The sequence below is a fragment of the Clostridioides sp. ZZV15-6388 genome, assembly GCF_020657755.1.
Classification (GTDB): domain Bacteria; phylum Bacillota; class Clostridia; order Peptostreptococcales; family Peptostreptococcaceae; genus Clostridioides.
The window spans coordinates 1-57,671 of sequence record NZ_JAGWCU010000009.1 but is presented as its reverse complement, the minus strand read 5'-3'; the positions used below and the strand labels follow the sequence as shown (position 1 = coordinate 57,671).

55 protein-coding genes and 1 riboswitch (1 of these 56 running past the window's edge) are annotated in these 57,671 nt (G+C 27.9%); of the genes, 6 read left to right on the top strand and 49 right to left on the bottom strand.

Annotation, left to right across the window (positions count from 1 at the left end; translation table 11 throughout):
• The 22 genes from cas2 to nrdE form a co-directional block, all read right to left on the bottom strand.
• On the bottom strand, window positions 1-145 hold the 5' portion of the coding sequence (gene cas2 / locus KGF48_RS08060) for a CRISPR-associated endonuclease Cas2 (protein ID WP_227867906.1). 122 nt of this gene lie to the left of the window's left edge; only the first 145 of its 267 coding nucleotides appear in the window; its start codon is at window positions 143-145; its stop codon lies off the left edge, out of view.
• Window positions 146-148: 3 nt separating this feature from the next.
• Window positions 149-1,129 (bottom strand): type I-B CRISPR-associated endonuclease Cas1b, encoded by a 981-nt coding sequence (gene cas1b, locus KGF48_RS08055; RefSeq protein ID WP_227841375.1) that lies wholly within the window; start codon window positions 1,127-1,129, stop codon window positions 149-151.
• 2 nt (window positions 1,130-1,131) lie between these two features.
• Complete coding sequence (cas4, locus tag KGF48_RS08050) at window positions 1,132-1,650, bottom strand: CRISPR-associated protein Cas4 (protein ID WP_413894790.1); 519 nt, start codon at window positions 1,648-1,650, stop codon at window positions 1,132-1,134.
• A gap of 47 nt (window positions 1,651-1,697) precedes the next feature.
• Window positions 1,698-4,019 carry a CRISPR-associated helicase Cas3' gene (cas3, locus tag KGF48_RS08045; RefSeq protein ID WP_227867905.1) on the bottom strand — a complete coding sequence of 774 codons (2,322 nt, stop codon included), beginning with the start codon at window positions 4,017-4,019 and terminating at the stop codon, window positions 1,698-1,700.
• Window positions 4,020-4,029: 10 nt separating this feature from the next.
• Window positions 4,030-4,731 (bottom strand): type I-B CRISPR-associated protein Cas5b, encoded by a 702-nt coding sequence (gene cas5b, locus KGF48_RS08040; protein ID WP_227840816.1) that lies wholly within the window; start codon window positions 4,729-4,731, stop codon window positions 4,030-4,032.
• A 1-nt stretch (window position 4,732) separates the two neighbouring features.
• Window positions 4,733-5,647, bottom strand: coding sequence for a type I-B CRISPR-associated protein Cas7/Cst2/DevR (gene cas7i / locus KGF48_RS08035; protein WP_227840815.1), 915 nt, complete (start codon window positions 5,645-5,647; stop codon window positions 4,733-4,735).
• 1 nt (window position 5,648) lies between these two features.
• A complete protein-coding gene (gene cas8a1, locus KGF48_RS08030; protein ID WP_227861156.1) occupies window positions 5,649-7,505 on the bottom strand; it encodes a type I-B CRISPR-associated protein Cas8b1/Cst1 in 1,857 nt (618 codons plus the stop codon).
• A 5-nt stretch (window positions 7,506-7,510) separates the two neighbouring features.
• Entirely contained in the window at window positions 7,511-8,248 is a 738-nt protein-coding gene (cas6, locus tag KGF48_RS08025; RefSeq protein ID WP_227856748.1) for a CRISPR-associated endoribonuclease Cas6, read from the bottom strand.
• A gap of 77 nt (window positions 8,249-8,325) precedes the next feature.
• Window positions 8,326-9,279, bottom strand: a complete 954-nt coding sequence (locus KGF48_RS08020) for a helix-turn-helix transcriptional regulator (RefSeq protein ID WP_227840812.1) — start codon at window positions 9,277-9,279, stop codon at window positions 8,326-8,328.
• 236 nt (window positions 9,280-9,515) lie between these two features.
• Window positions 9,516-11,432, bottom strand: a complete 1,917-nt coding sequence (locus KGF48_RS08015; protein ID WP_227867904.1) for an ABC transporter permease — start codon at window positions 11,430-11,432, stop codon at window positions 9,516-9,518.
• The gene (locus KGF48_RS08010; RefSeq protein WP_227829582.1) at window positions 11,432-12,178 is read right to left on the bottom strand and encodes an ABC transporter ATP-binding protein; all 747 of its coding nucleotides are present in this window, start codon (window positions 12,176-12,178) and stop codon (window positions 11,432-11,434) included. The genes KGF48_RS08015 and KGF48_RS08010 overlap by 1 nt, the downstream gene beginning before the upstream one ends.
• A 103-nt stretch (window positions 12,179-12,281) precedes the next feature.
• A complete protein-coding gene (locus tag KGF48_RS08005; RefSeq protein WP_227840810.1) occupies window positions 12,282-13,133 on the bottom strand; it encodes an undecaprenyl-diphosphate phosphatase in 852 nt (283 codons plus the stop codon).
• 266 nt (window positions 13,134-13,399) lie between these two features.
• Window positions 13,400-14,392 (bottom strand): sensor histidine kinase, encoded by a 993-nt coding sequence (locus KGF48_RS08000; protein ID WP_227840809.1) that lies wholly within the window; start codon window positions 14,390-14,392, stop codon window positions 13,400-13,402.
• A 9-nt stretch (window positions 14,393-14,401) separates the two neighbouring features.
• Window positions 14,402-15,094, bottom strand: a complete 693-nt coding sequence (locus KGF48_RS07995; RefSeq protein WP_227829585.1) for a response regulator transcription factor — start codon at window positions 15,092-15,094, stop codon at window positions 14,402-14,404.
• Window positions 15,095-15,254: 160 nt separating this feature from the next.
• Window positions 15,255-16,214: an NrtA/SsuA/CpmA family ABC transporter substrate-binding protein gene (locus KGF48_RS07990; RefSeq protein ID WP_227867903.1), complete on the bottom strand. Its 960-nt coding sequence runs from the start codon at window positions 16,212-16,214 to the stop codon at window positions 15,255-15,257.
• A 31-nt stretch (window positions 16,215-16,245) separates the two neighbouring features.
• Window positions 16,246-17,115, bottom strand: coding sequence for an ABC transporter ATP-binding protein (locus tag KGF48_RS07985; RefSeq protein ID WP_227867902.1), 870 nt, complete (start codon window positions 17,113-17,115; stop codon window positions 16,246-16,248).
• Entirely contained in the window at window positions 17,108-17,890 is a 783-nt protein-coding gene (locus KGF48_RS07980) for an ABC transporter permease (protein WP_227829588.1), read from the bottom strand. The genes KGF48_RS07985 and KGF48_RS07980 overlap by 8 nt, the downstream gene beginning before the upstream one ends.
• A complete protein-coding gene (locus KGF48_RS07975; RefSeq protein ID WP_227840806.1) occupies window positions 17,891-18,520 on the bottom strand; it encodes a hypothetical protein in 630 nt (209 codons plus the stop codon).
• 340 nt (window positions 18,521-18,860) lie between these two features.
• Window positions 18,861-19,760 (bottom strand): helix-turn-helix transcriptional regulator, encoded by a 900-nt coding sequence (locus KGF48_RS07970; RefSeq protein WP_227841415.1) that lies wholly within the window; start codon window positions 19,758-19,760, stop codon window positions 18,861-18,863.
• Window positions 19,761-19,811: 51 nt separating this feature from the next.
• Complete coding sequence (locus KGF48_RS07965; RefSeq protein WP_227841416.1) at window positions 19,812-20,441, bottom strand: GyrI-like domain-containing protein; 630 nt, start codon at window positions 20,439-20,441, stop codon at window positions 19,812-19,814.
• 84 nt (window positions 20,442-20,525) lie between these two features.
• Complete coding sequence (gene nrdF, locus KGF48_RS07960; protein WP_227829592.1) at window positions 20,526-21,497, bottom strand: class 1b ribonucleoside-diphosphate reductase subunit beta; 972 nt, start codon at window positions 21,495-21,497, stop codon at window positions 20,526-20,528.
• Window positions 21,498-21,509: 12 nt separating this feature from the next.
• Window positions 21,510-23,609 carry a class 1b ribonucleoside-diphosphate reductase subunit alpha gene (gene nrdE / locus KGF48_RS07955; RefSeq protein WP_227841417.1) on the bottom strand — a complete coding sequence of 700 codons (2,100 nt, stop codon included), beginning with the start codon at window positions 23,607-23,609 and terminating at the stop codon, window positions 21,510-21,512.
• Between the two features lie 473 nt (window positions 23,610-24,082).
• Here nrdE and KGF48_RS07950 point away from each other — a divergent pair, with 473 nt between their 5' ends.
• Window positions 24,083-24,808 carry a pentapeptide repeat-containing protein gene (locus tag KGF48_RS07950; RefSeq protein WP_227839834.1) on the top strand — a complete coding sequence of 242 codons (726 nt, stop codon included), beginning with the start codon at window positions 24,083-24,085 and terminating at the stop codon, window positions 24,806-24,808.
• Between the two features lie 174 nt (window positions 24,809-24,982).
• Here KGF48_RS07950 and KGF48_RS07945 read toward each other — a convergent pair whose 3' ends face one another.
• The 8 genes from KGF48_RS07945 to KGF48_RS07910 all read right to left on the bottom strand — a co-directional run bounded on the left by KGF48_RS07945 (window position 24,983) and on the right by KGF48_RS07910 (window position 33,542).
• Window positions 24,983-26,179, bottom strand: coding sequence for an ABC transporter ATP-binding protein (locus tag KGF48_RS07945; RefSeq protein WP_227839833.1), 1,197 nt, complete (start codon window positions 26,177-26,179; stop codon window positions 24,983-24,985).
• A gap of 2 nt (window positions 26,180-26,181) precedes the next feature.
• Window positions 26,182-27,207, bottom strand: a complete 1,026-nt coding sequence (locus KGF48_RS07940) for an iron ABC transporter permease (protein ID WP_227839832.1) — start codon at window positions 27,205-27,207, stop codon at window positions 26,182-26,184.
• Between the two features lie 73 nt (window positions 27,208-27,280).
• Window positions 27,281-28,411 (bottom strand): ABC transporter substrate-binding protein, encoded by a 1,131-nt coding sequence (locus KGF48_RS07935; protein WP_227867901.1) that lies wholly within the window; start codon window positions 28,409-28,411, stop codon window positions 27,281-27,283.
• 202 nt (window positions 28,412-28,613) lie between these two features.
• A riboswitch (cobalamin riboswitch) is annotated at window positions 28,614-28,794 on the bottom strand.
• A 122-nt stretch (window positions 28,795-28,916) separates the two neighbouring features.
• On the bottom strand, window positions 28,917-29,810 hold the full coding sequence (locus KGF48_RS07930) for a dihydrodipicolinate synthase family protein (RefSeq protein ID WP_227867900.1): 894 nt from the start codon (window positions 29,808-29,810) through the stop codon (window positions 28,917-28,919).
• A gap of 83 nt (window positions 29,811-29,893) precedes the next feature.
• Window positions 29,894-30,796, bottom strand: a complete 903-nt coding sequence (locus KGF48_RS07925; protein WP_227839829.1) for a fumarylacetoacetate hydrolase family protein — start codon at window positions 30,794-30,796, stop codon at window positions 29,894-29,896.
• Between the two features lie 52 nt (window positions 30,797-30,848).
• Window positions 30,849-32,009: a UxaA family hydrolase gene (locus KGF48_RS07920; protein ID WP_227829600.1), complete on the bottom strand. Its 1,161-nt coding sequence runs from the start codon at window positions 32,007-32,009 to the stop codon at window positions 30,849-30,851.
• A gap of 175 nt (window positions 32,010-32,184) precedes the next feature.
• A complete protein-coding gene (locus tag KGF48_RS07915) occupies window positions 32,185-32,490 on the bottom strand; it encodes a UxaA family hydrolase (protein WP_227433922.1) in 306 nt (101 codons plus the stop codon).
• 77 nt (window positions 32,491-32,567) lie between these two features.
• On the bottom strand, window positions 32,568-33,542 hold the full coding sequence (locus KGF48_RS07910) for a 2-keto-3-deoxygluconate permease (protein ID WP_227867899.1): 975 nt from the start codon (window positions 33,540-33,542) through the stop codon (window positions 32,568-32,570).
• 569 nt (window positions 33,543-34,111) lie between these two features.
• Here KGF48_RS07910 and KGF48_RS07905 point away from each other — a divergent pair.
• Complete coding sequence (locus KGF48_RS07905; protein WP_227829603.1) at window positions 34,112-34,888, top strand: IclR family transcriptional regulator; 777 nt, start codon at window positions 34,112-34,114, stop codon at window positions 34,886-34,888.
• 262 nt (window positions 34,889-35,150) lie between these two features.
• A complete protein-coding gene (locus tag KGF48_RS07900) occupies window positions 35,151-36,296 on the top strand; it encodes an iron-containing alcohol dehydrogenase (protein WP_227867898.1) in 1,146 nt (381 codons plus the stop codon).
• A gap of 143 nt (window positions 36,297-36,439) precedes the next feature.
• On the opposite strand, the gene KGF48_RS07895 is transcribed toward KGF48_RS07900, so the two are convergent.
• The 8 genes from KGF48_RS07895 to KGF48_RS07865 form a co-directional block, all read right to left on the bottom strand.
• A complete protein-coding gene (locus KGF48_RS07895) occupies window positions 36,440-37,309 on the bottom strand; it encodes a L,D-transpeptidase family protein (RefSeq protein WP_227867897.1) in 870 nt (289 codons plus the stop codon).
• A gap of 81 nt (window positions 37,310-37,390) precedes the next feature.
• The gene (locus KGF48_RS07890; protein WP_227839826.1) at window positions 37,391-38,104 is read right to left on the bottom strand and encodes a DUF434 domain-containing protein; all 714 of its coding nucleotides are present in this window, start codon (window positions 38,102-38,104) and stop codon (window positions 37,391-37,393) included.
• Between the two features lie 236 nt (window positions 38,105-38,340).
• On the bottom strand, window positions 38,341-39,723 hold the full coding sequence (locus KGF48_RS07885) for an FAD-dependent oxidoreductase (protein ID WP_227839825.1): 1,383 nt from the start codon (window positions 39,721-39,723) through the stop codon (window positions 38,341-38,343).
• Between the two features lie 92 nt (window positions 39,724-39,815).
• Window positions 39,816-41,114: a cytochrome c biogenesis protein/redoxin gene (locus tag KGF48_RS07880; RefSeq protein ID WP_227867896.1), complete on the bottom strand. Its 1,299-nt coding sequence runs from the start codon at window positions 41,112-41,114 to the stop codon at window positions 39,816-39,818.
• Window positions 41,115-41,239: 125 nt separating this feature from the next.
• Window positions 41,240-41,572 (bottom strand): winged helix-turn-helix transcriptional regulator, encoded by a 333-nt coding sequence (locus tag KGF48_RS07875; protein ID WP_227829609.1) that lies wholly within the window; start codon window positions 41,570-41,572, stop codon window positions 41,240-41,242.
• Window positions 41,573-41,941: 369 nt separating this feature from the next.
• Complete coding sequence (locus KGF48_RS20275) at window positions 41,942-42,076, bottom strand: hypothetical protein (RefSeq protein ID WP_255642495.1); 135 nt, start codon at window positions 42,074-42,076, stop codon at window positions 41,942-41,944.
• A gap of 30 nt (window positions 42,077-42,106) precedes the next feature.
• On the bottom strand, window positions 42,107-42,802 hold the full coding sequence (locus tag KGF48_RS07870) for a flavodoxin (protein ID WP_227867895.1): 696 nt from the start codon (window positions 42,800-42,802) through the stop codon (window positions 42,107-42,109).
• Window positions 42,803-42,824: 22 nt separating this feature from the next.
• The gene (locus KGF48_RS07865) at window positions 42,825-43,685 is read right to left on the bottom strand and encodes an aldo/keto reductase (protein WP_227839822.1); all 861 of its coding nucleotides are present in this window, start codon (window positions 43,683-43,685) and stop codon (window positions 42,825-42,827) included.
• Window positions 43,686-43,803: 118 nt separating this feature from the next.
• On the opposite strand from KGF48_RS07865, the gene KGF48_RS07860 reads away from it, so the two are divergent.
• Complete coding sequence (locus KGF48_RS07860) at window positions 43,804-44,199, top strand: MerR family transcriptional regulator (RefSeq protein WP_227839821.1); 396 nt, start codon at window positions 43,804-43,806, stop codon at window positions 44,197-44,199.
• 59 nt (window positions 44,200-44,258) lie between these two features.
• Here KGF48_RS07860 and KGF48_RS07855 read toward each other — a convergent pair whose 3' ends face one another.
• The 4 genes from KGF48_RS07855 to KGF48_RS07840 all read right to left on the bottom strand — a co-directional run bounded on the left by KGF48_RS07855 (window position 44,259) and on the right by KGF48_RS07840 (window position 48,223).
• Complete coding sequence (locus KGF48_RS07855) at window positions 44,259-45,197, bottom strand: TDT family transporter (protein WP_227867894.1); 939 nt, start codon at window positions 45,195-45,197, stop codon at window positions 44,259-44,261.
• 224 nt (window positions 45,198-45,421) lie between these two features.
• Window positions 45,422-46,372: a DUF1848 domain-containing protein gene (locus KGF48_RS07850; RefSeq protein WP_227839819.1), complete on the bottom strand. Its 951-nt coding sequence runs from the start codon at window positions 46,370-46,372 to the stop codon at window positions 45,422-45,424.
• A 122-nt stretch (window positions 46,373-46,494) separates the two neighbouring features.
• The gene (locus KGF48_RS07845; RefSeq protein WP_227839818.1) at window positions 46,495-48,069 is read right to left on the bottom strand and encodes a ClC family H(+)/Cl(-) exchange transporter; all 1,575 of its coding nucleotides are present in this window, start codon (window positions 48,067-48,069) and stop codon (window positions 46,495-46,497) included.
• Window positions 48,041-48,223 carry a transposase gene (locus KGF48_RS07840; RefSeq protein WP_227839817.1) on the bottom strand — a complete coding sequence of 61 codons (183 nt, stop codon included), beginning with the start codon at window positions 48,221-48,223 and terminating at the stop codon, window positions 48,041-48,043. The genes KGF48_RS07845 and KGF48_RS07840 overlap by 29 nt, the downstream gene beginning before the upstream one ends.
• 159 nt (window positions 48,224-48,382) lie before the next feature.
• On the opposite strand from KGF48_RS07840, the gene KGF48_RS07835 reads away from it, so the two are divergent.
• Both KGF48_RS07835 and KGF48_RS07830 read left to right on the top strand, forming a co-directional pair.
• On the top strand, window positions 48,383-48,829 hold the full coding sequence (locus KGF48_RS07835) for a MarR family winged helix-turn-helix transcriptional regulator (protein WP_227842837.1): 447 nt from the start codon (window positions 48,383-48,385) through the stop codon (window positions 48,827-48,829).
• Between the two features lie 2 nt (window positions 48,830-48,831).
• Entirely contained in the window at window positions 48,832-50,127 is a 1,296-nt protein-coding gene (locus KGF48_RS07830; protein ID WP_227839815.1) for an MATE family efflux transporter, read from the top strand.
• Between the two features lie 221 nt (window positions 50,128-50,348).
• Here KGF48_RS07830 and KGF48_RS07825 read toward each other — a convergent pair whose 3' ends face one another.
• The 7 genes from KGF48_RS07825 to KGF48_RS07795 all read right to left on the bottom strand — a co-directional run bounded on the left by KGF48_RS07825 (window position 50,349) and on the right by KGF48_RS07795 (window position 57,344).
• Window positions 50,349-51,026 (bottom strand): epoxyqueuosine reductase, encoded by a 678-nt coding sequence (locus KGF48_RS07825; protein WP_227839814.1) that lies wholly within the window; start codon window positions 51,024-51,026, stop codon window positions 50,349-50,351.
• Window positions 51,027-51,093: 67 nt separating this feature from the next.
• The gene (locus KGF48_RS07820) at window positions 51,094-51,840 is read right to left on the bottom strand and encodes a DUF2087 domain-containing protein (protein ID WP_227839813.1); all 747 of its coding nucleotides are present in this window, start codon (window positions 51,838-51,840) and stop codon (window positions 51,094-51,096) included.
• Between the two features lie 369 nt (window positions 51,841-52,209).
• On the bottom strand, window positions 52,210-52,680 hold the full coding sequence (locus KGF48_RS07815) for a PTS glucose transporter subunit IIA (protein ID WP_227867893.1): 471 nt from the start codon (window positions 52,678-52,680) through the stop codon (window positions 52,210-52,212).
• Window positions 52,681-52,703: 23 nt separating this feature from the next.
• Window positions 52,704-53,303, bottom strand: coding sequence for a KpsF/GutQ family sugar-phosphate isomerase (locus KGF48_RS07810; RefSeq protein ID WP_227829622.1), 600 nt, complete (start codon window positions 53,301-53,303; stop codon window positions 52,704-52,706).
• A gap of 19 nt (window positions 53,304-53,322) precedes the next feature.
• Window positions 53,323-54,504, bottom strand: a complete 1,182-nt coding sequence (locus KGF48_RS07805; protein ID WP_227867892.1) for a MalY/PatB family protein — start codon at window positions 54,502-54,504, stop codon at window positions 53,323-53,325.
• A complete protein-coding gene (locus KGF48_RS07800; protein ID WP_227839810.1) occupies window positions 54,497-56,074 on the bottom strand; it encodes a PTS transporter subunit EIIC in 1,578 nt (525 codons plus the stop codon). The genes KGF48_RS07805 and KGF48_RS07800 overlap by 8 nt, the downstream gene beginning before the upstream one ends.
• 433 nt (window positions 56,075-56,507) lie before the next feature.
• Window positions 56,508-57,344 (bottom strand): PRD domain-containing protein, encoded by an 837-nt coding sequence (locus tag KGF48_RS07795; protein WP_227839809.1) that lies wholly within the window; start codon window positions 57,342-57,344, stop codon window positions 56,508-56,510.
• Window positions 57,345-57,671 lie beyond the last annotated feature (327 nt).

The window sequence follows — 57,671 nt, the reverse complement described above, 5'->3', positions numbered from 1 at the left end:
CAGAAATACATTTATGTAACTTTCCATCGGTAATATCTCCTTCAAAAACAGAATTTTGCGTCCAAGTCAAATATTTTCTAAGTATCTTTCTAATTCTATTTAATGACCTTGCTTCAACAATATCATAAGTAACAATAACAAACATATTTTACCACCAAGCCTTTAAAACTCTATACGTTTCATCATTTATAAAATGTTTAATTAATTTGTAACACTCTAGCCTTATAAACATTCTATACGAAACTTTTCTATTTAGATTTCTATGTTTTATGGTTGTCTGCATCTTATTTTCAAATTCTTGTAAGAATTTCTTCTTTCCTTTTTCACTTAAATAACAAATTTTATCTTGATATGAAAAATCATTCTTATTGATTCTCTTATTATTAATTAAGCTAAAAATTATTGTATCAATAATAAGAGGTTTAAAAATTTCAGCAATATCTAAGCTTAAAGAAAATCTTTTTGTAGATGGTTCATGTAAAAAGCTTATAGTAGGGTCAAGTTGTGTCTTATATATCTCACTTAAAACATTCGTATACATTATGCTATTTCCAAATGACATAAGAGCATTTACTGGGTCTTTGGGAGGTCTTTTTTCTCTCTTATAAAACTCAAAATCATCTTTCAATATTTGATTAAATGATTTATAGTATGTTTTTCTTATTCTGCCTTCTTTACCCATAAGTTCTGATATTTCTTTGACATCATTCAAACTATTTAGTTCATCTTTTATAGTATCAATTAAACTTTCATCAACTTTGTAATATCTCATATTTCTTAAAATATGGTATGACGCACTTTCCACAAAGGATTTTGCTAAATATAGTCTTTCATTTTTATCTAAATAACAAGCTGATTGACATACTAAACTAAACCCTGATACACTTTTCTTTCTTGGATAATATGTACCTGAATAATACCCATAATAGTTATAGAAGTGAAGCATAACTCCATATTGGCTTATATAGTTTATAAGTTTTGTGTTTAAACCTACCTCTCCATATATATGAATATCATCAACTTGTTCTACTGGTAATATTTTTTTCTCACCTTCTAAATTATAATAATAAATTGTATTTTCTTTTCTTTTTATATTACCATTACTTATAATATAATAGTCTTTATACATTGTTACTCCTCCTTCACAAAACAAAATTCATAATAAGCACATTTTGTACAATAAGATTTTTTCTCAATTTTAGGAGGAGATAACTTCATATTTATTTCATTTATATTTATAAGTGTATTTTCAACAGCTCTTTCTTTTTCCTCTGTTAATATTAATTCTTCTTGTTTCTTTTCCTTGACATAATTTATAGTTCCTTTTTTATCTATACCCATACTCTTTTTTAAATAATATAAGTAATAGTATAGTTGCATTTCATCTGCTTCTTTCATCTTTGAACTTATTTTTACTTCCTTAACATACTCATCCTTTATTATATCTAATCTCAGGATATCATCAATTAATACCTCTTTATTTTTCATTCTTTTATAAGAATCTTCATGTACTATTTTTCCAGATAAAACCCTACTACTATTTTGTTCCATAGTTATTCCTTTAGAGAATAACCATAGTTTTCTTTTACATACATAATAATAATTTATCTTTACTCCTTGAACTTTCAATAATTCTAAATCTATTGGCACAAAATCACCTTCTCTAGTAAATTTTAGCCACATTGTTAATATAAAAATCAAATAAATTGGTCTATTTCCTTACCTATAAGCACACCTTTGCCAAATATCTGTTTTGTATGCTTATTTTCATGTATATCATATTTATATAAAAGTATTTTTAAATCTTCTAGACCCTTTATATTTATATCCACTATATTTTGTTTAGCTTTATATATTGGTATATTTACACTTTTTTTAATTATTTCTCTTCTAGCTTTTTTTCTCTTAAATTTTATTTCATTTATTAATTGTCTGTCTTCATTACTATATGCCTCTGTAAGTTCTTTCCCCAAAACTTTATAATTTTTTACCAAAGTTTCTTCAATTTTATTATATATATCCTCTGGTATTACTGTATATCCTTCAATATTTCTAAGTATATTTTGCGCATCTTTAGAGCCCAAACTATATGGTGTTATAGTATCTAAAATATTTAAAGCACTAGTAAATCTCTTTTTAAAAGCTGTACCTTCTAAGCTTTCTTTAGAGTATAGTACCTTAACCATTTCTACCTTATATTTTTCTTCCATCTTTACACATTCTTTGCCATTTATAAAAGCTTTCAATAACTCAAGTCCATTTTTTACAATTGTTTCATCATAGATACTGCCTATTCCTGTAGCTTTTTCTGTATATATAAATATATTTGGACTATTTTTTTTATACTCACGACCTCTATAACATCTTCCAAACCTTTGAAATAAACTGTCAAGTGTTGAATTTTCTGTATGAAGTTCATCAAAATCAATGTCAAGGGATGCTTCTACTAATTGTGTAGTAATCCAAATTCCATTTTTATCACTATCTGCAAATTCTTTTATATGTTTTTCTAGTTTTGCTCTATCTTCTTGTATATACATAGAATGTAAAAGATTTAAGTTAATATCTATTCCTTTTAGCTTAACTATCTCTTCTATTAACTCATATTTTTCTACAGCACTTTTGACTGTATTTACTATTACAAGAACTTTTTTATTCATTCCACTTTGTATTATTTTTTCTAAATTTTCATCTATTGAGTTTTCTACAATAGATACACAATGTCTTATTTTTTCTGTATTACATGTCAATTTAGCTAAGTTACTATCCAATACACCTCTTTTTTTTAGTTCGTCTATATATATAGTTGGCATAGTAGCTGTCATTATCATAAATCTGCCACCTATCTTATGTATCATTTCTATACCCTTTACCAATACAGCTGCTATTTCTGGTGAATATGCTTGTATCTCATCTATTACTACCTTTGAATATGCTAATGTTGAGTATACTTTTTCATATCCTCTATACAAAAAAGGAAATTTAAATATTTGGTCTATTGTGGAAAATGTCAACTTGCAAGATAATAACTTTGCTAAATCTACAATCTCATTTGAATTTTCTTGATTACTTTCTTCCAGATAATCTATTGCTGTTGAATGTAACAGACCTAAGAATGTATCATTTGATTCTCCCACTCCAACTATATTTTTTGCCCTATCAAATAACGCATTTATACTTACCCTTAATGGAAGTGTGAAAAAGGCCTTATCCTTATCTATCCAAATTAAAGCAGTTTCTGTTTTCCCCATACCTGTAGAGGCTATCAATATTATATTTTTATCTCTATTAGATTTAGCAAATGATTGAGCCTCTCTCAAACTACCAAATTCTTCCATTAAATAATTCTCTGTGTGTTCTCCTATATTCATGACACTATTGCATTCCACAACCTCATGAGCAGAAGCACTGTGATCTAATCTATGTAGTATACCTTTTAACATGATATATAAATTATAGTATTTGTGATTTTTATCTATTCTTTTTATTACACTTTGTATATACGCTTTACTTAATTTTTCGGTTCTTATTGGATATCTAACTTTAAATTCATATTGTAATTCATAAACTTTATTTATTAAATCTTCATCTAATATTTTTTGTATTAAATCTTTAAAATCTTTATCTATAAAGATATCTCTTTCATGATGATATACGATAACTTGAATTAATACTGCTCTCAGTTCTCTATCCTTTGCCCTGTCTACATAACTATAATCAATAAATGCAGGAGAAAGATAATTATGACCTATATTATTTTCTAGATGAGTTACTATTTTAGATTTATTTGTTTCAATATCCATCCTACTTCTTATTAGGTTTTGAAATGGAGAAAATGCTTTTCCAATATCATGAAATTCTATAACAAAATCAAGTAATTGCCAAAATTTCTCTTCCTCTAAAAAATTTAGCCTATTTATGTTTGTTCCATGGCATTCTCTTAACACATTCATTTGTTTTAAAAGCTCATCAGTATGTTCTCTCAATGTTTCCACTGGATTAGATTTAGCATATAACATACTCTTCCTCCTAATTTATATTATTAAAATATAATAAATCTCCTTCATTGTCTAATAATATATCTCCAACTGATATAGTATTTCCATCATCAACATAATAACTATCTACCTTATTCCAAACTCTTTTTTTATCTTTCAGAGCATTATTATCATAGTAATTATTGAGCCTGTAACTTATTCCCTCTATATATTCATCTTGTAAACTTGACTTTGGTATATATATAGGCATTCTTATATTATATTCTGATAGCCTAGAATTTTCGTAATCATCTAATTGCATATCAGAATCTACTTCAAATTTATTAATTTCTACAAATCTAATATCATTAATTCTCACTAAATCTTCTTTTCTACCTAATGATAAATGCTCACCACAATTTAATAAACTATCATATATTTCTTTCAATAATTCAAAATCCCCACCTATATGAATTATCAAATTTACATTTAATAACATATGACTGTTCATTGGCATAGATGTAATACTATCCTTTTTATAAAAATATGTTGTCTGATAATTATTAAATATACTTTCATATGTTCCCTGTACACTTATATTAAATGGTATATACTCTGTCGCATTTAATATTTTGTGAATTAATCCATTTACTGTAGAATATGGTGGTAGTGGATAAGTTTCTGTAATCTTCATAGCAAATGGCTTTTTATAGCATGCAGTTTCTTGAAATAAATCTAATTTCAAAACCTTCATATTAATTCACCCCATAATATTCCTTTACTTCTTTAACTAGTTGTCCAAAAAATTTATCTACACTTAAAAAATTATCTTCAAATAATCCCTCAAACTCTTCTTTATTTGTAAATGCTCCATCTACCATTCCCACATAGGTAAACTGCTTTAAACCCTTTCCTAAAAAAGTACCTTGAACTACTTCTTCTATTGCTGACTTATTTACTTTAAACCCATTTTTATCTCCTTTTAATTTAATTCTACCTAAGAAAAATGGATTTGCTATTTCATATACTCCTCCTACTACAAATAAAGGAGATAAGTTTTCTTGTCTACCTCTAATATTTCTATTCAATACTTTTATTATTTCTAAAAATTCTACTACTCTCTTACATTTCTCTTTATTATCAAGTTCTATATCTCCATCCTTACCTATTTTAGATAAGTCTATAGTCACTGTATATGTATAATAACTCAAATGTTGTTCTATATTAGCAAGATTAGGGTGTTCTCCTATTCTATCTGCCAATCCTTTATTATTTAAAAAGTCCATGTCACTTCTATATGGCTCAAGAGAAATTGCATTACTTAATCTTACAGTAGCTTCTCTAGTCAATGAACCTCCTTTTTTATCTTTCTCATCTTTTTTATTTGTTTTCATATATCCAAACAAGTCCATTTCTTCTGATTCTCTTATATTTATATTATCTTTAAACTGAACTGTACCTTTTTCTTTATCTACAACCTGCAAATTCCAATTAAATAACTCCGAAGCTAATCTTACTATGTCATATCTTAAACACTGGCGAGATGCAAATGTGTAGATATTTCCATCTCCTCTACTTAGTTTTTTTAATTCGGATATATTGGTTATTCCTTCACCATAGTTTAAACTTTGAGCTTGTGTTATTACTGTAAACGTTAATCCTCTTTTCATATTATTTTTCCTCCTTATTATCTACTTGTCTATTTTTTCTCTCACATTTTTCTGACATTAATCCCATTGTAAATGCGTATCCTATAGCTTCAAAATCTAACTCCTCTTCACTAAGCATCTGTAAAAATTCTTCTGGTGGAGTTTTTTCACTTGGTGAAAAAATTCTTAAAATTGTTTGAAAAAAATCATTCTTATTACCAACCTTAATCAAATTTAAAAGCTTATATGTTATTCCTTCTATTTTATTTTTAGCATTCTTATTAACATAATAATCATGTATTTCACAACCTGATTCATAAACTTTTCTTAACTTTTTATAATCCATTTTATACACTCCTCTCTTATAGTTATTTACTATTAATCTTAATTGAACCAGTCTAAAACAATCTGTTCCTGATATATTTGATTTATTTCTACCTTCCATGTCATTCTTAACTTTATTTCTTAAAGTATTATTAATTAAATGCTTCAAGTCTCTATTTTTCAAAAGTAAATCTAATACATTTGATTTAAGCTTATAATCATAGATACTTTGTATTTTTTTATTTACATCCTTGTTTGTAAAGATTTTTGCTAAATAAGTAGGAATATTAAAGTAATTTATTTTACATTTTTTAGAATCTATACTTGCTTTAAATTCTACAAAAATGATATTCCTAAGCTGCCATTCACTTTTTAATCTATTTTCTTCTACTATACTTTTTATAAGTTTATTAAAAGGAGTTTCTTCTTGGGAGCTTGAAGACTCACTTTTCTGTAATTTTAACTCATTATTTCTCTCAAAAAGTTCATTTATAGAAGTATCCATGTTAACAAATAAATAAAACTCATTTTCTTCATTAGTTAAATAATTTTTTCTTGTATAAGTAGCCCCTGCTGGAGTACAGAATAATATAAGCTTACAAATATCACATATTGATGATGTGTACTCCTGATTCCAAAACATATTTCTAGCATTATTGGTACTTACTCCAAGAGGAGCAAAATTACTTTCTGAATACTCATCTAATATACCTTTGTATGAACCACACATTTCACATACTTCTAAACTATCCATATACTCTTTTATATCTTTAATACTTTTATTTTTCTTTATAAAATTTTTATTTATTTCCTTCATAATTTTTTCTATAGTATTTATACTAGACTTACTAACTTTTTTTTCACTTACATCTTTAGCCATACTATTTAATCTATCATTCAAATAGTTTTTCAATTTATCATAATCATTCTCTTCTAGTAAATCCTCTAACTCCCCTAGATATATGATTTGTCTTAAATAGTCGTTAAACATTACCTGTTTTAATCCATCTAAATCTAACTTAGCCTTAGCAACATTAAAAAAACTAACTTGTCCAAAATAATTATCTTGAACTACATATTTATAAAGATTAGCTGTAAGTCTATCGTTTATTGATTTAATTTTAAATATATCTATAATCTCATCAATTAAAGTTTCTAATATGTCAAATTCATCATAACTTTTTATCTTAGATATACTATCTAACTTTTCTTTTATCAAGTTGAATTTTTCTTCATCAAATTTTTTAACCTTATCATTTTGTTGTTTTATACTATCTTTAATTTTTTTAATTCCATCTTTAATTTTATCAGGCTTAGATTTAATAAAATTTATACTGTAATCAATACTCTTCCTAATCCTTTTTGATACATCATATTCATCCATAAAGTAATTAAAATAATCCTCATGAAAGTTTTCAAGAAATGAACTATCAAATTCGATATAATCTTCCATAATAAATATTTCTGCTTTCTTATCTGCTTTCTTTATTATATTTAAAAATCCAACTATACCCATATTAAAGAACCAGTCTCCTCTATAAACCCTTAACTTCATTTAGCTCACTTCCATTCTAGAATATCTACATCTCCAAATCCCTGAGCACGCCTAAAACCTAGTCCTAGATTGTAGATAAGATTTAAATCATCAATATCACCTTTTAATATAAACTTACCTTTGTAACCATTAACATATTGATATTCTTTACCTGTTATTTTTTTAAATTCTCTTAAACTCTCTTTAACCACTACCTTTTTGAGACCTATATTTTCAAATTCTAGCTTTCTTTTTAATCCATTTCCCCTATAATTTTTGACAACTTCATTAGTTATATAGTTTAACTCTTCTATATATCTATCATCACTTATCTCTAAGAATTTCCCTTCTCTAGACTTTATGCAGATTGGAGATAATGCATTAAATAGTACCCTCTCTTCTGTTACCTTCTTTTCTCTTGATAAATCTATTCTAATCCTTGTAAGTTCATAGTCTTTATATAAACATTTTTTAGAAGTCATTAATCCATTATATATATGAAAACCTAATTCTAAATCTGGAGTACTTATATTTAATATTACTTTATCCTTGATAATAAAATTATCACCTTCAATACTATATTTTTTTATATAAACTGAAAATGTAAAATTTTTAGTTTTTTTATTGTGTTTTTCATTATAATAGTACATGTTTTTATAGTAATCTTCATTAGATTTTCTTATTGCTTCTTTTATAATACTCATAAAGAGTGAATTATAAGATATTGGTATACAACCTGTACTAAATTCAATTTTCATTTTCATAATATCACCTCTCTCAACTAATATATTAACACTAGACCGTGAAGTATATTGGTCCAAGTATAAATTATTTGAAAAAATTAGTAAATTTTTTTCATTTTTTCAATCTCTAACAATATATCATTTCTAAGTCTATCTGGTTCTACAACCTCAACATAGGCTCCCATACTTAAAATCCAACTTTTTATCTCCTCATAACCTCTCATTTTAGCTTTAAACATTATAGATTTATCATCATACTCTATAATTTGTTGATTATTAACCCAAACTTTCTCCTTTATAATTGTTGAAAATGGATGGCTAATTTTTATAACAACATTAATTTCTTCTCCCTTATAAATTCCTATACTATTTTTACTGTATTCACCCCAATTAAAACTTTTATCTACATTATACTTTTTTTCTAAAACCTTATAGTTTTTAATTCTACATAATTTAAAGTCTATAAACTTAAATCTTTTTTCACAAAAAGCTACCATATAAGTATCTGACTTATAATTAAACAAACCATATGGATGAACAATTCTTTCACTATTGCCTGAATTCAATGAATAATACTCTATCCAAAGTTTACGCTTTGTGGTATATGCTCTAGTTATTTCATTACACTTATTTTTTTCAAACTCATAATCACAATTACGTTGTGCTTGTACTGTGAAATAATCCATATATGTATCGCTTTTTTCTCCTGTATTTAATACTGCTTTTATTTTTTCTACAATACTATTAAATTCATTTTTGTAAATATCATTATTGTACTCTAGCTGTGAATTTACCATATCTAGAATTGAAACTTCATTATCTAATAATTTAATTGATGAGATACTATTACATTTATCGATTTCATAACCACCATAAATTCCAGGTGTTGAATTTATAAATATACCAGCTTGCTCCAAGCACATCTTATAACTTTTTATTTGCCTTTCACTTACTTCCAACTCTTCTGATAACTCTTTACATTTCATTTTACCTCTACTTTGAATTAATATCATCATTCTTAATGCATTAGCTAATTTACTAATGAATAACACCCCCTAATAACATTAATTAATATTTTTATATTATTTATTTCTACAGATATGTACATATAACCTCTTTATACTTTATATAAGTAGAATATTTTTATAATTTTGACATTTATTATGTCATATTTGTATAGAATCTTAATAATTAATACAATAAAAAATATTACTGAAAAAATAAACATTTATAATTCCAGTAATACCAATTAATTTTAAACCTTTTTGTTATTAGTTAATAATAGTCATTAAAAATTGACTAAATTTAATCTTATCTCTTTTAAATAATTATTTCTTATAAGTAAGAAATACACTATTTGAACTATAAACAAGCTTCCCATTACCAAAACCGCAGATGATGCAACCTCTATATCAAAAGAGTTCTTAAGTGCAGTAAGTGCAAATACCGAATGTACAACAGCTACTACATAAGGTAACAAAAACACAATTCCAATCTCAATGGTTGAAGCTCTTTTAATCTCCTTATATGTCATCCCCAATTTATTTAACTGTTCATACTTTTTCTTGTCAATTTGACAATCCATATAAAACTTATTATATAAGAAACTACTTGTAGTAACAAAGAAAATTAAACCTATAAATACTGCTAAAAACATAAATGTAGAATATGTTAGTTTACCAGTTTCTATCATTAATTCTTTAGAGAAAAACAAATATGGTTGCATTCTAGACTCATTATCAAATTTATCTTCAAATTGTCTACATATATCTATAGTTTTACTTGAATCTTCTACCTCAAATGTTGAAAATCTATCTATTATAAACTTTGATTTTATACTATCATAAAAATTATCTTTTACCACATACATATTTTTATAATACGCTGGCATAACACATTCTTCAACTTGTTTTGCCACCTTTAAACTTCTATTCCCTATAATGACATTTTCTTTGACTTTCTTATCTCCAGGTAAACTTGATGAAAACAATGATATAGATTCATTATCTTCAAAACTTATAGGCTTAACTCCTATAGTCTTTGTAATTTCTAGGTACTTTGATTCTTTCATTATTCTCACATTAAAATCACTTTTCTTAGGAAATACAGTTTTAAACTCACCATTAACTCTTGCATAATCTATACCTTCTTTTTTCAACTTATTTTCTATAAAACTCATTCTTTCCTTATCTTTCTCTTTACTGTCAGGTTTATTAGTGTCATTATGCAAAGTCATTGTTGAATAATATATTGTGCTAGGATATATTAAATTAATTTGACGTTTTACATCTTTCCAAAATGAGTAAACAGTACCTATAGCAGTGAATGCCACTGCAGAAGTTATAGTTATCAAAAAGAATATCCTAGCATTATCTTTTACCTTATAAATTAAGTTTGAAATCCAAAGCATATTTGTATTACTTCTATAAAAACTTTTCTTCATCTTCAATTTTTTTATAAAGTACACACTAAATTGAGAAAAGAATAAATAAGTTGCTACTATCGTCAGAGATGTAACTGGAACTAAGCGTAAATATGTTGTATATTGGTCAGTTGATGTAACAGCACTATAATACGCTATTATAAACAGGCAAATACTTAATATAGCAAGTATTAGTGATGTTTTAGGCTCTGGTTTTGGAGTTTTTGTACCTTTAAGTAACTTCAATACTTGATTTTCCTTAATTATAAAAGAAGTAAATATAGATGTTAATATAGCTAAAACCATAAAATAAATTAAAGTGGAAAACATTGCATTTAATGGTATATAAAATTCTAGTGGTGATAATTCTAAAAAAGTAGACATAGTTACTAAAAATATCTTTGAAAAAATTAAACCTACTATTATCCCAATTACAGAAGATACTATATTTATTACTATATTTTCTATAAGAACCAATTTCATTACTTGTCGTTTTGATATACCTGTAATATAGAGTATTCCAAACTCTTTATATCTACTCTTAAGAAAAACACTCACTGAATAAAACACAAAGAAGAATAAAAATAAATATGCAATTATTTTACTCATCTTAAGACCTTCTTTTAAATAGTCAGGAAATTGAGCTATATCTAAGCTTGGATGACTTGTAAACATAATAAAAGAAAAAAGTAGTGAAGAGGATATAACAATACTTGCTAAATATCCTAGATATGCTTTAATATTTCTTGAAATATTATTAATGGCAAATTGTTTTATGTTCATTAATTATCTCCTCCCAATAATGTAAGCACATCCATTATTTCTTGATAAAATTGCTCTCTACTATTTTCCTTATATATTTCATTGTATATAGCTCCATCCTTTATAAATAAAATACGATTACAATAGCTTGCTGCTAATGGGTCATGAGTTACCATCATAGTAGTAACTTTATTCTCTTTATTTATCTTTTGAAATAGCTCCATTACAGTCTTTGATGATTTTGAATCTAAATTACCTGTTGGCTCATCTGCTAAAAGTATTGATGGTTTATTGATTAATGCCCTAGCAATAGCAGTTCTCTGAGCTTGGCCACCAGACACTTCAAAAGTCCTTTTATTTAATAAATCTTCTATACCTAAAATTTTAGATACTTCATTTAGCTTTTCATCTTGTTCTTTTACACTTACCTTATCTAGTGTCAATGGCAATACTATATTTTCACCAATAGTTAAAGTATCCAATAAATTAAAATCTTGAAATACAAACCCCAACTCTCTTCTTCTAAATAAGGCAAGTTCTTCACCTTTTAATGATAATGGATTTTTACCTTTTAATTCTATTTTTCCTGTAGTTGCTTTATCAATAGTAGAAATCATATTTAAAAGAGTAGTCTTGCCACTTCCAGATGGTCCCATAATTCCTACAAATTCTCCGTCCTCTATACTAAAACTTATATTGTTTAATGCATTAAAAATCATTTTTTTACCATATACTTTGCTCAAATTACTCACAATTAAGGTTTTCATTATTTATAACTCCTTTCTAATTTATAAAATGACATGAAGTATATATTAAATACTACTCATATTAATTAAAGAAATTTTATATAAATACTGAATTTATTTTAGTTTATATACTAATTATATTGGTAAAAGCTAATATAGCAAGTACTATACCTGCCACTATTCTATATATAGCAAATACTCTCATTGGTTTTTTCTTTAGAAAATTTACGAACTTTTCCATCACTACTATAGACACAAGAAATGCTACTATAAATCCAACAATTAAAGCAATCCACAAAGTTGGTGTCATTATTGAATAATCAAATTCAAATAAATCTAGTCCTGAAGAAGCTACCATTGCTGGTATAGCTAAGAAAAATGAAAATTCTGCTGCTGTAGGAGAATTAAGCCCTGCTATCCATCCACCCATAATAGTAGATGCACTTCTTGACATTCCTGGCCACGCAGATAAAACTTGTAATACACCGATTTTTAAAGCTTGCACTGGAGTGACTTTATCTATATTATCTGTTGAGTGCTTCTTTTTTCTAAATAGAGTTTCTATTACTAATAATAAAATACCCCCAACTATGAACCCTATAATTACAGATTGTAAGTTAAACAATGCTTTTATGTTATCATAAAATATAACTCCCACAATCCCAAATGGTATACAACCTACAATAACATTTATTCCAAATTTAAATCCAGTTTTTCCTTCCTTACCTCCAGTAAATATGAATTTAAAAAACTCTATAACACTATCCTTTATTTTTTTCCAGTAAAGTACTACTACTGCTAGTATAGCTCCAAGTTGTATTACAACTTCAAACATCTCAGCAAATTGACCTTTAAAATCTATTAAGCTTCCCACCAAAATCATATGACCTGTAGATGACACTGGAATAAATTCTGTAAGTCCCTCTACTATAGCTATTATGATTGATTTTAATATAAAAATAATATCCAAACTCATTGATAAACACCCTTTCTTTACTATATAATCTTCTTAAAATTTCTTTTCTTATGTCATTTCTTATATTAATTTTAATTGACATTAGAAGATTTCACTATCTACAAACATTACACAAACATTACATCTATGTAATGTTTGCAAAAAATAAACTATCTTAAAATTAGATTGTATAATTATAAATCTTATTAAAATATATATACACATTAATTTTAACAAGACATTTAAATTATAAATACAATGTTAATCCCTCTTAAAATAGTCTCTTATTAGCTTATATTATCTTTACTAAATATTATTGAAACTTCGGTTCCTTTTCCTACTTCTGATTTTATACTGACCTTATGACCTAAGTTGTCACATACTTTTTTTACTAGATAGAGTCCCATACCTGTAGATTCTCCAAATTTACGTCCATTTTCTCCTGTAAAAAATGGGTCAAATACTCTTTTTATATCTTTAGATACAATTCCAACACCTTTGTCTATTATACTTAAAATTATAGACTTATTATTTTCTTCAGATTTTATAATCAAATCTTTACTATAATCTTTAGAATATTTAACTCCATTTGTAATTAACTGATTTATTATAAATTTCATCCATTTTATATCTGTATAAATATAAATAGATTTATCTATATCTATTTTAGGAATTATCCCATTCTTTATAAATAATCTCTTTTCATCATTTATAGTATCTACTATAATATCATTCAAATTAGCTTTTTCAACCACAAAATCTTTCTGAAATTCATCCACTCTTGCGAAATACATAGCCATGTTTAAGCCTTTATTAACTCTATCTATCTCCTTTTTTATATTTTCAGTAACTTCTTCACCTTCATATTCCTGAAGTTGAAGACTTATAACTGATATTGGAGTCTTCATTTGATGAATCCATTGGTTGATAAAAGTTAAATGTTCACTATGTATTTTTTTATGTTCCTGAATCATTGATTGATATAATCTATGTTGTTGTTTTAAAATAACTGATATGTTTTCTCCAAAAAAAGAGCTCCCTAAATATAAAAAGGATTCATCTAAAGAGTTTATACCTTTTTTAAAGAGATTATATACTTCTCTATTTTTATAATATTTATATATCAAAAAACACAATAAGATAAAAGTACTAAACAATAAGATATATAAAGCTTCTTCTACACTGATAAATTTCATAAGACTACAATAAATAATTGTCATAGATATTCCTAAATAATATATAAAAATATAGCCTTTACAATCTTTAAATAATAATTTCATATTCTCTCCTTACCAATTTTTATTTAACTTATATCCTACTCCTCGTACAGTTTGGACAGCATCATTTATACCTAACTCCTCAAATCTTTTTCTTATTCTACTAACATTTACATTTAGAGTATTTTCTTCTACAAACTCAATATCATCCCATATCTTTTCTAATAGATAATCTCTACTTACTACTTTAGGGTATTTTTTTATAAGACACTCAAGTAATATTCCTTCTTTTTTAGTGATAATCAAGGTCTTATCCTCTAACTCTAGCTCTAATCTTTCTGGATAAAACTTTAGTCCATCTAGTTCTAATATTCTCTCATCTATTTTAGGCGAATATTCACCATATACCCTTCTTATATGACTTTTTATCTTTGCCATTACTACATCATAATAAAAAGGCTTTGTTATATAGTCATCAGCTCCACTTTCTAAAGCTCTAATCTGGTCTAAATTACTATCTCTAGCTGATACAAAAATTATAGGAATATTTGATTGTTGTCTAATACATCTACACCAATAGAATCCATCAAATTTTGGTAAATTTACATCTAAAAGCACTAAGTCTGGCTTGAAATTTGCAAATGTAGTAATTATATTATCAAAGTTTTCTTCAACCATTACTTCAAATCCATATTTCTCTATATAATCTTTAAGTAATGTACTTATTGATATATCATCTTCTACAATATATATTTTATGACTCATATAATTCCTCCATATTTTAATTTTCTTATTTACCCTATGTTAATATTATATTCGTATATTGCTCCATATATAAACATATCATTAGCATATATTTTTATCAATAGAATAGAAAAAGTTACCTTAAATAAGGTAACTTAAACTTTTAACACTATTATCACTACTACTTAGCATTATATATTAATTCTTTTATGTCTACTTTTTTCTCTTGTAATCCATTTTTTATTAAGAAGTCTTGTGTCTCTTCAAGAGAAGATATATCTTTGTCTGTTATATCTAAACTAAAATCATACCAAGCATATAACTCTTTAGTTTCTTCAACACTTAAATCAACTTCTTTTGCTACCTTTTCCATAGCTTCATCAAAGTTATTGTCTACATATTCTAAAGTTTCTTTTTCAACTTTCATAAATCTTTCAACTACCTCTGGATGTTTTTCAGCAAAATCTGTACTAACAGCAGTTACTATTATACCATCTACTAAACCTTCACCATTTGCTACAAGTTTACTTCCAGATTTCATGGCTTTAAGAGCTGCTGGTCCAGCAATCAATGCAGCATCAACACTACCATCAGAAAGAGCTGCTGATGCTTCTGGAATACCCATATTAACAAACTCAACATCATCCATACTTAATCCTTCTTTATCAAGTGCTGCAATTAATACTTGATGTAATATAGTTCCTTTTGGTCCAGCAACCTTCTTACCAGCTAAATCTGCTGCTGATTTTATTGAATCATTATTTGTTAAAATCATAAATCCTTTTGGTGATCTACTATAAGTGTTTAATATTTTTAAATCTACACCATTAGATGCTGCTATTAAAGCTGATGTCCCCCCTAATGCATGTAAAAAATCTATCTCTCCAGCCGCTAAAGCCTGTGTTTGCTCCGGTCCTGTAGTTATTTCATGAAAATTAACTGCTATATTATCCTTTTTAAATTCTTTCCCAAATAAATCATCTTGTTTTTGAATTATAGAAGGCACATTTAGTGGTGATTTTACATAAGTTAAATTTATTTCTGAAAGATTTTCACCCTCATTCTTTTTTGCACATCCAGCTAAAGACGCTGTTGTAAGTGTTAATATTGTTATACATATCAATAGTTTTTTTAATTTCATATTTTTACTCCTTAAAATATTATTAATTTCTTTAAATGCTTTTATTTGATTTCATTGTCATTAAAATATCTTTTTTTAATTTAATATAGTAATTTGAAGTTAAATCTCTATTATAATCATCCTCTATATTAAATTCTTCTATTTTTCTTTCCTTTGTAAAAACAACTATTTTTTTGCCTATCTTTAATGCTTCATCAATATCATGAGTTACAAATATTACACCTTTATTGGTTGATTTATGTATTCTTATAACTTCATTTTGCATATCAATCCTTGTAAAATAATCTAGTGCTGAAAAAGGCTCGTCCATAAACAACATATCTGGATTAAAAGAAAGTGCTCTAGCTATACTTACTCTCTGTGCCATGCCTCCTGAAAGCTCATTTGGATAAGAATTTTTAAATTTCTGTAAGTTCATCATTTTAAGATATTTTTCTATATCAATACTATCTTGTTTGTTTGATTTACTTAAATCATCCTTGCCATTTAAATATATAAGATTATCATTTCTATCTTTATTAGTGGTACTTTTTGAGTGATTTAACTTATTGAGTATTTTATTTAAAAGAGTGTCTTTTCGTTGATTGTGAAAAGCTATGTTTTCGCTTACATTTAACCATGGCATCAACCTACTTTCTTGAAATACAAAGCTAACATTAGGTCTATACTCTTTATTATCTTTTACAAACCTAATTTCACCACTATTTACATCTTCAAGTGATGCAATTGCCCTAAGTAAAGTGGTTTTGCCACATCCACTTTCACCTAAAATTACAGTTATATGACTTTTATCTATACTTAAAGAAATATCACTAAGCACTACATGTTCTTCATTATCAACTTTATAACTTTTAGATAGATTTCTGATTATATACCCAGAATTACATACTAGACTACTCATATGCTTCCACCATCTTTCCTTTGCTTACCTTTTTTACAATAATTGAAAATATATAGTCTGTGATTATTCCTAGAAGTCCAATTACAATTATTCCTACAATAACAACATCTGTTCTAGACATTTCTTTTCCATCAGATATTAAATATCCAAGACCTGACGAAGCAGCTACAAGTTCAGCTCCTATAATTGCTCTAAAACTATATCCAAGTGCTAACTTTAGACCAACTGCAATATCAAGAATTGCATTAGGAATAATTATTCTAAATATTATCTGAAGCTTTGACAATTCAAATACTCTACCTACTTCAATTAACTTTGAATCACAATTTTTAATCCCCTTTAATGTACTTGTAAAGATTGGGAAAAAAGATGCCAAAATTATAATTATTATTTTTGATTCTTCACCTATACCAAACCATAATATAAGCATTGGTATTAGAGCAAGCGGTGGTGTATTTCTCAAAAAATTTATCAATGATTTAAAGTACTCATAAACTTTACCATAAATTCCAAAGAATATACCTAAAGGAACACCTATAATTGTACTTATTGCAAACCCTATCAAAACTCTTTTCATACTTGCATATACATTAATAAATATTGAACCATCATTTATCATATTTAAAAATGTACTATACACTTTTTCAGGTGGTGGTAGTATATATTCACTCCAAATACTAAGATAATTTGTAATTTTCCACAATACAAGAATTATAAAAAATATTAAAACACTTTTTATTAACCTCAAAAGTTTATCATTAATTTTATTGCCCATTTACAAACCATCTCCATTATTACATCCATCTTTACAATAAAACATTTCTACTATATCGTACTTATCCTCAGAGCCATTTTTAATTTCTTGTATTTTACTTAATATTTCATCTTCACTTGATACTTCAAGAACTTTTTCAAAAGAATCCTTAAAATATCCTAATGGAATTGGAGATTCATCTATTTTTCCAAGTGATTTTATACCTTCTCTTTCAGCAAATTCCTTCCATGTATAAAATACAGCATTATCTTTGTCTTTAAACTTTTCACTTGCAAAATCTCTTAATTGTGTACATGGACAGGTTACTATTAACATATCTTCTTCACTTTTAATATATTTTTCATATAAGACTCTACAAGTCCTTACTAATATTGGTTCTATCATAGGAACTTCAAAGCCACTTATCAAATTATTTCTTTTTAAAAGATTTATGCTTTCTGGACATCTACAATCTAACATTGTATTTTCAATTTTTTTTGCATATTCTTTGTACTGATTCTTTACATATTCTAATTGCGCCTCACATTCAACCATTATGTACCCTTTTTTTATCAAAGTTTCTTTGATAATATTAAACTTTTCCCCATACATTTTTTCTGCTACTGGATTTATTAGAAGATATTTATTCATAGCTCCTCCTATTATTTAATATTGAATATTATTCTCAACTATTAGTTTAAATGAGCACTTAGTTTTTGTCAATATATTAATTTTTTCTTAAAAAAGTAATGTTTATTTACAAATTATTACTATTTTACTTACAATATTAAAATGATATATTCAATTTGTTTTAACAATAACATATGTATATTACTATTAATCTACTTATAATGATATATACACAATTAGTATAGATAATTTGATGTTAATTCTATATATATAAAATAAAAATATGATAAAAAACTAAATTATACTTTGCTAATTTACTAAAAAAAGTGAAGTATAATTAATACTTCACTTTTTTTAGTAATCATAAATATTTTATTTTAATATTATCAATAATCTGTAAAATCTTATCTCTAACATCTATGGGTTCTAGTACCTCAATATTTTTTCCAAAAGAAAGTATATATCCATAAATCCAGTCGTTTTGTGGATATTGTACAGTCACTATAAAATTTCCATTGTTATCATCTGATATATTGTCAATATCAAATTCATCATATACTCTATATCCTATATCTTTAGAAATTTTCAATTTCAAATTGATATTTTTATACTCATTTTCTTTTATTTCTCCTACTTCTGTTGGCATACTCCTCACAAATGTCTGCTCACAGACGCAGATATTTCTCATCCTCATAATTTTAAAAATTCTATAATCATTTTTTTTACGACAATAAGCTTTAAGATACCATGATTTTTCTTTAAACCAAATCATAAGTGGCTCTACACAGCGTAAACTTATTTTTCCATAAGTGTCTATATATTCAAAGGTTATAATATTACAATCTAATATAGCAGATTTTATCTTTACAAATTTATCTTTTTCTCTATCATCACTACCCCAATGAGAAAAATCAACACTTATCCAGCTTGTATCTGATTTGCAGAATAAAGGTTTAAGTTTTGCCAATGTAGAATCAATATTTGGATACTTAAGTGCATTTAAGCTCTCCAGTGAAGCTAAAATTTCTTTCTGCTCTTGCTCAGATAAAATAGATTTATCAAAAGTGAAATTATCTAAAATACCTATACCACCATTTCTACCTTTGTCAGTATAAATTGGAATACCAGAAGATGACAATATTTCAATATCTCTACAAATAGTTCGTCTAGATACTTCAAAGTGTTCAGCTAACTCCGTTGCAGTTACTCTTTTCTTATCTAACAGGATATAAATAATTTCAAATAATCTATTACTTTTCATATAATCACCTCATTACTTTATTATAGTATAACAATAAAGCAATATATATACTTACATCTCTTTTTTTACTTCAAAGCGCAAAACAGTCTTCAACAAATCAGCATTTGATACTTTACTTTCATTAGTTATATATATTTCACGATGTATATCAGATTTTCTTATAAGTTTATTTTTCTTGCAAAATTCATTCATAATAATAAAACTCTCTGGTTCATTATCATATGAACCTCTATGAAGCATTTGAACACATAGTCCATCATTAATAATTCCAAATTCAACATTTTCAATCAAATTATGTTGCTTTTTCTTTTTTACTATCTCAATTGCTTTGCTTAATAAATCTTGTGTAACAAAGTCTGGTTGACGTATCATTATAGTATAAATCAATTCTTCCTTAATAAGTGTACTTGAACATTTACTATCTTCTGTTTTATCCCATATAGCTTCTAATGGAAAAACAGTATAATCAAAGTAACCTTCTGGCACAATACCCTTTTTAGGCATAGTTTTTATTGCATATGCTAAAGAATATAGAACTCCAATTGCCTCACTAAACTCTTTATCATTTGGATTTCCTTTTCCTTTTATCATAATAAATTTCTGTTCTGGTACATCAACTATTACAGGATTCTCATTAGGTAAATATAACTTTTTATCTTTCTTTCTCCATTCATATTTCATAAAAAATACCTCCGTATATTTATTTTATACATTGATATTATCATGATAAAAGTGACAACAGCGTGTCACAATTTATAAAATAAATTATATTATAAAATCTTCATCTTCTAACTCTTCATAGACCCCTTTTTGATATCCATTACCTTTAGTTGAAAAGAAATCATGTGTTTTAGTTTCAGTACTAAGTCCATTTAACACAATTGGATTGATAGCATTTACAGTATAAAGTCTTTCAAATCCTAAATTTTCTAAAGCTCTATTTGCATTGTATTTCAAAAAATCTACAACCTCTTCTTCAAGTCCACTATCTTTATATATTACATTTGTATACTCTATCTCATTTTCCATAAGAATATCAAGTATAGAATACATCTTATCTTCTAATTTTTTCTTATCAGCATTGTCAAATGAATTGTATATTTCTTGCGCAAGAAGTCCTATATATTTACCATGTAAAGACTCATCTCTAAGAATAAGTGATATTATTTCTCCACTAGCAACCATTTTTCCTTGACCAGACAGATACAATGGATAAAAGAATCCTGAATAAAACAAGAAACTCTCCAAAAACACACTTGTAACCATTGATAAATATAAATTCTTTTGGTTTGTAGTATTTTCATATTGAGCTAAAACTAAATCAGCCTTTCGTTGTAATGTTGGTTCTGTTTCTATCCATTCAAATAAATCATCTATCTCGGAGTTAGAAAGCAAAGTCATAAATATAGAAGAATAACTTTTTGCATGTATTTCTTCCATAGTACCCATAAAAGATAAAACTGCTTTTCTTTGAAGATTATCTGTTAAACTCATCATCGATGGAATCCCATTATTCCCTTGCTTTGTATCCAGTAATGTCAGTCCACCTAATACTTTTTTATATAAATCTTTTTCATTATCATCTAATTCATTCCATACCTTAATATCTTTAGAAACAGATATTTCTTCAGGAAGCCAAAATTGTTTTACATTTTGTTCCCAAAAAGCCTGTGTGAATCCATCTTCTTCTTTATTCCAATTAACTGCATCATGTGTTTTATGTAATTTAAATGTCATATATTTCTCTCCCTATACTGAACATACTAGACACTCATGAGTGTCTCTTGTCATCTTTGTTCTTGTGTAATATAAACTTTTCAGACCTTTTTTATATGCATATATGTAATGTCTAGCTATATCTCTAGTTGTCTTTTCATCTGTAACAAACAATGTTGTTGATATTCCCTGGTCAACATGTTGTTGAACTGTTGATACTAAATCTATAACTTTCCTCATATCCATTCTATATGCTGACTGATAATACAACATATTTTCATTAGTTAAAAATGGCATTGGATATATCGTAGTTGAATCTCCATATGTTCTTACTTCTACTGGCTCAGTAATTGGCATTATACTTGATGTTGCATTTTGAACATAACTAATACTTTGAGTTGGTGCTACTGCCATTAAATATGCATTATATATACCTTTTTCTTTGACCTCATCCAATAATTTTGTCCAGTCTTCTTTTGTTGGTATATAAATACCTTCAAATAATGCTTTTACCTTTTCTAACTTAGGTAGATAAGATTGTTCATAGTATTTTGATAATACCTTGCTTTTTCTTCCCTTAGCATACGCTGATTTTTCAAACCCTTCAAAAGTTTGATTTTTTTCTATAGCTATTTTCATAGATGCTTTAATTGAATAATATCTAATCATTGCAAAAAATACATTAGAAAATTCTACAGCATCCTCTGAAGTATATAAAATATTTTCTCTTACTAAGTATCCATGTAAATTCATAGCTCCCAATCCTATAGAATGAGATTTGCTATTGCTATTATTTACAGTCGGTACTGGCTTTATGTCTGTTTTATCTGCTACAAATGTCAATGCTCTTATCGATGTCTCAACTGTGCTTTCTATAGTTTTATTGTCCATAACATTTGCTATATTTAAAGAACCAAGATTACAACTTATATCTTGACCCCATTTATTTTCTCCACCATAGCCTTCTATTTCTGAAGATGTTTGGTATTGGAATATTTCACAACACAAGTTAGACATTTTTACCATACCAACCTCTTTCAATGTATGTTCCCTATTGGCTGTATCTATGTACACTACATATGGATATCCACTTTCTTGTTGCATTTGTGCTATTTTAGTCAACATTTGTCTAGGATTTATTTCTTTTTTTCTTATATCTTCATCATTAACTAACCTATCATACCACTCACTCATTTCTATCTCATCAAGGTAAACTCCATACTTTTTATACACAGTATGAGGATAGAATGCATAGGCTACTTCATTTTTTTCTGCTAACTCCATAAATTTATCAGGTATAATAGCTCCCAGCGATAATGTAGCAAGTCTTATTTTTTCATCAGCATTTATCTTTTTAGTATCCATCAATAATTCAAAATCAGGATGAAATACTGTGAGATAAACTGCACCAGAACCTTGCCTAGCTCCCATCTGATTAAAATAGCTGAATGATTGTTCCAACATTTTAGCTACTCCAACAACACCTCCAGCTGCACCTTCTATATCTTTAATAGATTCACCTGATGCTCTAAGCTTAGATAAGTTTAGTGCAACTCCTCCACCTATTTTTGATAAATGATTTGATGAAGATATAGCATATGAAATACCTTCTGTGCTATCTTCTACAGATAGTAAAAAACATGATACCATTTCTCCTGCTCTTTTTCTTCCAGCATTTAAAAATGTAGGTGTAGCTGGTTGAAATTCTTGTTTTACTATTTTGTCTGCCAAGTTTAAAGCTAGACTCTCATCACCATTTCCTAATGTTAAAGCTACAATTAATACTTTTTCATTATACGTTTCTAATATTTCTTTTCCATCATTACTTTTTAATGCATAATTTTGATAAAATTTATTTGCACTCATATATGACTGAAACTTAAATTTATGTTCCTCAATAAGTTTGTATATATTTTTGATAAAATCCATGCTGTATTTATGTATTACTTCTTCTAAATAATAACCTTCCTCAATTAAATACTTCAATCTTTCTTCTAGATTGTTAAATTTCTTTAACTTTGGATTTATAAATTCTTCTATGTAACTACTTAGGGCTTCCTTATCCTTTTCCAGTTGATATTTCCCTTGTTCATTTTTAATTATCACTTGATTGTTAAGCTCTATCCAATTCATTATTTACCGTCCTTTTAACATAATCTTGTGCTATAATTTCATTTAATTTACTTATTATTTCTTTTAATATTTATCAGTTCAAATTCCAAAAACAACCTCTAATTATAGGGCATAATAAGTATTTTCCAAAAACAAAAGCACTACATATAGTTAGTGCTTTATCTATTATATACTACATATAGTATATACACAAATTTTTTTATATCTAAACTTTTATTATTATATCATTGATATTATTTTTATTTAAAGAAGTTAAAATCATAGTTATTATCTTCCTTTCTTTACTTTATTCTCTAAATAAAACCATAAAAATATTTACTCAATGTTTATATGTTACTAGAAATAATAAATCTTCAATAATATATTTAATATTTTATATATTATTTAGAAGTTTTTTGCGCATTGTTATATAATTACATATATGACTATTTTTCTACTAAATATATAAAAATAAATTAGTGAAGGTGATTTTAATGAAAACTGTTTCTAAACAAGAATTAGAAAAAATACTTGATAAACATTATTTGTGGCTTAAAAATAATAATGATGGAGAAAAGGCAGATTTAAAAGAAGTAAGATTAGAAAATATGGATTTAAGAGGATATTGTTTAAGTAATATTGACTTTTCATGGTCTGACCTAATCAATTTAAATTTAGAAAAGGCAGATTTAGAAAACTCTAGCTTTAAGAATTCTTATTTTTCAGATTGTTCATTAAAAAATTCTATATTAAAAAATGCAGACCTAGGCGGTGCCAATTTTAGATTTTGTGATTTATCTAACTCAGATATTAGAGGAACTAATTTAGAAAATTCTAATTTGGAATATGCTACATTGGATGGAGTAGTATCAGATGAAAGTACTCGTTTTTTTAAATTGTACTGTCCTGAAACAGGTGCATTTGTAGCTTATAAAAAATGTTTTAATTTTAGAATGGTACAATTATTGATACCAAGTGATGCAAAAAGAGTATCTGCTACATCAAATGCTTGTAGATGTGACAAAGCAAAAGTACTGTCAATTACAAGCATCGATGGTAAAGAATCTTTTAAAAGTGCTCGTGCATATGCTGATGAAAATTTTATATATCGAGTAGGAGAAATGGTGGTAGCTGAAGATTTTCATGAAAATAGATGGAAAGAATCAACTACAGGAATTCACTTTTTTCTAACTAGAGATGAGGCTATTGGTTATCTATAAAGTATTATTTTTTTATTTAAGTGTGTAGTTGAAAATACATAGTAAAAAAATGTATCACTAAATAAACAATTTCTAAAAAAGAGTATCTAGAGATTTTAAAAATGCACTTTAAAAATCTACTTACGATACTCTTTTATATATTTTATCATTCCTAAATATGCCATAAATTATAATTTACAGTAAATTATTTTTATCAATACTATCCACTATTTTAGAAACTTTATCTACATATTCTATATTATCACTCAAATGCTTATAATACTTATTACTCTCACTTTTAGTTCTAAATGAATAAACTTTTTTGTCCAATTTTAAAGCCTCTTTTATAATGTCTATATTTCTTTTATTTGTTTCTCCTACGCTAAATCCTGTGTCTATTATAATCTTAGAATTATTTAAATTTCTAATGGCCAAATCGAAACTTTCATCACTTATTGACTCAAATGGCTTTTCTGTAAACAACTTTATGCCCATAGTCCTACCAATTTCATAATCAACATCATTTTCATGTATTATGCCAGAATATATACCTATACCTCTTTTAGTAAAAGCTCTGTAGATTGGTGTTGCTTTGCCACCTCCACCAATTATAAAAACTTCATTTTTTGATTTATTGCTAATTTCTACTGCACCTAACAAACTGTTAAAATTTTTATCCTCTAATTCATAAAGTGAATTTATCATATTTTCATCTACCATATCTTCTGGCTGACCATACGCTATAACCTTGTTGTTTTTCACAAGAACAACCTTATCACAACTTTTTAGCGCTATATCTATTTCATGTAATGAAAGTATTACTGATATTGATTTTTCCTTACTTAGTTTTTTTAGTATATTCATAAGTTCTAATCTATGCTTTATATCCAAATGAGTTGTAGGTTCATCTAATATTATTATTTCTGGCTCTTGAACTAATGCTCTTGCAACCAATACCTTTTGTTTTTCACCATCACTAAGTTCATCAAAATATCTTTTTTTTAAATGAAGTGCATTTACAGATTCTAATGAATCATCTACCATTATTAAATCTTTTTTAGATAGATTTCCAAAAAATCCTGTATAAGGGTATCTTCCCATATTAACTACATCTTGTACAGTCATTAAATCTCCTAATAATCTATTTGTAAGTACTAAAGCCATCTTTTTAGATAATGTCTTTCTGGAGATATGATTTATATCTGCATCATTTAAATATATTTCACCTCTTATTGGTGTTATGAGTTTAGATAGAGACCTTAATATAGTAGTTTTACCAGCACCATTACTTCCCAAAAGACATAATATTTCTCCATTTTTTACCTCTATGTTTATGTCACTTACAACTACTTTTTTATCATATCCAACACTTAAATTATTAGTTCTCAACATGTCTAAGCCCTATCCTTCCTTTTCATCAATAACATTATTACAATTGGAGCACCTAATAATGAAGTTATTGCACTTATTGGTAGTTCTATTGGCGACAAAATTACTCTGGATACTAAATCACAAAGAGCTGTAACTATACTTCCTAAAAGAATTACTACTGGTATCAATACTCTATTGTCTGATGTTCTAAATATCAATTTTGCTATTTGTGGTACTGCAAGACCAATAAATCCTATAGGACCTGCAAATGCTGATACTATTGCTGCTAGTATACTAGATATAAATACTACCAAAAATCTAAAAAATTTTATATTTACACCAATACTCTTTGCATACTCTTCCCCTAGTAAAAAAGCATTTAGAGGTTTTATTATGAATATAGTCATCAAAAGACCTAATATGCTGACTAACATAAGTATTTCTACTTTTTCCCATGTAAATCCTGAGAAACTTCCCATAGACCACATAGTAAATTCTTTTAATTTTTCATTATTTGCAAATGATTGTAATATATTTGTTATTCCACTACATACATATCCAGTCATAATTCCTATAACCAAAAGCGTTGTTATATTTTTTACTTTGCTGGCAAATAGAATAACTATAGACATTACAATTAAAGCTCCTACAAAGGCTGCTATAAATATACTCATTGAATTTATACTTTCAAACCCTAATGTATATCCGCCTAAAATCATCAGTGCTACTGATAAAGTGGCACCTGAAGACACACCTAAGATATATGGTTCAACTATTGGGTTTTTGAAAAATATCTGTAGTAAAATACCAGATACTGCTAAGCAAGCACCTCCTACCATAGTTGCAAGAACTCTAGGAATCCTTATATTATAGATTATTTTATAGTGTTCTGTACTATCTATTCCTCTTAATACAACATCTATTATTTCTTTAAATTCGATTTTTACAGAACCAAATGCTACACATATCAAAAAAGTAAGTATTATGCCTACAATTAAGGTTATAAATATAGTAGTATTTTTAATTCTGCTTTTATTGATAAAGTCCATCTATATACTCCTCTTATTAAAAACTACATTAACTCAAATTTATAAAGTTTACTTGTTAATTTAATCTTATCTATTACTTATCATAATTTACATAATGCTTAATTTTTTCACCAGTAGTACCTGGGTGAAACATTTCAACCAAATCTACTATTAATTCATCTGTCCTATCCACCGATTGATAATAATCTGGAGCAAACACCCATAAATTCCCTTTTTTCACAACATCTAAATCAGATAACACTGGTGCACTAGATTTTATAGACTCTAAATTTGGTGCATAATCTGAACTTGATGAGTACACAAATATATCTGCATCTTTTGCCACTTCGTGCAATTGCTCAATACTTACTCTCCCTTCATTTGAATCTATTGAGGCACAAGCATTTATTCCACCTGCCATGTTTATCATATTATCTACATATGAATTTTTAGGTGCTATATAAGCATTACCTTCATATACAGACGCCCATACAACTTTAGGTTTACTTTTATTTTTTATTTTTTTACTAATTTCTTCTATTTTTTGTACTGTTTTATCTAATTCACTAGTAGCTATATCCTCTTTATCATAAAATGCAGCTATTAAGCTTGTCCACTCCATTCTTCCAAATGGATTTTGTTCTTTATATTCATTATCTACAACATAGTTAAGTGCCAATTCTTCTAACTTATCTATAAATTTTGTATCTGCTTCTGATAAACCACTACTTACTATAGTCAAGTCAGGATTTAAGTCTACTATTTTTTCATAGTCTGGTGCTAAATTTGAACCAACATAATGTATCTTTCCATCTTTCATTAAATTTTTAATTTCTTTGATAGTCCAATATTGTTCTTCTGTTGTTACTGCTTTTATACTATCTAACTCACCTATCGTCCTTAAAGAGCAAGCTTGTGTTGTAGATGCTATCAATACATTATCCACAGGTGTTCTAACTATATTTGCATTCTTGTATTTTTCAGGTATTTTTATCTTTTTAGGAATCAAAATTAGTTCTCTATTATCTCCATCAACAACCTTTTTAATTCCATCTTCTAAATTCTCAACACTAAACCCACTTGCATATTTTAATTCTAGTTTTTCACCACTATTAACTTGTTCATTGTTGTTATCTTTTTTGCTACAACCTACAATACCTCCTACGAAAAAAACTACCATTACAATTAAGAAAAACTGCTTTAAAACATTTGATTTAAATTTCATTACTTTCACTCCATTATTTTATTTTTTATGAGTGGCTACATATACTTTAAAAAGACATTTTACTAAAATTAATTTTATAAATATAACTTTTTAGTAAAATAAAAAACTTCTCCTAAATTAGCAAGGAGAAGCTTCTATATCAATTTTATAAAAAATGAATTGATATCTCATTTTATTATAAACTACAATCTCCACCCTAAATTGTATTTATGTAATACTGGGCAGGTCTCCTGACTCACGGCTTTTCCTCCATCAACCTTCCCAAAATTACTATGAATCTCAGTGGATTTGATTTTGTATCCGTATACAGTAGCGGGGGCTGTAGTGAATTTACATCACTTTCCCTATTAAACTAAAATAGTACCCTAGTATTATTTATATTTAATTTTTCATTAAGATAATTGTAGTTTATTGTTAATTACTTTGCAAGGTTGATTTAATATATCCACTCAAAAAGAGGGCTTAAAATGACTATAAAAATCAATTTAAAACCCTCTTTATCTTCCTAGTTTATATTTAATTCATCCATCAAATCTTTAATTTTACATACTTGATTTTCATTTGGCTTTATAAATGGAGCAGTTACATAATCACTTATTTCTAATCCTCTAATATTCATAGCTTTCTTCATTGCTGGTATAAATGGATTTGTTATTGAATAAAAATCCATTGCTTTATTAATATATTTTTGAATTTCAATAACTTTGTCCATATCTTTATTATTATAAGCTTCAGCCCATTTAGAACATACTTCTGGAATTAGATTTGATAATCCTCCTATACATCCTGCTCCTCCAGACATTAAGTTGTGTATAAAATTTTCATCATATCCACTATATATCTTAAAATTTGGGAACTCTGTTTTCATAGTATTTATTAAATCTCTAGTATGTCCCATTAAAGTTACTGTATCTTTATATCCAACTATGTTTTTATGCTTTCTTGCAAGCTTTAATGTAAGTTCTGGACTTAAATCATAACCAGTTCTATCTGGATAATTATATAGGTATATTTCTGCATCTGTGTTTTCAGCTATCTTACTGTAAAAAAGTTCAATACTATTATCATCAAGTGAGAAATAATAAGGACTTATTATCATAACTCCATCTGCTCCACTATTATGTGCATAATTTGAAAGTTCTATAGACTCATCTGCACACATACGACTTGTACCTATAAACACTTTAACTCTCTTATCGACATGATTAACTACTAAATCTATAAGTTCTTTTTGCATATCCATAGACATATTGAAGAACTCTCCAGTACTTCCCATTATAACTAGACCATCTACTCCCCCATCTATAAGGTAATCATATACTTTTTTGTTTCCTTCTCTATCTAAATTTCCGTCTTCATCAAATATTGTAACAACTGGTGTCAAAAATTCTGCTTTCATAATTTAAACTCCTAAAATTTATTTTGATATGTTCATTTAATATGTTTATAGCCTATGTTTTAAAATTATATATAATAAAACATTTACTTAACATAATTTTTCAATATTCCAATACTTTCAATCTCACATTCAATTACATCTCCACTATTCATATATCGAGGAGGAGAAAAGCCCATCCCTACTCCAGAAGGTGTTCCAGTAGCTATAATATCTCCTGCCTCTAAAGTCATCCCTTTTGAAAGTTCTGAAATTATATCTGAGATATCTGATATGAATAGCTCTGTATTAGAATTTTGTCTTTCTTCATTATTTACTCTACTATATACATTAAGTTTTACTGGAAAAGAAATTGCACTTTTATGTAAGATACATGGCCCTAAAGATGTAAATGTATCTAATCCCTTTCCCCTAAACCATTGAACATGTTCTTTTTGCAACTTTCTAGCAGAAATATCATTTATCACAGTGTAACCAAAGATATAATCTTCTACATCTTCTTTTTCTATATTAACACCTGTTTTACCTATTACTACTCCAAGTTCAACCTCATAATCCAACTGATTATTTATATCAAAATGAGCATCTATCTCGTCTTCTGGACCTATTGCCTTTGTCACACGTTTTGTAAAATATACTGTTTTCTCAGGTTCTTCAAAGCTACTATCAAAATGAGTTTGAGTTTCCTCAAGATGTTTTTTATAGTTTACTCCTACACATAAAATGTCATGTATTGGCTTTTCTATAGGAACATGTATAGTACATTTTTCTCTTTTAAAAACATTATAGTCATTAAATGATTCTTCACTTATAATATTTTTTAACTTAATAATATCATCCTGAGATACGCTTTGAATTAAATCATTTACATCTATAAAAAATTTACTAAGACTTATGGAATTGACATCGATAATAAACAATTCATCCTTTGATAGAATTCCTACCTTTTTAGATGTATCTTCAATACTACTAAAACTAACAAACTTCATACTATCACCCTTTAGTAAAATTCTAAATTCATATCTTTTTAAGTCCTATATTTTATACATAATTACACACTCTAGCTATTGCCATTTCAGTATATCCCAGTGATTCTGCTTTTGATTGCTTACCATTTGCTACATCTACAACTAGATTTAATAAATCATCTGTCAATTCTTCCATTGTCTGTGGTCCATATATAACTGGACTAGCATCAAAATCCATATTATCTTCCATATTTGCAAAAGTTATTTTATTTCCAGTTATTTTTATTACTGGAGCTATTGGATTTCCTGATGGAGTCCCTCTCCCTGTACTAAATACTACGACTTGAGCTCCTCCGGCAACCATACCTGCAACAGATGAAGCATCATTTCCTGGTGTATCCATTATTACAAGACCCTTCTTATCAATTTGCTTTGCATAATCATATACTTCACTTATTACTCTGTGCCCACCTTTGTGTATACAGCCTAGTGATTTTTCTTCCAAGCTTGTAAGCCCACCAGCTATATTTCCAGGAGATGGATTTCCTTCTCTAACTTCTTCTCCAACTAATTTTAATGAATTTTCATATCTATGTACTATATGTAGTATTTTTTCTTTTACCTCTTCATTTACTGCTCTTCTAGCTAATATATGTTCTGCTCCTATAAATTCAGTAGTTTCACTTAAAATTGAAGTAGACCCTAAATCAACAAGTCTATCACTTAATTCTCCTATTAGCGGATTAGCAGCTAGCCCACTTGTTGGGTCAGACCCTCCACATTCAGTCCCTAATATAAGTTCAGATATTGGAAATTCTTCTTTTCTAAGTAAAGAAGCTTCTTGTGCCATTTCTCTAGCATAACGAACAGCTTTTTCTATAGTTTTCAAAGTTCCATGCTCTTCTTGTATTACAAGAGTCTTTATTGGTTTATTTGTTCTCTCTTTTATTGCATCAACTACCAAGTCATTTTGACAATTTTCACAACCTAAAGATACAACTATCACACCATATACATTAGGATTTGCTGCATATCCAGCCATAACATCCATAGTTAATTGTTGGTCTGAACTTACTTGAGAACATCCATTTTGATTATTAAAAGTAACAGCCCCTTGAACTTGTGAGGCTATAATTCTCGTTGTATCTGATGCACACACACTTGTAGGTAATATTAATATGTGATTTCTTATACCAACTCTTCCATCTGGTCTTTTATATCCATAAAATTTCATATTGATTTCCTCCTAAAATAGTCTCTTTATCATACTTTATGTGATTTTCTTGTACTATAAATTTTATTTTTATTGCTAATTAGCTAACTAAAATCCTTCTTATTCAATCATTCAACACAAAATACTTTAATCATTTAATACTAAATACTACTTTGCTTGAATTATAAATGTTACTTTATATGTTCGATACAATTTGTTTATCTAAATCTTCCCTAACACTTTTAACATTGTGAATATGTACATGTTGACCAATTTTTATTTCTTGATTAGCTTCTCCGATGTGTTCTCCATATTTAGTAACTTTATCTCCCTCAGCCATATCCTTTATAGCCAATTTATGATAAATAGTTATATCATCTAAAGCTGTTATTGTCTTTATTGTTTTATCTTTTAATTTAAAATTAATTTCACTATTCTTAGATATTGCCTCAATAGCTACTGCAACATTATCTTTTTCATCAATTATCACTGCATTTATCATTATCTTTGTTCTCCTTTATAAATAATATAATTTTATTAATATACAAAATCATCTTAGTAATTATATATCTGTATTCATCAGGCTACTATTGTCCCATCATCTTTTTGTTTTGGGAATTTAGGACATCCATGCTTCTTGGCCCACCAGCTAGTTATAAGAGGAACTAATATCGCAGTAACAACTACTGCAGCTGCTACTTGAGTTGTAGCTGTTGCAACATATGGCTGCCATGTTGGGTCAACTAATGCAACAGCAGCAGGAACAGCAATTGCATTCCCTGCAGTTGTGGCTACAGCCCATCCTGCATACCCTGGACGTTTCCCTATAAATCTATCACAGAATACTATAAATATACCTCCTACAAACACAGATATTAATCCAAGCAATACTCCAGATAGACCTCCTTTTAATATACTTGCAAGATTTATACTACTTCCAAGTGCAAATCCTACAAAAGGTACTAATAAATTACATCCTGGTTCTAAAAATTCTTTCATCTTTTTGTCAAAATTACCTATTATCATACCAATAAGTATTGGCACAATTGCAGCCAATAATGACATCAATGGAACATTTGCAAGTCCTGAAGTTTCAAGAGCTATCAATGTAAAAAATGGCCCATCGTTCAAAGTAAGTAAACTCATAGTTGCACAATCTGTTTCATCTCCATATGAAGTCATTAATGAGAGATATATACTACCATTACTATTTGTAACTGCACTTATAACTGCCAAAGTTGTAAGACCTAATACTCCATCCATTCCAAATAATTTTCCTATAAGGATACCTATTAAAGCACCTATAGCAAATTTAGAGCCAAGAAGTATGCCTCCTCTTTTTAATACTTTTGGCATTTCTTTAAATTGAAGCTGAGTTCCAAGACATACTAGTTGAACCCCTATTATCGTTGCAGAGCCAACACTTGAGAATACTGCTGTTGTAAATGAACCTATTTGTACAATATCTGGGCAAAATGTATTAATGAAAGCTGCTATAAACATTGGAACTATCATCATACCTGCAGGAATTTTTTTAATAAAATCCATTATCATAAAGTTACTCCTCCTAAAACATGATATTTAATTACTCTTATTAAATTTTTTAGCTTTAATTTTAACGGCCGTTTCGGTTCGTATTTAAGAACTAAGTTTTTATTTACGAATCTTTGAATTAATGATAGCATTTTCCTAATTATGAGTCAATAAAAAAAATAAATTTTTGTCAAAATTTTTTCAAATTATCTGATAATATATCAATAGTTATCAATTATCTTCATTATACGCAAAATATAAAAAGTAATTTTTCTCAATTCACATCTATATATCACAATTTATATAATTTAAATTCATAATATTTCGATACTTATATATAAAATACGGTTATTATTGTCTTATCTTAAATTATATAGCTAAATACAGTGCACTTTCTTCAGGTATATTTTGGAAATTATTTCAAGTTTTCAATATAAATTTTCATAAAAAAAATCATCCACAAATATTTACAATTAAAGCTTATTTGTATATACAGTCATATATTTTATTTCTACATTGTAAATTATCATACATTATGCTAAAATCAACATATTCTAACACTTTAAATTAACAAAGATAGGGGGAAATTTATGACTTCAGATAATCATCGCCCAACAGCTAGGATATTAGATATTTTAGAAGCATTAGCTGAATCTGAGAATGGATATACTCTTACAGAAATAGCAGATGCTATCAATGCTCCAAAAAGTAGCATCTTTCCTATAGTCCATACACTTAATGCTAGAAAATACATTACTATTGATAAAAATACGTCTAAATATTCCATAGGTATACGTTCTTACACATTAGGGTCTTCGTTTTTTGAAAAAAGAACTATTTTTAACTACATAATTGACGAAATGACTAATATAGTTAATTCTTGTTCTGAAACTTGTCAACTTGGTATACTTGACAATAACGAAGTTCTTTATATTGGAAAAGTTGACTCTCCAGAGCCAATTAGACTTATTTCTTATGTTGGTAAAAAGATACCTGCTAATTGTACAGGTCTTGGAAAAGCACTTTTATGTGATTTTGATAAGGAAAAACTAATAAGTTTATATCCAGATGGGTTAAAAGGATTTACAAAAAAATCAATTACTGACTTTGATATTTTATATGACCAGCTTCTTGAAGTTCGTGAAACTCAAATAGCTTCAGAATGTGAAGAATCAATGGAATATCTAAAATGCCTTGCTGTACCAATAAGAAAAAATGGATGTATAAGAGCCGCTGTTAGTGTAACACTTCCACTTTTTAGGTCTAGTGAAGAAAAAATAGAATTGATAAAAAAATTACTTTTAAATGCACAAAAAAATATTCAATCTATGATGGAAGAACGTAATGAAGATATTATAATAAATTAGATTGATAAAAACAAAGTTACTGACTTAATTACAGTAACTTTGTTTTTTTATGCTCTTTTTTATTTTTAATATTTTTATTGACATGATAAAAATACTATGTTAAATTCTAATCATAATCGTAATTACGAACTTAGTTCTTATATAAAAACTCACAATATATATTTTAACCTCAAAACCAATATATAATATGTGAATTAGTATAAGACTATTATAGGTATGTATATTTTACATAAAAATTAATTCAAAAAAGGAGATTTTAACTATGAGTATCTATTATGTACCACCAATAAACTTACTTGGAAAAGGGTGTCTTAGTGAAGCTAAAGATACAATTAAATCCTTAGGCACTAAAAAAGCATTTATCGTTAGCGATAAATTTCTAACTTCAAATGGTACTGTAAAAAAAGTAACAGATATGTTATCTCAAATAGGTGTAACCTTTGCTGTTTATGATGAAGTTAAACCAAATCCAACTGTAACTAATGTTAACAATGGTCTTAAAATACTAAAATCAGAAAATTGTGACTTTGTTATAACTATAGGAGGTGGTTCTCCACAAGATTGTGGCAAAGCTATTTCTATATTAGCTACCAATGGAGGAGACATTAGAGATTATGAAGGTGTAAATAAAACTTCAAAAAAATGTCTTCCTATAGTTGCAATAACTACTACTGCTGGTACATCAGCTGAAGTTACAATAAATTATGTTATAACAGATGAAGATAGACATGTAAAAATGATAATGGTTGATACAAATGCACTAGCTACAATGACAGTAAATGACCCAGAATTAATGATTAGTAAGCCAGCTAACTTAACAGCAGCCACTGGTATGGATGCACTTACTCATGCTATAGAAGCTGTGGTGGCTAATGGAGCTTATGATGTTACAGATTCAACTGCACTATATTCTATAAAACAGATATTTGAATATCTTCCTAGAGCTGTTAAAGATGGTAATGATATAGATGCTAGAGAACAAATGTGTTATGCTTGTTTTTTAAATGGAATTGCATTTAGTAATGCAGGTCTTGGAAATGTCCATGCCATGGCTCATCAATTAGGAGGTTTATATGATTTACCTCATGGAGTATGTAATGCTATGTTACTACCAATAGTTGAAGAAGAAAATGCTAAATCTGCACCTTCTAAATTCCGTCCAATAGCTGAAATTATTGGAATGAATATACATGACAAATCAGATAAAGAATGTGTTGATTTTGTAATAGATAAAATAAAGGCTCTTTCAGAAGAGGTAGGAATACCAAAATCTTTAAAAGATGTTGGTGTTGATAATCCTAATTTTGAATTGCTTGCTGAAAATTCTATGAAAGATGCTTGTGCTGGAGCCAATCCTGTTTTCTTTGATAAAGACAAAATTATAGAATTATTTAAGAAAATCTCTTAGTATAATAATACTTATAAATTAATTATGTATATTTATAAGGGAGTGTCTCAAAATATTTTTATTTAATTATTGACACTCTCTTATTATTTAAATTCTTATCTTTAATTTTATTTTAAACTCCTTAAAACTAATAAATAATATTTTTAATGAATTATAACTGTTGTCGTGTCAGGTATATTATCATATATCCATTTAGCATTTTCTGTACTTAGTCTTATACATCCATGACTAAGAGCTTCACCAAGTCTACCATCTATTATATAACTTCCAGTTGAATTATATAACACAGAATGATAATAATACCCTCCTTTAATACGAGTGGCATACTTAACTGAATACTCATCAGTCCCAAAAGAAGGTTTTCTACCACTTATATAAAAAATCCCTGTTATAGTTGGAGTTTCAGGTTTACCTATAGTACATTCCCATTTATATAATTGCCCCCAGCCACCATTATCTTTCTTAAAAATATAAGTGTATTTATTTTTAAGGTCTGTGGTAATTAGATAGTCACTAGTACTTTTAATATTATTTTCATTAACAAATTTAGTCATATCAGTATAAAAATACTTATAGTCTAATTCATTAGGTTTATTTCCATCATTTGACAAGAAATAATTAAAAACATATCCTGTTTTATCGTCATATACAACTTTACTCCAATCACCATCTACCTGTAGAACTTCGACTCTAGACTTTTCAGGAATTACTGTAATTATATTAGAAGTTGTAGACTTATCTTCTCTTAAATTTAAATTACTCCAAGCATATTCACTTACTGATATTAAATCCTTGTATACATACCCTTCTTGAAAATTATAAATTACTTTAATCCAATCGTCTTCTTCATCTAGAACCTCTAATTTAGAACCTTGAGGTATTACAGTTATAATACTTGAACTTGTAGATTTAGCAGACCTCAAATTTACATTTACTAAAGCATATTTATATATAGGTGCTCTGTACTTTTTAATGTTTATTTTAAATAGCTTCACACATACCCATCCTCTCATATGTCTTTTTACAATACTTTATGAAATTCGATATATATTCGTTCTTCTATTTTTAAACTTACTCTGTATAATTAAAGGTTATTATCCATTTAAATTTACAATATTACAGTCTTTAATATATTCTTCAATTATACTTCTAGCTACATTAAAATAGCTTATACATTTATCAACTATAACAGCATCACTACTAACTACTCTATCCAGTTTTTCTAATATAACATCTGCATTTTTTACTAGCTCTACTTCTGTTTCAATTTTCCATTCCTTGGCATGCTCTAATATCTTATACCTTAGATTTCCAGAATTAGAAACTGGTGCATCTAAGTAAAATTTAATTTTTGGAGCTTTATATTTATTAAGAAACTTTCCTATTAAATTTAAAGCTTCTTCTGTTTTATCTATAATTTTATATGTTCCTCTAAGACCTGCTAAATCTCTTATATTTCCATCTCTACCTATGACTAGAGTTCCTCCAGATAATGCTACTTCTAGAGCTATTATTAAATTAAAGCCATCTATGTATATAATTCCTTCATTTATTTTATCTAAGGAAAGTATCTTTGATTGTCTTATTCTATTTTTTTCATCAGTACATACTGCTCTTTTCAGTGCATCTCTTTGTCTTATTGAAAACTGATATCTATCTCCCACAAAAGTTACAACAGGGTCTATTTTATAATCTCTATTTATTAACCATTCTATTTCTTCTTGAGCTCTTACAAGTCTTATAAGTTCTTTCCTTGAAAACCAACGTTTGTCACTCTCATCAAATCCCCTTTTAGATATTTTATTCATAGAATATTTCACCACCTTGATATTAAGTTTGCTAATATTATCTTATCCATTTATATTACTCAATATTTAGATTATACCTTTTAATGCTCTCTTATAATACAAAATAATAACTTTCACACTATATTTATACTTTATAATGTAAAAAAAGAATACTATTAGTAAATTCTCATAGTATCCTTTCTTTAAAATTTATTTATAATGATAATTTTAGGCTTTATTTATATATTAGACTTATTCTATACTTCCTTTATCATATTAGGAGATAAAACATCATTAAGAGCCTCTGTCATAGTTGGATGTGCATAAACACGGTCTCTTAAATATGTGTATTCTACTTCTAAATCTACTGCTAACTGAATTAAATGTATAATCTCACTAGAATCTTCACATATCATGCTAGCACCAAGTATCTTATTGGAATTTTTATCTATTACGATTTTTATAAATCCATCTGTCTTTCCAATTTGTTTAGCTCTTGGAATTGCATCAACTGGCATCTTTGCTACTAATACATCATATCCTTTTTCCTTTGCTTGTTTAACATTAAGACCAACTCTTGAAAATGCTGGACTTATAAATATAGCATTTGGTATATTTTTTCTATTACTAGTTGTTCTAGTCTTATTTCCAAATAATTGATTGATTATTATACGATAGTCATCTAGTGATATATAAGTAAATTGAGGTCCTCCATTTATATCTCCTATAGCCCATATGTGTTCTTTATTAGTCTTAAGGGTATCTGATACTTTAATAAATCCTCTTTCATTTAATTCTATACCTGCATTTTCAAGTCCTAAACCTTCAGTATTTGCCTTTCTACCTGTAGCTACAAGTATTATATCACTTGTTATTTCCTTTAATTCACTATTTATCTCATATTCTACTGTAGCTAAATTAGAAACTTCCTTAATCTCTTTTACATTTGTATTATTTATAATTTTTACATTTCTCTTTTCAAGTAATTTTATTATTTCTTCTGAATCCTCAATATCTTCATTTGGTAAAATTCCATTATTTGAATTTAATATTGTGACTTCTGTTCCAAATGAACTATAGATACCTGCAAATTCTAAACCTATAAACCCAGCACCTATAATTGTCATTTTTTTAGGTAGAGTTCTCAAGTTCATAAGAGATTCACTATTATATACTATTTTATTATTTTCGATACCTTTAATATTAGGTATAAATGATTTTGAGCCAGTATTGATAAATATCTTATCTGATACTAATTCATAAACTTCATTTTCAGTTTTTACTTCTACTGTATTTTCATCAATAAAAGTACCCATTCCTGTAAATACAGTTACATTATCATTTGAATTTAACTTATTATAGTTAGCTTCTCTCAGCTTTGTAATTAAAATTTCTTTTTTATCTATAGCTTTTTCATATTCGATTTGTGCATCATTCCAAGAGTTTATATTTCTTATATTGTTTGCTGAATTTTCTAAGCTTTTAGTTGGAATACATGCTACATTTATACATGTTCCTCCATACATTTTATTTGATTTTTCTACTAAAGCTACTTTTAATCCTCTATTAGCCAAATCTCCTGCTAATGTTTTTCCGCCTTTTCCAAATCCTATTATTATTGCATCAAATGTTTTTTTCATATAATTTTCAACCCTTTCCTTCGTTATTTATACTCTTACTATAACAAGGTTTTCTAGGTGATACAATTAGGTACTTTTTTGTAACCTTATACTTAATATTTTTTATTTTTCTGATTTTCAATGAAAGACTTCATGGTCTCTTTATTCATTGCTCCTGGAATGTACTGAGTTACATATCCTTCTTTATCAATTATAAATGTAGTTGGAAAAGCATTAATTCCATATTGATATGCTAGTTCTCCATCTTCATCAAGTGCAACAGGAAAAGTATATCCTTCATCTTTTAAAAAGCTAATTACATGTTCTCTTGAACCTTCTCTTCCTAAATTTGGTGATGCTACCCCTAAAATTACTACATCTTCATTATTTTTCTTATACTCTTTATACAACTGCTCTATATGAGGCATTTCCTCTTTACATGGAGGGCACCATGTAGCCCAAAAATTTAAGAACACAACCTTACCTTCATAATCACTTAATTTGTGTGTTTTACCATATTGGTCAGTTAAAGTAAAATCAATGGATTTTATTCTTTCTTCATCATTAGAGCCGTTATCATTATTTTCATCATTAGATTCTTTTTGATTGTCTTTGTTGCTAGACTCCCCTTGTGTATTGTCATTAGAATTTTCTTGTTTATTCTCTCCTTGATTCACACTTTGATTATTTTCAACTTTATTTTTTTGTGGAATATTAAAGTGCTTGCCCACACTTTCAAATCCATTTATCATCATTAATATTCCTGATATTATAAGTATAGCCCCACCTATCTTTTTAATAATTTCCATATTAGATTTTATTTTATCGATAGTCTTAAATAGCTTACTATAGAACATAGCTGTAATTATAAATGGCAAAATAAATCCAATAGTATATACTACTATTAAAAGATTTGCATTCAAATGATTAGTTGAACTAGAAACCATTACTAATACAGATGCTAATATTGGTCCGATACAAGGAGTCCACCCAAAACTAAATGTAAATCCAAGTAAATACGCTGTTATTGCTTTCATTTCTTTAAACTTTACATTCAATCTTTTTTCTCTATTTAGTATTGAAGATTTAATTATTCCCATGTAAAACAATCCCATGATAATAATTATAATCCCACCTATAAACATTATTAAATCTTTATTCTCATTAAAAAACATACTCAATACTCTTACTGATGACCCTAGTATAAAAAAGGTTGTCGAAATTCCTAGAGTAAATAAGATAGTATTTTTAAATAGAGAACTTCTTATAAAATTCGTTTTTCCCTCTTTTAAATTTTCCACACTACTATTGGACAGTATACTTAGATAAATAGGTAGTATTGGTAATATACATGGTGAAAAAAACGATAGTATTCCTTCTATAAATACTACAAATAAATTTACATTTTCCAAATTAAAATTCCTCCTTATTCTATTTCCACTATTAAAAGAAAAAGTTATGTACTTTTTTGTTTTTACTTTTATATTCACTCATAGCTTAATTAAGTCACTGTAAATTTAAAAGCAAATTTAAAAACTTATTTATCACAATTTAAATTCTTATTGCTCCACATAATCATCTTTTCCATAACAGGAAGTAATAGTAATCCTGACTCACTTAAAAAATATGTTGATTCTACAATATTATTAACTGACTTTTTTTTGTTGATTATAATTCCTTGCTCAATTAAAAAATCTAATTGTTGAGTTAACATTTTCTTACTACATTCTGGAATAATTCTTTGTAATTCGCCAAATCTTTTTTTATCTTTTTGTAACTCCCATATTATTATAGCCACCCATTTTTTACCTAATATACTTGATAATGCCTCTACTGGACAGTCATATATCATATCATCTATATTGTACATTTTATCTCCTCTTTCTTTTTATTAATTATTAAGACATGCTTTTATTTCATTTATAAATGTGTTGATATTTACTAATTTAAGGTTTTTAATATATATTTTGGTTTTAAAATATTTCTAAGGTTTTATATAACTACTATATCAGTTTTATAAATACATCACAATTGGATACTTTTTTGTAACTACATATTTGTAACTATATAAAATTAAAGTTAATTATGTTAAATAAATTTAGTTATTATATAATAATTCTTTATCTAAGTTCTTTATCCTGTTTTAATAATTTTTATATATAACATCAAACCCATATCTTCGTATTTACCCAAATTTATACAAATTAAAAAATCTGACAGATTTTTGTCTGCCAGATTTTTAAATGATAAACTTATCTTTATAATAGTAAGAAAGATAACATGCTGATACAAGATAATTTTCTGGTAAAGATATTATCTCTAACTCTCTGTTCACAGATTTTTCAACAATTGATTTTTGAATCTTATTATCCATTAACACCTTCATAAAGATTTTCTTTTTTATCTACTCTAACTTTAAACCATTCAGCCATGATACAATATCGTTCTTTGCCTCTTCAACATCATTTCTAGAAACGGTAAATCCATCTTTTAAAACTGTTGCTTTAGGTTCAAGCTCAGAAATTGTATTTATAGTATCTGCAAATCCACTACCACCATGAGTATTGAAAGGAATAATCGTTTTTCCAGAAAAGTCGTACTCGTCTAAAAATGAGTATAAAATCATTGGTATATCGCTCCACCAAGTAGGATAACCAATAAAGATTGTGTTATATTGGCTTATATCGTCGATATGATTTTTTAGTTCTGGTCTTACGTTATCAGATTGCTCTTTTTTTGCCACTTCCACCAGAACATCGTGTTCAGTCGGATATTGTGTTTTAGGTTCTATGCGAAATATATCTGCTTCTGTACTTTCTTGAATGACATTTGCTACATATTGAGTATTTCCTATTACTTCGCCATCAATGACAACTATACTATTTGCTTCCTCTTCTGTCATATTTTTGGGGTCAGTAGTTTCTGGCATGGAGAAATAAACTACTAATGTTTTTCCTAAATCCTCCTGTTGTCCTTGTTCATTTTGAAATGTTTGCTTTGAGACATTATTGTTTTCTTTATTTTCTGAATCAGACGCTCCACAGGCTGTCATAATAAACATAAGCATTAAACCTAGAAAAATCGTAACTGTTTTTTTCATTCTCTTCTCTTCCTTGTAATTTTTATATTTTTCCTTTTCGTTCTTCAATCATATTTACAAACATATCAACTGTTTCTGGTGTCTGATGATTGAAAAATAAACTTGTGTTTGTATCTAACATAGCGACCTTACACATATCCTCATCTGAAAGCTGAAAATCAAAGATTTCAAAATTCTCTTTCATACGTTCGATATGAGTGGATTTAGCTAATGCAACAATATCTCTTTGCATAAGCCACCTTAAAATAACTTGTGCAATGGATTTATCATGTTTATCTGCAATTTCTTTTAAAACAGGATTCTGAAACATATTGCTTTTTCCTTCTCCAAATGGTGCCCATGCTTCTATTTGTACACTTCTTTTTACCATGTTTTCTTGTGCTTTTACTTGTTGGTTAAATGGGTTTGTTTCAACTTGATTTACATGTGGTGCAATCTTGTTGAAAGACGCTATGTCCGCTAACCTATCTGGTGAAAAGTTACTAACGCCTATTGCTCTGATTTTTCCAGCTTCGTATAAATCTTCTAGTGCATGATAAGCACCATAATAATCACTGAATGGTTGGTGCAATAAAACTAAATCTATATAGTCTACTTTCATCTTTCTCATAGATTGTAAAATGGACTGCTTCGTTTTCTCATAACCATAATTATCAATCCATACTTTTGTAGTAATGAATAATTCTTCTCTTTTCAGACCACATTTGCTGATTGCATTTCCTACTTCTTCTTCATTAAAATAAGATTGAGCGGTATCAATATGTCTATAACCAACACTGATTGCCTCTAACACGCACTTTTCACATTCCTCTTTTGTTATCTGAAATACTCCAAAACCTAATTTTGGTATTTTCACGCCATTACTTAATTCAACATATTCCATTATTTATTCCTCCTTGACATTGTACATTTTTGGGTTACAATAGAATTATACAAGCCGGTTGTTACTACCGGTCAATACCTAATTTTAAAAAAATTTAAATATGTTTGGAGGAACTCTTATGTATTCTATGAAAGAAGTATGTAAACAAACCAATCTAACTTATGAAACATTAAAATTTTATTGTAATGAGGGACTTATTCCCAATGTCAAAAGAGATAGCCGCAATTATAGGACTTTTGATGAAAGAGATATAGAATGGATAAAAAGTTTATCATGCTTAAAAAACTGTGGCATGAGTATCAAAGAAATGAAACATTATGTATCATTATGCTTAATGGGTCAGTCCTCAATTCCAGAAAGGAAAAAAATATTAGAAGCTAAGAAAGATATGTTACTTAGACAGTTGCAGAAATTAAATGATAGTATAGAATATATTGATAAAAAACAGCAATTTTATAATGATATTATAAATAATAAAATAAAATATACAAGCAACCTAATCAACGTGAGATAAATTATCCAATTACTATCTTTATGGAGTATCAATTCAAACTGTGAAATCTGTGACGCTTTTTACCATAATAAAAAGGGTTCACATATCAATCCTTCATCCTCTTGGTTATCGAGTACAAGAAATAAAATCAACACATATAAAACCATAATAGTAGCTATTATTTCTTCTAATTTTGACGCATATGCAATCCAACTTACAGAACTTCCAGATTTGACTAGATACCCATTCATTAATTTTATACTAGTTGCGCTTATTGCCATAGGAAATGTAAATGCAGCAAAGCTTGGATAAAAAGGTAATCTTAATAATTTTGGTAAGTATCCCAAAACTACAATGTAAAATACAATTGACGATACAAATAATAAGTATAATATAACACTATTTTTATTTGAAAAAGAATTGATGTAACCAGACAATAATAATGAGCCTGGTGCAGCTAAAGTCGGTAAAGATGGTTCAGGCATCTCCTTGATTATCCATACTCTCTTTAAAACTATTGGTATAAGAACTATATAAGATATAAACCCTATCCAAAAAGCAATTTTACCAATTAAAAGTTGATTAAATACTGGTGCTGTCACACTAGCTGTAACTACTCCAACATAAACTATATACCAAGATGGAAATACTGTCTTTATTGAAAAATTAACTAAAAACTTCTTACTAAACAATACTACTAATACCATATGTCCCACAATTCCTATACCCCAAATTACAATACCTAATTCTGGAGATAAAGGTTTTACATATATAGCAAATATCATTGTAGCCATTGTTATAGTTGGAAATGTACTTAAAACTAAGGGATTTTCTAGTTGTTCTTTTACACTTTTTCTAAGCAATATTATTTTAACTATATAAATTGCATATAAAGTAAATCCTATAAATCCAATTACATTATGTAATGATTCACTATAGGATTGTAATAAGTTGCCTAGAGCAAATATTGATAGAATCAAACTTGCAATAGGTATAGGATATTTCTTTAATAAATTCAAAATATACCTCCTTTTCACCAATCTATCTATATTTTCAATATATCAAGATTTTGGTCAAGTTGACATATTGTAGTGATTCCTATCTTATAGAAAATATCTATTTATACTTATTTTACTATTACAATTTTCTATATTTTTTAACATATTAAAATAGTGTTTATTTTACATTTACTTTTTTCTATATTTTTTTACATATTAAAATAGTCACCATTTTATGTTTACTTTTAATCAAATATACTAATCTGATTATTATTGTCTTTATCTATTTTAATAGTCTTCATATCTCTAACAGTTATTTTTGCATCTTCTCTTATAGCACCCACAAGTACTCTATTCTCTTCATTGTATAGTCTACAATTTTTTTCTACTTGTGTATAATTAAAATTAGCATAACAATATAAACAATAATGTCTACAAGTATTGTACTGTCCTATGTCAACACTCTTAATACATCCACAAATGTCCCTTTGTGTATCATCCTTTTTGACTTTCACTTCACTACCTATAATCTTTGATATTAACTTATCATCAATACACTTACTGTTTCCAATGCCAAACTTACTTAAATTATATTCATCACAGCATATTTCAAGTGTTATATTATACTTATGAGATATTCTAAAAAGTTCCTTCGACAACATTTCTATTTCTTTAATTTGTATAGGTTTTATATGTAATGATTTTGTATTAAATTTTGTTTTCTTGTATAAATCTATAAAACTTATTATACATTTTTCTGTAAATCCATTAAGTTGGCTACATAATCTATCAAATGCTTTTATATGATAATCTAAGTTATACTTTTCACTTAGAAAAATTGGGTCATATCTCAAAATTACTCTTTCTTTTCCTATGCTTCTAGACAATTCTTTAAATGACTCTATTATCTTCTTTTTATCCAAAATTCGTGTTTCTACATCTTTACCATATGGAGTTATAGTATAGTGAAAATAATATTTGTAGTCTTTTAATTTATTCAAATCACATATCATTGGAGTTGCATCTTTGGTCCAAAATACAAAGCAATCAACAGTATGCGGATTTAACTCTATCTTACTGACTTGTTTTGAATTCATCGGATTAACAACATACACAAAACCCTCTTTAAGTCTGTTAAAAAACCACTTACTATAAAAAGCAGGTATATCAGTTCTTCTACTTACACTTACTATCATAATTTAGCCTCCATCCAAAAGTATAGTTGTTGTCACTCTTAGAATTGTCCAGAACACATTCTACACACATTATTTACTAATTTTTCTTAACACAGTAACATACTTTTTATATCCTATTATCCCTAGACAATATAGGATGTATTTTCTTTGCAGAGTTTTTTCATTTTATCATACACAACGCCACTGTCTCTCTCATCTGTCATGGTCACAATTATATCACTTGCCTTGAGAATTGTTTTTCCTTTTGGAATAATTTCTTCTCCTCCTCTTTGAATGGCTACCAAAAGACAATTTTCTGGCCATTGAATATCCTGAATTGCTTTGTTGGCAACAGGAGAACCAAACATAACAGAAAACTGATCTAGTATTTTCTCTCCCCTCTCTCTATGAACAGGTTCTCCATTGTTCTCAAGTAATCTCTCCAGAAGACTTTCATAAATCGGCTTAGATTTCAGAAGTGTAGCCACAATATATGCTACAATTGAAATAACGGATAGGGAAAGCATCTGACTAACAGAACCTGTCATTTCAAAAATCAATATAATTCCAGTCAAAGGCGCACGTACAATGGCAGTAAAATACCCTGCCATAGCCAGAAGTACAAAATTATTGACATAGTCTAGGTTCATTCCAAAAAACTGTACACCTACCATTCCGAACATGCCCCCAATAAAGGCTCCTAAAACAAGTAGTGGAAAAAATATTCCTCCTGGAGCACCAGACCCAAAACTGACAGCCGAAAATACAAAACGGATGACAAAAATCAAAGCTACCATTCCCAGCAGATATTCATGGCTTGTAAGTGCTTCCACCAGATTATGCCCACTTCCCAGCACTTCAGGCATCAAAAGACCCAAAATACCAGCCATTAAAAATGGAATCAATATTTTTCCAAATGTACCTATTTTGGGAATCTTTTTATACAGAGACTGAACAAATAAGGTAAACCAATTATAAAATGCCCCCATAACTCCAAGCACAACACCTAGAATCAGTATCAACCAATAATAACTCTGTGGTAACACATTTCCAATGTCAAACTGGAATACTGATTCCACTCCTAGAAAATTAGCTGATATATAGTCCGCTGTTAGAGATGCTGTCATTACAGAAATCAAAACAGACACTGAAAAGTTTTTATGTACTTCTTCCAGTGAAAACATGACGCCTGCCAGTGGTGCATGGAAGGCTGCTGATAATCCTGCACTTGCACCACAAGTGAGCAAGAACTTTTCCTCTGTTTTTCCTCTATCAAGAGCTCTGGAAATACCCTTTCCTGCCATAGCACCAAGCTGGATAGAAGGTCCTTCTCTTCCTAAGGCAAGACCACCCATAAGCGATAAGAATCCTCCAACAAATTTGGCTGGCAACACACGCCACCATACTTGCTTGATTTTCCCTGTCATCTCTCCTTCTAGCTGAGGAATACCACTCCCTGAAATCATTGGCTCCCAATTTACTAGCCTTGATACAATCCACGCAAGCAGTGCAAGCACTGCAAACCAGACTGCTATTTTCACATTTGAACCTTTTACAAAATTTAATATTTGGTTGAGCCAAGTACCAGCCTGCCCCAAAAGTATCCTATATAAAAGTACAATCAAACCAGCTATAGCACCTACAAGAAGCCCTTCTCCAATCAAAATAACTTGAAATCGCTCGGCCCGCTTAATTACATGAGATGTATCTTTTTTCATAATCTTTCTCCTCCACTCCATAATTCGGTGCAATATGAACAAATATATTTTTTAGTTCATTTCGCACAAAATCATCTATTACTTTTCTTCTATATTTGATACACATAACCAACTTATAATGTAATGTAAATACTGAATGACTATTGTTATCCAACTTAGTTTCATCGTATTTACCACTGAATCAATAATACAATACATTTTTGGAAAAATAAAGAAGGACATATTATTTTATTTTTACTTTACTCTTGACTTTAATAAAAAACCATGATAATATTAGTCCTAAATCAGACTAATATTTTGGAGGAAAAATACCATGAAAGATGATATAAAAAAACATATTAAAGAATATTACGCTTATTGGCTTGGTCTAAATAATCTGTACGACGAATGGGCCAAATCATATAACATGAGTGTACATTCACTATTTGCACTATATGCAATATGGGAAAATCAAGAAAATTGCACCCAAAAAATTATATGTGACGAATGGCTTATGCCAAAGCAAACTATAAACTCTGTACTAAAAAATTTTAAAGACAAAGGCTATATTGAACTATTGGTTAATGAGAATGATAGACGTAATAAAATCATTCATCTAACTCCAATAGGAAAAATTTATGCACAAGATGTTCTTCAAGATTTGCTTAAGCTTGAGGAATCTGTTATGCACAAAATGGGGCAAACAAATAGAGAATCAATGACAAAAAACAATGCTCTATTTTTAGAACTATTCAAAAAAGAAATGGAGACTAAAAAATAACTATGGTAAAGAAACAATTCTTAAAAAATGTACTACCCTCTATGTTAGCTTTTGCTTTTTCAGGTGTTTATGCCATTGTAGATGGATGGTTTGTGGGTAGAAATATCGGAGATGCAGGACTTGCTGCAATCAATATTGCCTATCCACTGACTGCATTAATTCAGGCAATTGGGACAGGAATTGGTATGGGTGGAGCAATTCAAATTGCTATATGTCTTGGTAGAGGTGATGAAGATGAAAATAAATATCTTGGAAATACTATTTTTATATTACTTGTGGCTTGTATAATTTCCACAATAATATTAGGTTTGACTTCTCAATCAATTTTAAGAATATTTGGAGCTGAGGGAGAAATCTTAAATCATTCAATATCTTACATAAAAATTATTATTTATGGAGCAACATTCCAAATTATTGGTACAGGTCTTATCCCAATTATTAGAAATTATAATGGTTCATTAGTGGCAATGTCTTCTATGATTGCAGGCTTCTTAACAAATGTAGTTTTGGATTGGTTGTTTGTTTCAGTATATTCATATGGATTATTAGGAGCTGCAATAGCCACAGTCATTGGTCAAATAGTTACTCTACTTCCTTGTATTTTATTTTTGACTATTAAAAAGAAGTTATTTGGATTTGCTATATTTAAACCTATGCCATACTTCTTTAAAAAAATAATCGAAGTTGCTGTTTCTCCATTTGGATTAACACTTTCTCCAAATATAGTCATTATAATTCTAAATAAAGGTGCTCTTTCATATGGTGGTGCACAAGCTGCTGCTTGTTACGCAGTTGTAAGTTATATAATTTGTATTATTCAATTACTTTTACAAGGTATTGGTGATGGATGTCAGCCATTGATTGGAAATTATTATGGTGCAAATAATTTAAAGTCTGTAAATGAAGTTAGAAAAATGGCCTATATCACAGCATTTACAACTTCAATTGTTTGTATGATTGCAATTTATCTTCTTAAAGATAAAATACCAAACTTCTTTGGAGTATCAGACATAGTAGCACAAAGCATTTCTAGTGTACTTCCAATTTTTATTTCAGGATTTTTATTTATAGCATTTTTACGTATTACAACATCATTCTTTTATGCAGTCAGAAAGAATCTGTTAGCATATATTTTAATTTATGGAGAGCCTTTACTACTTACTGCTCTAGTTGCTTTGATTTTACCAAACATACTGGGATTAAATGGTGTATGGATTTCTGTACCTTTGACACAAGCTTGTCTTGCAGTAGTTGGTTTCATTCTATTAAAAAAATATGCTAGATTAGACACATTATAGGCAAATATTTTATTGAAAATTATTTAAAAATATCCTTATAGTTTTTAGATTTTATTATTAAGCTTTTATTTCCTCTTCTAGCTTATGCTGTTATTGACAATTACCTCAGTTATTGTGTTTATTCATATTAAATTTTACAAAGGGTGCAATTATTAAGCACCCTATAAATTTATTAAAAAAAAAAACTAAAAACCAATAAAAATCTCTAGCTCATATCTATATTATAATTTTTGATTTGCATATTTCAATGACCATGGGCAATTCACCATACATTTTAAAACACAAAAACATTTAGAAATATCAATTATAGACTCTCTTCCCCCTTGATGAGTCCAAGCATTTCCATGTATAGCTTTTGCAGGGCATTTTTCTACACAAACATTGCAATCACCACATTTCGAATCAATCAAAGGATGCTTTTCAACAGAAATTGGTGCATCTGTAAGTACTGTACACATGCTAAAAGCACATCCAAATTCCTCAGTGATAAATAAATTATTTTTTCCCATGAATCCAATACCACTAATATTCGCTATTGTCTTGTGTGGTAAAGGGCTAATACCTGATTGCATCTTAGGGTCAATATATCCTCTTTCAGTGTATCTATGTTCTATATTATTTTTTTCTGATTGAGCATAAGCACTATAACCTTTTGTTTGAAGATATTCAGAAATCCAATCAGCTAGTTTTTCCATCTTTTCCTCTTTTTCCAAAAACTCATCACTATCTGTAGGTAAATTATTGTATATATCTTTAATAAACTTCTTTGATAATCCTATACAAAATAAAATTGCCTTAGAAAAGCCTCGTGTTTGATTTATTGGAAATTCAGATATATCAACAAAACGAATAATGTCTACACCTTCGTTGTACAAAATAGATTTCAACTCATCATTCATTTTTGACTCCTTTCACAGTTAATCAAGTAAGAAATAGCTCTATATACTAATAGATTCTGGCGTTTTATTATGTTAACCAATACTTTGTACACTCTTTATTTCTACTCATAAAACCATATTCAATTAAATATCTTCTAATCGTTGCAAAATCATAATATATAGACTCTAAAATTTGATTAACTTCTTTTTCTGAATATTGCTTTCCTTGCTCAAATTGTTCTAAAATTTTAGACAAAATAACAACTTTTTTCTTTTCTTTTGATGAAAAAACTTTTAATTTTAGAGGGTTCATACTTTCAAATGATGTTTCTAAAATGTGTTTTCTTTCTTCTTCAGTTACTACATATCTCTCATCTACCATTTTGGCATGTTCGTGGATTGGTATTATAGTACTATCTCTATTAGATTTATCTTCAAATACAGATTCATATAAAGCCAAGTATAGCTTAGCTTGTTTTGCTTTTTCTCTAAACATAAATTTTTGATGACGTATTGTAGAGGTAGATACTCCAAGCTCTTTTGCAATTTCTTTATCTGATAAATCACTAATAAATAATTTAAATAATTGTTTTTGATTATCAGTTAATGTATTGTACTTTGAATCATTATTGACTAATTGTTCCAAATAGTCACCATGTTTTAATTCTGTATGCAATTCAATAGCTCTTGATGCTTCAAAAAATCTGTCACCAACTCTGTATATTTCTCCTACTTCATACGTTTTTCCACAAATAATGCAACTATAGCAATTTAAGTCTGCATTGAATACATAACCTTTTTTAATATCTTTAATAGAAAGATTTTCAATCTTCATATTATTCACCTCCATCATATGGTTTATCATTTTAATAAACATATAATACTAAAGTTTATTATTATTGTCAACATTTCTATTTTAAGTTTATATAAATTATGTGTATCTAACTTTTAAATTACAATGTATCTCCAAACAATATATTTAAATCTCTATTTGAACAATTACTATTTATAATTAGGTATTTTTCTATCTAAATATAAACGTACAAAACTAATTACAAAAAAATAAAAGGAACTACTCAATTTAGAATCAAGCAAATCCCTTTTTATCTAACATATTTATATTAAATTTATATTGTACAATTTTATATTAAATTTACATTGTACAACATAAGTTTATAGACAGTAATCTTTTATTTTATACTTTTTATTTAAACTCAATTACAGTATCTTTTCCACCCTCTACACTATTACCTACATTATATGTATTCATATTGTACTCTGAATGATTAGTTATTGTAACTGGAGTAATAAGTGAGATACCATTTGATTCAATTAATGAACGGTCAATTTTTAACATTGGTGCCCCCTCTTTTACTTGGTCTCCTACACTTACTAATGCTTCAAATCCTTCACCTTTTAAGTTTACAGTATCTAAACCAACATGAATAAGAAGTTCCATTCCATTTTCTAGTTCTATAACAAATGCATGTTTAGTTTCTGCTACAACTGCCACCTTACCATTAGCTGGAGCATAAACAATATCACCTGTAGAATCTATAGCTACACCTTCGCCCATAAGTTTTTGAGAAAATACAGCATCTGGTATTTTAGATAACTCTATTACCTTTCCTGATATTGGTGATTTTATTGATTTTTTCTTAAACATTTTAAACATAAAATATACTCTCCTTTTTACTTTTAACCATTATTAGCTGCCTTTAGTTTTTCACCTAGGCTTCCTCCTGGATGATATTTATAAAAATCAGCTGAGTCAAAATTACTGTTTTTAGATAATGCACATGCAATAGAATCTCCTAAAACCAAAGTAATTGTAGATGATGTTGTTGGTGCTAAATTTAAGTGGTCAGCTTCATCCTTTGCAGGATATATTAAAGCATAATCGCATTCTTTTGCCAGTACTGAATTTCTATTTGAAGTAAAAGCAATCGTTTTAGAACCTATTGCTTTAACGTATTTTATACAATTTACAACTTCCATAGAATTTCCACTATTTGAGATTAAAATTGTAATATCTTGACTTTCAATCATTCCTAAATCTCCATGTACTGCTTCTGTTGCATGTACAAAAAAACTTGGTGTACCAGTACTTGCAAATGTAGCTGCCAATTTTTTACCTATATGTGCAGATTTACCTACACCCATAAAAATTACTTTACCTTTACAGTTTGCAATTTCATTAACTATATTTTCATATTCAATACCTGCTTCATCTATTAAACACTTTATAGCATTCATTTCAGTAGTCATAACATCAACCATTGTTTTTAAATAGTTCATAATCATCTCCCCTTCTATATTAAATATTTTCTGTAATATAATCTATAGTTTTTTTAATTCTATTTAAGCCATCTTCAAGTTTTTCTCTTGAACATGCAACATTTAACCTTAAATAAAACTCACTTTCCTCTCCATATACCTTGCCTGCCATAATAGCCACTTCACCAATATCTATCAATAGCTTTTGGAATTTTTCACTGCTTATTTTAAGCTCAGAGAAATCAATCCAAGCAAAGTAACAACCTTCTGGCATAACCAATTTTAATGGCTTTAAATTATCTTCTATATAGTTAATTGTATATTGAAGATTCTCTTTAAGGTATTTCAGTAACTCATCTAGCCAATATTCACAATCATTATAACAAGTCATTGTCCCCAAAATAGCTAATATAGCTGGTGAATTTATAAAATCACGATACCTAGTTATATTTTCAAACTTAGTTCTTATCTCTTCATTTGGTATAATTACATATGACCCAGTCAATGCTGGTATATTAAAAGACTTAGATGCTGATGTACAAATAAATATAGACTCTAAATAATTGTCTGCCACATTTAAAACAGGTGTCATTTTATTATCATATACAATATCCATATGTATATCATCCGATATTATTTTTACATTATTCTCCTTACAAATCCTTACCATCTTAATAAGCTCTAATTCACTCCACACTCTACCTGTTGGATTATGAGGATTACATAAAATAAATATCTTAGAATCTTTACACTTTTTCTCAAAATCCTCAAAATCAATAGAGTAAAACCCATCCTTATTTATAAGAGGAGATTTTATAATATTGCGATTGTTATTTCCTATTACTTCATAAAAAGCATTATACGCAGGAGTGTTTATTAATACTCCATCACCTTCATCACTAAAAATTTCAATGAGTTTACTAATTGAATACATTACACTTGGACTGTAATATATCCAATTGCTATCAATACTACAATTAAATCTCTTAGAGTACCAATTTCTGATAGAATCTTTAAAATCATCGTGCTTCCATCTGCTATATCCTAATACTCTATGATTTAACCTTTCTTTCAATACTTCTGTTATCTCATTTGGAAATTCCAAATCCATATCTGATATTGTAAAAGGAAGTAATCCTTTTTTTCCAAATCTATCTTCTACATAATCCCATTGGGTACAATATGTACCCAATCGGTTTACTTTTTTATCAAAGTTAATCATTACATGCCTCCAAATGACCTTCCATCGCCTTATCCATTTGCTTTCTTAAAGAATACACTTGAGTACCTATAATTACTTGAATTGTATGTTCATCTAATTTAACAACAGCTATACCACCAGCTTCTTTAATTGCATCTTCATTTATTAGTGATACATCTTGTAATTTTAAACGTAATCTAGTTACACAATTGTCTAATGATAATATGTTAGATTTCCCTCCTAGTGCTGCTATCATTTGCTGACCTTTGTATGTAGATAGATTTTTAAAATCTGAACCATTCCCTTCAGAAACTTTTATTTCTTTATCTTCACGTCCCGGAGTTTTTATATTAAATTTAAGAATTGCCCATTTAAATACAAAGTAATATATTGCAAAGTATAAAGCTGCTACTAATACTGCTATTGGCCATCCTGTAGCTGTTCCTCTCAATACTCCAAAACTTATAAATGCTATTAAATCTCCTGTGAATCCCATCAATACACCCAAGTATGGAAGTACCATGTTTGCCAAACCATTCATAAATGTATGGAAAGCAAATAATGCTGGTGAGATAAATAAAAATAAAAACTCTATTGGTTCACTTATACCACCTATAATAACTGTCAACACTCCTGATATTAGAAGTCCTTTAAGTGCTTTTCTATTTTCTGGTTTTGCTGTACGATAGATAGCTAATGCTGCCCCAGCTAAACCATATTGAATCATTAATTTACCTTGCTCCATTTTACCAGCTAAATCAAGAGGTATAATCTGATTATTCTCCACATATGCCATAAACATGTTCAATGTTCCAAAGTATGTTTCTCCATCAATAACAGCAGTTCCACCTATTGGTGTAAAACGGAATACAGATGTTACAAGGTGGTTTAATCCAAATGGTATTGTAACCCTTTCAGCTACTGCATATGAGAAATATCCTAATGGCCCTGCTGAAGAAATCCATCTTCCTAAACTTTGGAATGCATTAAAAAATGGTGGCCAAACAATAGGTATTAATAAACCAACGATACTCATAACTATTAAACTAACAATTGGAACTAATCTTGGTCCACTGTAGAATCCTAATGATTCTGGTATTTTCAAATTACTAACTTTATCATACATTGCATAAACAATTAAACCTGCTATAATACCACCTAAAACACTTGTGTTATATGTTTGTATACCCATAATCATAGCTTGACCATTAGTTGACATTTGGTCTGCTGCTACTAATAAATCAGCTCTTGTTAAATAAAAATTTGTACCTATATGCATTGCTATAAATCCTACTAAACCTGAAAATGCACCAAACTCTTTTTCTTTTTTTAATAATCCTAGTGGAATTGCCATCGCAAATAATGCCCCCAAGTTATTAAATGCAAATAATCCTATTGTTAACATAAAATTTAAAATCATATTAACATATTCATTTCCTAGAAATGGAACCATTGCAATCATCTTAGGGTCTGTAAAACCAGCCCCAAGACCAAGCATCATACCAGAAACACTAAGTAGTGCTATTGGGAACATAAACGTTTTTCCTAACATTTGGAAGAAATTCCATAGACCTAACTTATTTTTTTTCATATTTTCACCCTCCTATTTTTATATAAAAACATAATCTAATTTATAGAAAAACCTAAATCAAAAAACTTAATCCAATCACTAAGTTCAATGATTTAGGTTTTGCCTGCTCAACCAGTTACAACCCTAAAAGCCATTGTCTGTATTTAATAAAAAAGCCTAAATCAAAAAACTTAATCTAATAACTAAGTTCAATGATTTAGGTTTTGCCTGCTTAACCAGTTACAATCCTAAAAGCCATTGTCTGTATTTAATAAAAAAACCTAAATCAAAAAACTTAATCTAATAATTAAGTTCAATGATTTAGGTTTTGCCTGCTTAACCAGTTACAATCCTAAAAGTCACTGTCTATATTCAATAAAAAAGCCTAAATCAAAAAACTTAACTAAAATTAAGTTCAATGACTTAGGTTTTGCCTGCTTTATCAGTTACAATCCTAACAACCACTGTTTGTTATTTTATTTATATGAATCATTAGATATAATTCTTCTTCTTTACTAATTTTATATTCAAATCTGTCTAATACCAATGCTGCAATTTCTTCAGTACATACTTTAGGTTTATTATAGTTTTTATTTACTAGTTTATACATATCTTCAACATCACTATCTTTGTAAGTTTCTTTTCTTAAAATTCTTTGAACGAAAAACTTTAAGTGAGTTATAAGCCTAGAGTAGTTCAGTGAATTTACATCTAATTTAAATCCATGTACTTCTTCTATTATCTGAACAACTTGTTTTGAAAACTCTAGTATATTAATACCTTCATCTTTTTGAGAATTTTCTAATCCATTGATTATATGAATAGCAATATATCCTGCTTCATCTTCAGGCAACCTTATTCCTATCTTTTTTTCAATTTCATCAATTGCCCATAATCCAAATTCAAATTCTTCTCTATAAAGTTGTTTTGTTTCATTCAGTATCAAATTTGGTAATTTTATACCCTGTTTTTCTCTTTGGACAGCGAATTCTATGTGACTAGTTAAAGCCAATATTATTGAATCATTTACTTGAGTATTTAAAACTTCATTAGCTTTTCCTATAATTTCCTCTGAAATTTTAAAATATTCAATTGAGGTTTTATTAAGTATTTGATTGTATTTGTCTTTTTGATTATCTTGAACAAAATATTTCTTAGAAATCAAACTTTCATCTATCAAATCTCCTACTTTTTTCTTAAATCCAACTCCAGCACCAGTTACAATTATCTCTGTGCCATCTTCTAGGGAGCTTACTACTACATTGTTATTAAATATTTTTTTTATATTCACTATAAATCCCCTCTGAAAAAAATGTTCCATCACACTTACATAGTATATTATATTTAATTTAATGTCAATATTTAAAATTTTACTTTCGCATATATTTTGCATTTTACCCTATAATACTACAATTGCAAAACATTTTAACTAGTTGAAATCAAATTGTCGTTTTTTGTGTTTTTTTCATTTAAATATATTTAAATATTTTATATCTATATTCAATTCTTTAAAGTTATTCAATATTTTTTATTCCAATATATATTTTCCAGTATTTTCAAGTATCTTAATTTGCATTCATTAAGTATTTATTGAAATTCAGATTATATTGTATTATAA

Bases quoted from the DNA above. Each gene is read 5' to 3' on its own strand.
- cas3 (WP_227867905.1), bottom strand. From the start codon at position 4,019: ATGTTATATGCTAAATCTAATCCAGTGGAAACATTGAGAGAACATACT.
- KGF48_RS07925 (WP_227839829.1), bottom strand. From the start codon at position 30,796: ATGAAGTTTGTTAGTTTTAGTAGTATTGAAGATACATCTAAAAAGGTA.
- KGF48_RS07980 (WP_227829588.1), bottom strand. From the start codon at position 17,890: ATGGGCAATAAAATTAATGATAAACTTTTGAGGTTAATAAAAAGTGTT.
- KGF48_RS07905 (WP_227829603.1), top strand. From the start codon at position 34,112: ATGACTTCAGATAATCATCGCCCAACAGCTAGGATATTAGATATTTTA.
- KGF48_RS07910 (WP_227867899.1), bottom strand. From the start codon at position 33,542: ATGATAATGGATTTTATTAAAAAAATTCCTGCAGGTATGATGATAGTT.
- KGF48_RS07900 (WP_227867898.1), top strand. From the start codon at position 35,151: ATGAGTATCTATTATGTACCACCAATAAACTTACTTGGAAAAGGGTGT.
- KGF48_RS07935 (WP_227867901.1), bottom strand. From the start codon at position 28,411: ATGAAATTTAAATCAAATGTTTTAAAGCAGTTTTTCTTAATTGTAATG.
- KGF48_RS07830 (WP_227839815.1), top strand. From the start codon at position 48,832: ATGGTAAAGAAACAATTCTTAAAAAATGTACTACCCTCTATGTTAGCT.
- KGF48_RS08015 (WP_227867904.1), bottom strand. From the start codon at position 11,432: ATGAACATAAAACAATTTGCCATTAATAATATTTCAAGAAATATTAAA.
- KGF48_RS07895 (WP_227867897.1), bottom strand. From the start codon at position 37,309: ATGAGAGGATGGGTATGTGTGAAGCTATTTAAAATAAACATTAAAAAG.
- KGF48_RS08000 (WP_227840809.1), bottom strand. From the start codon at position 14,392: ATGAAATTATTATTTAAAGATTGTAAAGGCTATATTTTTATATATTAT.
- KGF48_RS07815 (WP_227867893.1), bottom strand. From the start codon at position 52,680: ATGTTTAAAATGTTTAAGAAAAAATCAATAAAATCACCAATATCAGGA.
- KGF48_RS08005 (WP_227840810.1), bottom strand. From the start codon at position 13,133: ATGAGTTTGGATATTATTTTTATATTAAAATCAATCATAATAGCTATA.
- KGF48_RS07850 (WP_227839819.1), bottom strand. From the start codon at position 46,372: ATGATAGTAAGTGTAAGTAGAAGAACTGATATACCTGCTTTTTATAGT.
- KGF48_RS07805 (WP_227867892.1), bottom strand. From the start codon at position 54,504: ATGATTAACTTTGATAAAAAAGTAAACCGATTGGGTACATATTGTACC.
- KGF48_RS07890 (WP_227839826.1), bottom strand. From the start codon at position 38,104: ATGAATAAAATATCTAAAAGGGGATTTGATGAGAGTGACAAACGTTGG.
- KGF48_RS07930 (WP_227867900.1), bottom strand. From the start codon at position 29,810: ATGAAAGCAGAATTTTTGACACCAGTTGTTACAATATTTGATGAAGAC.
- KGF48_RS07995 (WP_227829585.1), bottom strand. From the start codon at position 15,094: ATGAGTCATAAAATATATATTGTAGAAGATGATATATCAATAAGTACA.
- KGF48_RS07825 (WP_227839814.1), bottom strand. From the start codon at position 51,026: ATGAATGATGAGTTGAAATCTATTTTGTACAACGAAGGTGTAGACATT.
- cas6 (WP_227856748.1), bottom strand. From the start codon at position 8,248: ATGAAAATGAAAATTGAATTTAGTACAGGTTGTATACCAATATCTTAT.
- KGF48_RS07875 (WP_227829609.1), bottom strand. From the start codon at position 41,572: ATGTACAATATAGATGATATGATATATGACTGTCCAGTAGAGGCATTA.
- KGF48_RS07945 (WP_227839833.1), bottom strand. From the start codon at position 26,179: ATGTTGAGAACTAATAATTTAAGTGTTGGATATGATAAAAAAGTAGTT.
- cas5b (WP_227840816.1), bottom strand. From the start codon at position 4,731: ATGAAGGTTTTGAAATTAGATTTATTTCAAGAAACTGCATGCTATAAA.
- KGF48_RS20275 (WP_255642495.1), bottom strand. From the start codon at position 42,076: ATGGATAATAAGATTCAAAAATCAATTGTTGAAAAATCTGTGAACAGA.
- KGF48_RS07860 (WP_227839821.1), top strand. From the start codon at position 43,804: ATGTATTCTATGAAAGAAGTATGTAAACAAACCAATCTAACTTATGAA.
- cas1b (WP_227841375.1), bottom strand. From the start codon at position 1,129: ATGTATAAAGACTATTATATTATAAGTAATGGTAATATAAAAAGAAAA.
- KGF48_RS07940 (WP_227839832.1), bottom strand. From the start codon at position 27,207: ATGGACTTTATCAATAAAAGCAGAATTAAAAATACTACTATATTTATA.
- KGF48_RS07870 (WP_227867895.1), bottom strand. From the start codon at position 42,802: ATGAAAAAAACAGTTACGATTTTTCTAGGTTTAATGCTTATGTTTATT.
- nrdF (WP_227829592.1), bottom strand. From the start codon at position 21,497: ATGACATTTAAATTACATAAAACACATGATGCAGTTAATTGGAATAAA.
- nrdE (WP_227841417.1), bottom strand. From the start codon at position 23,609: ATGAATTGGATAGAGCTTAACAATCAAGTGATAATTAAAAATGAACAA.
- KGF48_RS07820 (WP_227839813.1), bottom strand. From the start codon at position 51,840: ATGAAGATTGAAAATCTTTCTATTAAAGATATTAAAAAAGGTTATGTA.
- KGF48_RS07835 (WP_227842837.1), top strand. From the start codon at position 48,383: ATGAAAGATGATATAAAAAAACATATTAAAGAATATTACGCTTATTGG.
- KGF48_RS07975 (WP_227840806.1), bottom strand. From the start codon at position 18,520: ATGAATAAATATCTTCTAATAAATCCAGTAGCAGAAAAAATGTATGGG.
- KGF48_RS07915 (WP_227433922.1), bottom strand. From the start codon at position 32,490: ATGATAAATGCAGTGATAATTGATGAAAAAGATAATGTTGCAGTAGCT.
- KGF48_RS07950 (WP_227839834.1), top strand. From the start codon at position 24,083: ATGAAAACTGTTTCTAAACAAGAATTAGAAAAAATACTTGATAAACAT.
- KGF48_RS07985 (WP_227867902.1), bottom strand. From the start codon at position 17,115: ATGAGTAGTCTAGTATGTAATTCTGGGTATATAATCAGAAATCTATCT.
- KGF48_RS07800 (WP_227839810.1), bottom strand. From the start codon at position 56,074: ATGAAAAAAAATAAGTTAGGTCTATGGAATTTCTTCCAAATGTTAGGA.
- KGF48_RS08010 (WP_227829582.1), bottom strand. From the start codon at position 12,178: ATGAAAACCTTAATTGTGAGTAATTTGAGCAAAGTATATGGTAAAAAA.
- KGF48_RS07970 (WP_227841415.1), bottom strand. From the start codon at position 19,760: ATGAAAAGTAATAGATTATTTGAAATTATTTATATCCTGTTAGATAAG.
- KGF48_RS07845 (WP_227839818.1), bottom strand. From the start codon at position 48,069: ATGAAAAAAGATACATCTCATGTAATTAAGCGGGCCGAGCGATTTCAA.
- KGF48_RS07965 (WP_227841416.1), bottom strand. From the start codon at position 20,441: ATGAAATATGAATGGAGAAAGAAAGATAAAAAGTTATATTTACCTAAT.
- cas7i (WP_227840815.1), bottom strand. From the start codon at position 5,647: ATGAAAAGAGGATTAACGTTTACAGTAATAACACAAGCTCAAAGTTTA.
- KGF48_RS07810 (WP_227829622.1), bottom strand. From the start codon at position 53,303: ATGAACTATTTAAAAACAATGGTTGATGTTATGACTACTGAAATGAAT.
- KGF48_RS07885 (WP_227839825.1), bottom strand. From the start codon at position 39,723: ATGAAAAAAACATTTGATGCAATAATAATAGGATTTGGAAAAGGCGGA.
- KGF48_RS07920 (WP_227829600.1), bottom strand. From the start codon at position 32,009: ATGAAATTTTATGGATATAAAAGACCAGATGGAAGAGTTGGTATAAGA.
- cas8a1 (WP_227861156.1), bottom strand. From the start codon at position 7,505: ATGAAGTTAAGGGTTTATAGAGGAGACTGGTTCTTTAATATGGGTATA.
- KGF48_RS07865 (WP_227839822.1), bottom strand. From the start codon at position 43,685: ATGGAATATGTTGAATTAAGTAATGGCGTGAAAATACCAAAATTAGGT.
- KGF48_RS07990 (WP_227867903.1), bottom strand. From the start codon at position 16,214: ATGAAATTAAAAAAACTATTGATATGTATAACAATATTAACACTTACA.